The organism is Gimesia aquarii, from assembly GCF_007748195.1.
Taxonomy (GTDB): domain Bacteria; phylum Planctomycetota; class Planctomycetia; order Planctomycetales; family Planctomycetaceae; genus Gimesia; species Gimesia aquarii.
Window position 1 is genome coordinate 2,025,858 of record NZ_CP037920.1, and the last position, 57,671, is coordinate 2,083,528.

Genomic DNA, 57,671 nt, shown 5'->3' on the forward strand with positions numbered 1-57,671 from the left:
ATCGATTAAGTAAGCCAGTCTCTGAGGATCTGGAGCAAATTATTATGGGGTGTTTGCAGAAAGATCCCACAAAACGACCACAGACTGCAGCTGAAGTCGTTCAGGAACTTTCAAAATGTCATATGGACGGTAAGTGGACTATGTTAGACGCTGAAAACTGGTGGAAACATCAAACGGAATTAGGAACCACATTAATTCAGTCATCTCCTGAAATCAAACCGCAATCCCAATCAGCAGCAGACGCCACCTTGATCGTCAATCTTTCCAATGAAGAATGACGTTCAGCGACTCTTACTGAATGTCACTTTTGATCGTTTCCAGTGGGACGAAATTTGCAGGATCGGTTTTTGAATCAGATGTAGCAGCATCACGGCTCGCCAGAATTCCCGGTGCTGCTGTTTGGCTATGATCTGTTCCTTCATAGACACCAAAGTCGTTGAAGAAAAATCTTTTAGCAACACGATAGACAAAGCTCTTTTCCGGAATCTCGTTACCGGGAGCATACTGTGAAGTACGTGTTTCCAAATTTTGCAATTCCTGCATCGCTTGTTTCCGCGCAGTGGAATCTTTAGCACCATGTTTTTTAACTAGATCTTCCAGTAGGTCCGGACGTTCAAGAATAATGCAACCGCGTGTATTTTGCTGTACGACTTCTCTGAAGTCTTTAAGAAACTCCGATTGTACGAACTTCTCTTTTAGTGTTTTAGATTTATCATGAATAGAATCAGTGGCAAACTGGATCACAGGACATGGTTCGATATCTCCCCAGGGATTGATATGGTGGCTCAGACCAGTCGCAGCCGGGCAGAGTGCAGTACCATCGTGATCGAAATAAGCATCAATTACACCAATGGGTTTTCTTGCGCGTATATCGACAACGAACTTTCGGGCGCGTAATTGCTCTTCTGGTGAGAGGGCTAATTCAGGGTTAGGTTCCGGGCCTGCAACACGATAGATGTGATACCAGCAATACATCACACCCATATCGATCAGCTTATCAACCCATTCTTCAGTGAGTAAATCGTCGATATTCGATTTGCACAAGCTGGTGCATACTCCGGTAAGCAATTTATTATTTAGACAGTTTTGTATCCCCTGCATTGTCTTTTCATAGACATCATTGCGACCTCTGCGGAGGTTGCTGATGATTTCATTTCCTTCCACACTAATCAGCGGGGTCGCGTTTCCTAATTTGCGGAGCTTTTTTGCGATTTCATCAGTGATGAATTGGCCGTTTGTAAAAATCTGAAAATAACAATCTGGATGACGTTCCAGAATTTCCAGTAACTGTGGGTGCATGAAAGGTTCACCCCCCAGTATTCCGAAAAAGGAATTCCCCATTTCCTTTGCTTCTTTAATCAGACGTGACATCGCTTCCACATCGATTTTTTCCTGCTTAGCTGCGACGTCCACCCAACATCCCTGGCAGCGAAGATTACAACTGTTGATCACTGAGATGTAGAGAAAGGGAGGGAAGAACTCTCCTCGTTTAAGTCGTTTTTTGTGTTTGTGGACCGACAGTGCGCCTTTGAATCCAAAATTATAAGCTAATTTCCAGACGAGCCTTTTGTCTGTTTCCATCAAGACGCGTTTGGCCATTTTGAGATACATAAAAGGTCTCAGTTCTGTCTAAAAATTAAAAATAGTGAACAAAAAGTATTTCTCTTTAACAATTCTACTCTTTAGGGAGCTTGGAAACACCTGTTTCTACTAAAAAATACTCAGAATTATGTCATAGTACACAAACATTTAAGCTCTCACTGTAAATTGCATGAATTTCATGGTATAAGGCATTGTTCGAAAATTTGTTTTTTTGACTTTGCTTAATATTCAGTATACTTTCTAAGTTTAAATAAACACAGAAAAGCCGCTCAAACTTTAGAGATACTATTCTGGTTCAAATTGTTTAAAAGCTCGAGGCAATTGATGGAGTTAGTTGGAAGAAGATACGATACCTATGAAGCTGTCAGCATTAAGATCAAAGGAGAAAAAATATCTTCAATAGATTTGCTGCCTGATTCTGAAGCAGCAGATCTTCCCTTTATCGCTCCGTCCCTGTTTGATCTACAGATCAATGGACATGGTGGGATTTGGTTCAATCAGCAAGGTCTTACTGTAGAAGATGTTTGTTCTGTATTAGAGAAACATTACCAGTACGGTATTACCAGATTATGTCCGACTTTGATCACAAGCTCTTATGAAGACTATGTCGGTGGTTTTTCAGCGATTCGAGAAGCTTGCGAACAGTATGAGTGGGTGAATCAAATGGTCCCGGGCTGTCATTTGGAAGGTCCCTATATCTCACCCATTCAAGGACCCCGTGGCGCTCACCCTCTGGATCACGTGCGTGCTGCTGACTGGGACGAATTCTCGCGCTTACAGGAAATTTCGGGAGATCGGATTCGATTGATTACATTGGCTCCCGAAGTTGAGAATGCGATTCCGTTTATCAAAAAAGCAGTTGCTTCGGGCGTTGTTGTGTCGATCGGTCATACAGCTGCCGAGCCAGAACAGATTACCGCTGCGGTAGACGCAGGTGCCCGGTTAAGTACACATTTAGGCAATGGCGCTCACGGCACACTACGTAGACATCCCAACTATATTTGGGAACAGTTGGGAGAATCACGGTTGATGGCTAGTATTATTACTGATGGCCATCATCTGCCAGCCAGTGTAGTGAGAACGGTTATTAAAACCAAAGGAGTTGAAAATACGGTCATCACTTGCGATGCCTCAGGCTTAGCTGGTTCTCCTCCTGGTATCTATGAAGAGGGCTCAGTCAAGATGGAGGTCCTCGAAGATGGACCTATCGTTATTGCAGGACAGCGTCAATTGCTTGCTGGTTCAGGCTTAGAAACCGATACCTGTGTGACGACAGCCATCGATATGGCCGGCATCACCTTACAGCAAGCCTTGGATATGGCAGGCCGGAATCCCGCACGCTTATTGGGATTTGACGAGATCGATCTAGAAGTCGGCTCTAGAGCCGATCTAATTTCGTTTCATTATGAAGGCACCGGTTCCCGAATGAATATACAAACCACGTTGGCTTGTGGTGTTATTAAATATGGAACCTTGTTAGTTAATTCCTGAGTGCATTCCGGTTAAAACGAATAGACACCCTGCCTTGCTGAAAAAATGCGAAATTCTTTTATGCTCGCGTGTTCACTGATTCCATTCTGCTAAATTAGGTGTTATAATTGGGTATTCTTAGATACCTCATGAGAGGTTTTATTGAGTATCCATTTATCTATACAGGGCCGTTGTTTTATTATTTTTTTGGCTCTTACTATCTATTGAGATCGTACAAGGCCGTTAGATTTTCTGTACTTGAGTTGCCTATTTTCTTATTCCTAAATCTGGCTAAAACAGGCCAAATTTCTTTTTCCTGTTTTTAGTCGAGTTTGCAGTAAATCTAATACATTGCCCGATGTGCATCTGCAGATCATGGACCGCGAATGATTTTTTTTAATAAGAAGTCAGCAAAGAAAAAGTTGAGCGCACAGCTAGTCGACTTACGACTTGTTTCCCAACAAGATATCGATTCCTGTCTTCAGGAACTTCAGGATAAATCGACTGATGATGACAAGCTGATTCGATTATTGGAACGGAAAAATTTGATTACTTCGTTTCAAGCTGGTCGTTTAAAAAGTAATGAACTCGAGGGTCTGGTACTTGGCGATAACAAATTAATGTACCAGAATGCCTCTGGAAGTTTCGCACGCGTCTATCGCGCTTCTTCCCTGACCAATGGTAGCATGGTGGGCGTCAAAGTTCTAAGACAGCGCTGGGCTCAGGATCCTGAAACTGTCAAGATGTTTCATCGGGAAGCAGAAGTTTGTAAGCAGTTTCAGCATAAAAATATTGTTCCGATATACGATGTCGGAGTGCAGGACAATATTCATTATTTCACGATGGAATTTGTAGAAGGGGGAAATCTACGTGATTTCATCACGATCCGCAAAAAACTTTCTCCACAGGAAGCGATCAACTACACGATCGATATTTGTGAAGGTTTGGAATACGCGAATCGTCTCGGGTACACACACCGTGACATGAAACCCACAAATGTGTTGATGTCGATTCAGGGAGTCGCCAAACTGATTGACTTTGGATTGGCAGGGGAAGAGGATGCCAGTGGTGCTGCCAATGAAGCCCATCAGCGTGCTGTTGAATATGGAACATTAGAAAAATCAACCGGTGCCCCACGAAATGATCCGCGAAGCGATCTCTATTTCGTGGGAACCATTTTTTATGAACTTCTTTGTGGTAAACCTCCGTTTCCACGTACTAAAGATGTCGAAGAACGGAAAAAACCATCACGGTATTCCCAGGTTCCTTCCATTACATCCCTGGATCCAGATTTGCCAATTTCGGTAGTGAATGTATTAGAAAAGTTAATGGCCTATCAACCGCAAGAACGTTTCCAATCTGCCACTGAGGCAATTCAAGAGTTGCTTGAAGTGCGTGCTCAATTAGATGATCCTGAAAATAAAAGCGATGCACAAGGAGCTTCGGAAGCGAAAGTGACGGCAGAGCAAACATTAAAAATTTCTATGGCTCCTCCTACAATTTTGTGCGTTGAAAATCGATCCAAGAATCAAGACGTCTTGCGGGATTACCTTACAAAACATGGCTATCGTGTTTTGATTTTAAGTGACGTAGATCGTGCTTTGAACCGTATTAAAGAAAATGCTCCTGACTGTGTCGTCTTTATGGAAGATGCCATTGGCTCAGGGGCCGTAGAAGCATTTCATAAAGCGATGGAACTGGATCTCGATCTGGCTGCGATTCTCATTCTTTCCGAGAAGAATGCCAAAACTAAGAAAAAATTAAGAAAAACAGATCGTTCTCGTATTCTTGTTCAACCTATCAAAATTCGCAATTTACGAGCTAAGATTCAGAAAGTTTTGCAGCATCAGCTCAACGATTCTGCAGAACTAACCGCTTATTGAACGTTGACCTTCTCAACGAGTGTTTTTTCTTCCCTGGTTTTTACCTTTTAGAAATGAGTGATACAAGCTCGCGTAGTTCACTCATATTTAGGAATATTAGGCTCTGGGATTTCTTCCAGAAGACGTGCAATGATATCTTCTGTTACCAATCCTTCAGCTTGAGCCTGGAAGTTGGTTGAAATGCGATGTCTGAGCACAGGAATCGCGACACGTCTGATGTCATTGAGCGAAACACTGGCGCGTCCCGCCATAGCAGCGATTGCTTTACCACCGGAAATCAAATATTGTCCTGCTCTTGGACCGGCTCCCCAGTCGACCATTTGTTTAATAAATTGGGGCGCTGAGCCATCAGAGGGGCGTGTCGCACGTACCAGTCGCGTCACATAGTTAATTGTCATCGGACCCACTTCGATCATGTTGATCTGTCTTTGGAGGTAGATGATCGATTTGGCCGTCAATACTTTGCGAATCTCCGGTTTCTCACTTATGCTGGTTGAAGCCAGGATTTTTTCTTCTTCTTCCAGATTCGGGTACTCGACCTTTATGTTGAACATAAAACGGTCCAGTTGTGCTTCGGGTAGCGGATAGGTTCCTTCCTGCTCAATGGGGTTTTGAGTGGCAATGACAAAGAAAGGGTCTGGTAAATCGTAGGTCTCCTGGCCTACGGTGACTTCTCGTTCCTGCATAGATTGCAACAGAGCAGCCTGTGTCTTCGGAGGGGTTCTGTTGATTTCATCTGCCAGCAGAATATTCGTAAACACCGGGCCTTGTACGAACCGAAATGAACGCCGTCCAGAATCCTCTTCTTCCAATACATTGGTTCCCGTAATATCAGAGGGCATCAGGTCAGGGGTAAACTGAATGCGTTTGAAATCGCAGTCAAGTATCTGAGCAATCGTGCTGACCAATAATGTCTTTGCTAGTCCGGGAACACCTACCAGGAGGCAATGTCCACCCGTAAAGATGGCTGCCATAATTTGTTCTATCACATCATCTTGCCCGATGATGACTTTATGAAGTTCGTCTACCATCACATCATGATGACGTTTTAACTTTTCGAGAAAATCGTCGAAGTCGCGTTTTTCGTTAGCCAATGTTTTTCCATTCTCTCATAAATGATTAAGTCTGTTTGAGTGAGATTAGTCATCCTGATACAGGGTACCAATTTATGTAGCTAAGTGTTTTGACTTATGTGAAAATACTTTTGCAGGAACCGCAATTATAGTCATCTCAAATGTCCAGAGAAACCGAGACTCCTGAGTAGAAGAAGTAAAACTGATACAATGTTCAAATCAGTCAGAAAAGTACTGACATCGTAAAAAATAGCTAAAAATCAGGTAAGTATAGACAATTGTTGAACTATAATGACTCTCATGACAGTTCTAGATGATAAGAGTTGCAGATTTTTGTCTAATGTTTTGTCACATGAGAGAAAGTGAGATGCTATGGAAGGTTCTGATAATCGAAAGTTGAGTTTAACATTACGCTGGATACTGGCGTTTGTTGTTTGCTTTACTTATTGTATGCAGCCATTATTCACTGCTTCTGCCCAGGAACTCACTGCAAAGTCGGTTGCTGATTCGATTGAGCGGGGACGAGATTTTCTGCTGAAAAATCAAAATGAGAGTGGTTCGTGGCCAGCTCCCATCGGATCCAGTTATAGTGTCGGAGTCAGCTGTCTAGCTTTGATGGCGATTGTCAATTGTGGGATGACAGCAAAAGACGAACCGGTCCAACGAGGTTTAAAATATTTAAGGTCAATTCGTCCTCCCGGTCCAAAGGGGACTTATCAGGTCAGTTTGATGATCATGGCTTTGGCCGCTGCGAAAGATGGTAAACGGGATTTAACATTGATTCAGGCTCTGGTCAGCCGCCTGGAGGCAAGCCAGGTAAAAAATGGTCCCGATGCAGGAGGCTGGAGCTATGGTCCTGGCATGGCCATTGGTGGAGTGGGAACCGCAGACAGAAGTAACAGCCAGTACGCTGTATTGGCTTTACGAGATGCGGTTCATGCGGGTGTGCCTGTCAGCCTTAGTACATGGCGATTGATCAAACAGTATTGGAGTACTCAGCAGAGTGCGGATGGAGGTTGGGGATATCAGTCCCGAGGCGGGAAAAGCAGAGGCAGTATGACAGTGGCCGGTATCGCCACAATGGTGATTGTGAATTCGATGCTGGGGGATGATTTGAAAGTCAATCCCGATGGAACACCCATTTGCTGTGATAAAAAAGAAGCAGATCAGTCAATAGAACGAGCAGTCCGTTGGATGACAAATCATTTTTCTGTGGGGAGCAATCCGGGAGTGAATTCCTGGTTACTCTACTATCTTTATGGACTCGAACGGGCGGGGCGACTCAGTGGGACACGTTTTTTTGGAAAACATGACTGGTACCGTGAAGGTGCTGCCTTCCTTGTAAAAAGACAGTCGGTACGAGATGGATCCTGGAAGGGAGCAGGGCAAATAGAAGGTAATCCTGTCTTGGGGACCAGTTTTGTTTTGTTGTTTCTTTCTAAGGGACTGGCGCCCGTCTTGATCAACAAACTGGAATACAACACAAAACAGAAAGTCGCTCAAAATCCGGATGCCATTCCTAATTGGAACCATCATCAAAACGATATTTTAAATCTGACAGACGCTTTATCAGGGCGTCCCGATTGGCCCAAACTTCTTACTTGGCAGACCGTCAATCTTGAGCTGGCAATTCAAAGTGGAAGTGTGCAGGTTCTCAGGCAGGCACCAGTACTCTTCATCAGTGGGCTGGACGATCCGGAATTTGGTGAAAAAGAAACGACGACGTTGAAGCAATACGTGGAACAAGGTGGTTTTATTTTTGCGGTTGATAACTGTAATGGTGCCGGATTTGATCGGGGATTTCGTCAATTGATTCAACGTATGTATCCGCAAGGAGAAGCACAACTGAAACGATTGACTGCAGAACATCCCGTGTTTCGTTGTGAGTATTTACTCGATGCTGAAAGTGTCGAGCTTTACGGAGTGGACGTTGGCTGTCGAACTTCAATTATTTACTGCCCCGATGATCTTGCTTGTTTGTGGGATAAGTGGATGCGATTTCCCTCGAAGAAGCGTTCGGCTCAAGCCACATCAATGATTACACGTGCCATTAGAATTGGTACGAATGTGATTGCTTATGCCACCGGTCGCGAGCCTCCAAACAAACTCGATCAAGAAGAATTAGCCAACCAGGGAGGGGCGCAGGATCAAATTGAACGCGGATTTTTGCAAATAGCAAAACTTCGTCATTCTGGTACCTGGGATGCGGCTCCTCGTGCGTTACGCAATTTATTAAAGGCACTCAATCAAAAAGCAGGCATGGTTGCCTCTACAAAACCATTGAACTTGCCTGCCAGCGATCCGAGTCTTCTGAAATACCCACTGCTCTATATGCATGGACGAACTCAGTTCAGCCTTTCGAAAACAGAACAGGCGACATTAAAGCAGGCACTCGAAAACGGAGCAGTCTTGTTTGCTGATGCCTGTTGCGGCTCTCAACCTTTTGATCAAAGTTTTCGACAAATGATTCATGACATGTTTCCCACAAAAAAACTGAAGCGTATCCCCATTAATCACTCACTCTTTACAGAACAAACAGGTCATGATGTTCGCAAAGTCAGACGCCGTCAGATGGAAGTAGACGATGTCAATCAACCTCTCAAAGCAAAAACGGTGATCGTTGAGCCCTTACTGGAAGGGATCGAAATCGACGGACACTTGGCAGTCATCTATAGCAAGTACGATATCAGTTGTGCTCTGGAACAGCAGGCTTCAGTGGCTTGTGCCGGATATATTCCGCAGGATGCAGTCAATCTTGCTTTGAATATCGTGCGCTACGCTCTCCTACAGGATATCGACTTTAAAGAAAAGGTGGAACACCTGCAAGTCGATTAATTTTGCAACAAAACTCCTTAACATTCAGATTTGAGAATTTGTGAAACCAATGAACGAACAAGAAGAACTGCAGAAAACGATCACAACCGGGGCTAAGTTCGTCGGAGCCATCGTAGGCTGTGTATTTGCTGGGGTTGGGCTGACCGTTTTAGGTTTTCTATGGTCACAACCCTTTGGTGGATTCCATTCTCCCCCTTTGTTTTTTCGAATTTTCGGATCTTTCGTTGCGATTCCCTTTGTTGCCATTGGTAGTTTTACTGCCTACAAAGCTATCACATCTAAGGGGATCTTACCCAAATCGAATGTCATGGAAACCACTTCGACTAATACAAAACGAGGTACTTATACTTGCCCCAAATGCAATGCGCCTTTGTCAGATAACATTGATGTTTCGCCTCAGGGTGATGTGAAATGCGGATATTGTAATAGCTGGTTCAATATTCATCATGCTTAGACGAGCGACTTCTCGGGCGAAGCGTCCGTCATTAAAAGTTGTCATTCCGATCATTTTGTTCTGCACTTATTACCCGTATTCCTGGTTGATATTGAATGGTGGATCCTGGACTGATTATCGCTGGTCCTGGATTAAAATGTGGCCTGGTTTACCAGCACTAGTACCGCGCGCATTATTTTTTCATCACGTTTCTGATGGTCTGGCTTTTTCTGGGATGCTGCTCATAACCCTGGTGTTAGTATCACTGATGATTTATTTGGCGTCTTTACGCAGTTGGCTCTTTGGAGTGATTGCACCGCTCGTCTTTATCCTGTCGGCATTAAATTCCATGTTAGCCTATGCACTTTATCGAGCATAGCGGAATCTGGATGAAAGCAGGGCAAAAGAATGCCTGTTTGTGTAGTGGTTCTGGAGTAAGCTGACACGGAATGATTTAAGCAGCTCGGCGAATTTCTTCCGTCACTGGAGTTTCAGACAATTGGGTGAAAGGTTCTTTGATTGAAGGCCTTAGATAGTTCCAGTAAATAGAACATAGTTCAAAAAACGCTTTAAGAAAATCGTGCGGTTTGACTTTTGAACCGGCAACATCCATCCATTTTGACAGCGGTAGTTCATAAACGGTCTCTTCAAGTGAAGAACACTGAAAGAACTTTTCCAACTGGCGAGCTCGGGCAAGAAGCTCGACATCAAAAATCCAGTTTGTCAAAAATCGTGTGGTAAAGAGCGTTTTCGTTTCTGGGGTCACACGAAACATTTTGGCACCACACTGAGAATCATAAATAGGAAGCTTTAAAACTATGGAGGCCGCAGTCGCGAAAATACGACCAAGATAGTGCCTGAGTTGTTGTCGTTCAATCTGTCTTCCCAAAAGTTTGACACGTGCGCCAATGACCATTGACAGTTCTGGAGTCTGGTCAAGTTGCGCTGTGAATTCGGGAATCACTTCCAGGGGTGTGGCAAGATCCGCATCCCAGAATCCGGCATAGTCAACACCCGCGTGCATTGCCTGCAATATTCCCTGGCGAACGGCTTCCGCTTTGCCTTGATTGCGAGGAAGATGAAGCACATCAAACACGTCGGAATCGAACTCTTTCAGTTCATCCAGGATGATGCCAGTACGGTCGCTACTACCATCATTGACAAATAAAAAACGATGATTGCGATGAGTGATTCCGTATTTGCGAAACTGCAGAATCTCTAATCGTTTTTCTTCATTGAAACAGGGAATGACGATGATGGCAGATGACATAAGTGATTTGGTCTTCCGATTTGATCAGTCAGCAGATTAGGATTTGATCCTGCTCATCTGGTTTGACCAGATTGGGATTTTTTGTGCTTGTGGCAGGTACGATTTGATGTGTTCTGAGACCGCGGTGTATCAAAAAAGCGTTTTTATGTCAAAACCGAATTCCATCGCGCATTAAAAAACAGAAGCCCGAGAAACTCAGACTTCTGTTTTATGTGGTATAAAAGGTCGTAACCTCTTATTAGTCAGTCACTTTGATCGAGTATAATTGAGATCGATCAGAAATGTACATTTTGCCATTCGCGATGGTTGGTGTACTGTAGATTGAAGAGTTGAACGTCTTCTCATCCAGCAGTTTCTTTTCCTTGCCAGCTTCAAGAATGACTAACATTCCGTCTTCATTTCCAATAAATACTTTACCATCTACGACCATGGGAGAGCCCCAGCAGGCGGCGAACATATCATATTCCCAATAGCGTTTTCCGGTTGCCAAGTCGAGGCAATGGACGAAACCACTCAGGTCAGGAGCGTAAACCAGACCATCAGCGACAGCAACAGTCGACATGGTTCGCCGGAATAACAGCTCACCTTTTTTACCGGTCAGCTTGCCATCCACATCTTCCCCACCATAGTGCCAGATCTGCCCGGAGTTGGGGTTATCTTTCCACCCCTTCTTACCATCAGAAATCTGAGGACTGATGTCACCTGTTTTTGTGGCATCGATGCGGTAAATGTGGCCAACCCCTTCACCATGTTCAGGGTCTTGACCGACACCCAGGATCACGCTGTTGTCATAAAAAACAGGAGTACTGATGATAGCATTACGAGTACCTCGACCACCGAGTTCCCATTTTGAATCTTTAGGATTCAGGTCGAATTTCCAGATCAGTTTGGCATTTCCATCGCCATCACCTTCAGGAGTGAAGGCATAGAGCCAGCCATCACCACCGGGGAAGTAAACCTGAACTTGACCGTTCACTTCGCCTATTGCAGGAGAAGACCATTGACCGTGCAGAATTTGATCAAAAGGAGTATTGTCTTCCCAAACGACCTTCCCTGTTTTCTTATTGACTGCCAGAAAACAAGGGGCACGAGGAGCAGGTACTTCCAAGTGGGCTTCGTCAACTCCATTTGAGGTCAACAGGAAGACGTAATCGCCGTGAACAACAGGCGAACTGGTTGCCAGGTTGTGAGGAAATACTCCCAGGTCTTCAATCATGTCGAGTGACCAGATGATATCAGCATCTTTCTTATCGGTATCTTTTTCATCTTTGACAGGGCCATCATTTTCATTGTCATAAAACCCGTTTGCATCAAGGCACATGAGTTCGCAACGGTTTGTGACAACCCACAGGCGATCTCCTTCAACACAAGGTGCAGCACAGATTCCCTGCTCGGGCCAATCGTTCACACGGCCTTGTGGAAGCTTTTCACGAGAGAGCTGCCATTTAAAGTCTCCCGTTTTTTCGTCAAAGCAAAGTACGACACCCAGGTCATCTTCATACTGAGGACGATACTTTCCGCCATTGTTTGTTCCTACATAAACCTGACCATCGGCAACAACAGGATTACCGTAAGTTTGTGAGCCTAGCTTCGAAACCCAGAGAATGTTCTCTCCTGGTTCGTCACCTTCACCCGGTTTGAAGTCGATTGAAACTCCAGTGGTTTTGTTGACCATGTTACGAGAAGGAGAACCACCCCACATTGTCCAGTCACCAGTAATCGTAGATTTTTTGCCGGCTGATGTTGGTTGACCCTCGCCTTTTTTAGGAGCGGCTTTCGCTAGTTCTGTATCTTTAGGTTTTGCTTCTACCTTTGATTCGACAGGATTCCCATCGGGATCCAGTTCTGGTTCAGATGGTTTGGGGTCAGCGTCCGGTTCAGGAACATTAACTCCTGTTTCACCTGTTGTAGAACCAGCTTCGTCGATTGGAGCGGCGCCTCCCAGATCGGTTTCCGTTCCGGGTGCAGGTTTCGTCGTTGATTCACGGGATTCACACCCTGTTGAAACGAATGTAAAGCATGCAAGCAAATTTAACAGAGCGAATCGAAATAGAAACTTTTTCATTATTTATCCTCAGAGACAATGATGTTATCGAAGTAAGCATCTGCGAGACGGTAAAGATAAAGCCCTGGACTACCCTTCATATTCGCGTGTGGGTCTGAGGCTTCAATAGTCCACTCTTTGGGTTCAGGTTTCTTGCGAGGCCATACCTTACCTTTCACAGTTGCCTGACCATCCTTGATATCGACTTTGAGTTTCAGAGTATACCAGACATCCGGGTCTGATCGAAACCGAACTTCCTTAGTCATTCTCTTATGTGGTGCCCAGCTTTGAATCGCCAGTTTGCTGGAATTCCCTTTGAGAATCAAATTATAACGATTCACGGTCACTCCCATGCTGGCCAGCTTTCGCTTTTGCTCTTTCAGAAAGACATCTGCTTGAATTGTATATCCATTTGGTGCTAACTGACCCATATCAGAAGGTCCCAGCCAGATAGTGGCACTTGGACGACCTTTGCCAGGGCTGGCTTTGAGCGCTGTTGTTCCATCTACCTCATTGGGTTGCAGTTTCAGGAATGCATTGACCCAGGCTGGAGGGACCTGCTTGCCTTTATAGCCTTCCAGGTCAAACTTCCAGGGAAGTGGTGGAAAGACTCGGACTCGAGATTCCGCAGTCGCATCTCCGACTTTCACGGAAACAGTCCCGGCAACGGGAGCTTTTAAATCAGCGGGAGTCATCAAGCTCAAACCATCTACTTTCGAACCTTCCAGCCCTTTGCCAGGAGTAATTTTGGCATCGACCTTCTTAATAAAATGTCCATTTGCATCATAAGCCAGAACTTCATAATCGATTTTTTCGCCTTGAGTGGCGGCGATTTCAAATGGAGTTAACTGAATCGAAGCAATTTTATCCTGCTTGGCTTTTTCTGCTCCTAATGGAGGAACGGAACCACTGCTTGGTTTTTTACTTTCATCACCAATACAAATCGTGCGGTCACGAGTCACGAAATAAATTCGACCGTCGGCAATCGCCGGTGAGGCATAGATTTCATCAAGTCCTTTGTCCACACGGGCCAGAAGTTGAACGTGCGAAAGTTCTTCGCATTTTTCGCGGCTGGGTTTGAGAATATGAATGTTTCCATTCACTTCCATCACATACAGCTTTCCATCTGCCCAGACAGGAGAACCTTTTCCTACGGTACCAAGATTATAGGTCCAAAGCTCTTTACCCGTTTTGCTGTCATAGGCATACATGCGGCCGGTGTCAGCAACGACATACAGGATTCCGTCTTTCACTAGCACGCTAGCATAACCGGCTTTGACGCCATCAACGCGCCAAACGCTGCCAGTTTCTGTAATGTCGCCACGTTTTGATCCATCAATGCACTGGATACGACCAAATTCCACATTGTCGATGTTGTCTTCGCCATGTGCGATATAAACCAGGTTGCCATCGGTAACAGGCGAACAATTCAACCCACGTTTGGACATTTTGAAGCCCCAGAGCTTTTCTCCCGTGCGGGCATTCATGGCATAACAACCACCGTCTGAGTTCCCGGCAATCAACATCCGTGTGCCGTCGATGACGGTCACAATGGGGACAGAATAGTTAGTATCGTAAGGCTTACCACCGGGGGCGGCTGTCCAAAGCAGTTTCCCAGTTTTCTTATCAAAAGCATAGTAGGTCTGTTTTGGAGGAGGAACGGCAGTCTTACCCCAGTTAAGTTGCAGAAAACTGACAATCACCCGATTTTCATCAACGACAGGTGTTTGTGTTCGACCACCATACCCAGAGATTTTTCCGTAGTCTTCGGCCAGCGAGGTTTCCCAGAGCACTTTACCTTCAGGAGAGTAGCATCGAAACAGACCACTGACTGAGTGAACGAAAACGTTGCCGGTTTCTGGATCGCCGGCCATACTGGCCCAGCCCACGCGAGGTGAGGGGATGTCGGTTTGAAAGACATTAAACTCATCTTTCCAGAGTTCTTTGCCCGTCTTGGCATCCCAGCAGACAACTTGCTCTCTGGAATGGATTTTATCTTCCGGATCATTGACATCATGGTGAGTTCGACAATTTAGATAGACACGACCATCTAAAATAATCGGAGCAGAACGACCGCCAATGTCTGATTTCCAGATCACATTTTTACCGTCAAGAGACCAGGCATCAACCAAGTTGGTTTCACGGGAAATTCCATTATGCTCCGGGCCACGCCAGTGTGCCCAGTCGCCTGCTGTTGCAAGAGAGGCGGTGAAAAACAGCATAGCGGAGCCGACAAGCACCATGTTCATTCTTCGCATAGAAGATCCTCACTGTTCGTTTATAGAATGTGGTATCACTGATGAAGGATTACAAACCATTGTTCAGGCTTGCTATCTCAGATCTTAAGGTGGGAGGGTTCGTCCCCTACATATAATACAGTATTGAAGTTGTGCGGCTAATGCAATGGTCTAATCTGAACTCTCAACCAGATTTATTAAGAGCATATTCCTTTATAATTAAGATTATTTAGGCCATAATCAAGGTCTCAGCGCTATTATTTATACGTGATCTGGTGCATTTTGATTGACAAGGGTTTAATTTTTTATGTTTCCTCAAGTAAGAATGCGGCGAAATCGCCGCACAGACTGGTCTAGACGGTTGGTTTCTGAAAATCAACTCTCTGTAAATGACCTGATCTGGCCTGTATTTATACAGGAAGGCACGAATCAGAAAACAGAGATTCCTTCCATGCCCGGTGTGCAGCGATTGACCATCGATCACCTGCTCGAAGCTGCCAGGGAAGCTGCTGAATTGAAGATTCCTGCGTTAGCACTTTTTCCAGCGACTGATCCTGCTAAAAAGACTGAGAATGGGGAAGAAGCATATAATTCAGAGAATCTGGTTTGTCGTGCGGTACGTGCATTGAAAGCAGAGAACTTGAATCTGGGGATTCTCTGCGATGTTGCCCTGGACCCTTATACCAGTCATGGTCAGGATGGTTTGGTCAAAGAGGGATATGTTGTCAACGATGAGACACTGGATGTCTTATGTCGGCAGTCGGTCGTTCAAGCAGAAGCAGGTTGTGATATTATCGCCCCCTCGGACATGATGGATGGCCGTGTTGGTGTGATTCGTGAAGCCTTGGATGAAGCTGGTTTTCAGAATGTACAAATTATGGCGTACGCAGCCAAATATGCGTCTGCCTTTTATGGTCCATTTCGCGATGCCGTGGGTTCGGGAGCAAACCTGGGAACAGGCGACAAACGAACCTATCAGATGAATCCCGCCAATAGCGAAGAAGCAATGCGTGAAGTCGGTCTGGATATCAGTGAGGGAGCCGACATGGTGATGGTCAAACCGGGAATGCCTTATTTAGATATTGTTCGTCGCGTCAAAGCTGAGTTTGAAGTACCCACATTTGCTTATCAGGTAAGTGGTGAATATGCCATGATTTCTGCAGCAGCTCAAAACGGCTGGCTGGATCGTGAACGCTGTATGCTCGAAAGCCTGCTCTGCTTCAAAAGAGCCGGCGCAGATGGCATTTTGACCTATTTTGCAAAAGAAGTGGCGCAGTTGATGCAATCTAATTAGATGAAAATTTGGTGAGGAACCGGATTCTTTTGCTGAAATTGATGTGGAAAACATCGCTTTTTGCTATAATCTTCGACTTCTTTTTGATGGGTTTCAGTTCGTCTCTTAAGATCTAAAAGAGTGCGATCTTCACGATTTACGAAAAAGTTTGCTATTTTTTCGAACATCCGTTTGAGAAATAGTGTCACAATTCCTTTCCAAGAATCCGATAATGTAGTTTTACGGTTGTTTTAATTAGACGAGGTGTATCAGTGCAATTAACGGGAAATGCCAGCAGTCAGGACACGATTGCCCTATTCGAGAAATATGTCATTCCCAATTATGGTCGTTATCCGATCAGCCTGGTGCGCGGCGAAGGCAGCCACGTCTGGGACGCCGAGGGGAAACGCTATCTCGATCTGTTTCCCGGATGGGGGTGTAATATACTCGGTTATTCTCCCGAGCCGGTAGTCTCTGCCATTCAAGATCAGGTTTCTCGTTTGATTCACGTACCCAATACCTGGTACACCGAAGCACAGGGACGATTTGCCGAATTTCTCTGCACGCGAAGTTTCGGTAAAGCCTTCTTCTGTAACAGTGGTGCGGAAGCCGTCGAAGGCGCAATTAAACTGGCTCGATTACATTTTGATGGCAAACGCCCCAAAATCATTACCTGCGAAAATGGGTTTCACGGTCGAACTTTTGCAGCAGTCACGGCCACAGCCCAACCCAAATATCATGATGGACTGGGCCCCTTAGTTGCCGGCTTCCGATATGCACCGTTTAACGATCTGGAAGCGATTGCCAGTCTGGTGGACGATGAAACGTGTGCCATCATTGTAGAACCGATACAGGGTGAGGGCGGCGTTAACATTCCCGATGAAGGTTATCTGGCCGGTCTTCGAAAGGTGGCAGATGAAGCCAACTGTCTGCTGATCTTCGATGAAGTACAAACCAGCATGGGACGTACCGGAACCTGGTTCGGATATCAGCAGTGGGACGTTCAGCCCGACATCATGACCATGGCTAAAGGCATCGCAGCGGGAGTCGCAGCCGGAGCCGTAATCGCTACTGAAGAAGTTGCCCCCAGCTTACGACCCGGAATGCATGCCAGCACATTTGGTGGGAATCCTCTGGCGATGGCAGCAGGTCTAGCCACCGGTCAAATGATCGAAGAGCAAAACCTGTTGGAAAATTGTCAACGTATGTCACAGCAATTTCAGCAATTCTTCGACCAGCTCCAGAATGAGCTGTCGATTATTCGTGAAGTGCGCGTCCGCGGTATGATGGTGGGTATCGATTTGAATATTCCTTCTGGTCCTGCTGTTGGAAAATGTATGGACCGTGGATTACTGATCAATTCAACGCACGATACCGTTGTCCGTTTATTGCCGCCTTTGAATGTGACTTTGGAACAAGTCGAAGAAGGCTGTGAGATTATCGCGACTGTGTTGCGGGAAATGGCTGAAGAAGCATAAGGCTGACGGGTCGTTTTATCAAAACAATTTGAGCTATTCACATATTCCTGTTCGAATCTTATTTCAAGAAGCGAACAGGAATTCCTGTTTTTAACATATCATTGATTGAGATATCCAATGAGACATTTAATTACCTTGCACGACTTGGAATCGTCTGAAATCCTAGAAATATTTGCCCTCGTCCAGGAATTAAAAGAGAAACAAAAATCAGGAGAACGTCCACAGTTATTACAGGGCAACACAATGACTCAGGTATTCGAAAAACCTTCGCTCAGAACAAGGCTCAGTTTTGAATCAGCCATGTGGGAACTGGGAGGGGGTGCGAGCTTCTTTACCTGCAAAGAGGCGGGCCTGGATGGACGTGAATCGATTGAAGATGTTGCCCGGGTGATTGGCGGCTATTCTGATGTGATCACATTGCGAACCTTCTCGCACGAACTCATAGAACAGTTCGCTAAAAACTCGAACGCTTCGGTGATCAACGCACTTTCCGATTTAAGTCATCCCTGTCAGGCATTGACCGATCTGTTTACGATGCAGGAAATCGCCGGCGACTTATCTCAACAGAAACTGGCGTATGTGGGTGATGGTAATAACGTGGCGTTCTCACTCGCCAATTGTTGTGCCAAGTTGGGTGTTCCTTTCGTTGTCTCTTCGCCGGAAGGCTTTGAGTTATCTTCGGATTTTGTGACTTCATTGAAAGCAAACATCCCCGATGCCAAACTGGAACTGGAGCCGGATCCTCAAAAAGCGGTTGCGGAAGCAAACGTGATTTACACCGATGTCTGGGCCAGCATGGGACAGGAAGCCGAAACGGAAAAACGCAAGAAAATTTTTGCCGATTATCAGGTCAATTCCAAGCTCATGACAGCCGCAGGTTCGAATTGTAAATTTATGCATTGCCTGCCTGCGAAACGGGGGCTCGAAGTCACCGATGAGGTGCTTGATAGTCGACAAAGTATTGTCTTCCAGCAAGCCGAAAATCGAAAGCATCTCGCAAAAGGGTTGTTAGTCTGGTTAATGCAACAGGCTTGATCCTTAAAAAGTCATAGTTCAAAATCTCGGTGAATATCGCCGAGGTTTTTTTGTTAGTTATGCACATTGTTCATTGCGACACAAAAAGTCATCAGGCTCAAGTTCACTTGACATTTTTGGGAATCTTTTCACCAAAGATTTCGTTCTTTTATAGGTGCTGAAAGTTTAGCTTGACGTCATCGCGACCTTCGCGAAACTCTGTGATCTGCGTCGCGCGCGCGAGTAAAAAAAATCATGCGGATGCATCAATATTCCCCTGTTAATTCCAGCACTATAAAACCCTCTTGTTTGGCGCTGTTTTTGGGAAAAGACTAAAATCCACTTCTGAATGAGCACTATTTGGTTTCCCCAAATGAGCCCTGTTTGGCCCGATTGACTTGAGATCTGAACTCTCAACTTTCCAAAATTGACCATAGTCGAGACAATAATGCGCAAAAGTGGATCAAGCTGGTTTCGAAGGTCAGCCAATGTTGTAAACGGTGCTATGCAATAGGGGTTACGGCTATATAGTATTGAGAGACTCATCTGGAACTCCGCACAAATAGAATGAAATAGAAACATTGCATGTACGCTGACTAAAGGATATTAAATCCTCAGATACCATTTTCGGATGCGTACCTGAAAGAAACCTTGCAATCTGACAACTCAGTATTCTATCCGATACGACTCGTACTGTATGACATGAAAATCCGGCAGTAATCAGCTTTAAAGCACTGGTGATGTGAGATCGCTATTTATTAAACAACTCATTGATGGCGTCTTTGTAGAAGACCGAGAACATCAGCCAGGCCATCAGCAGTGTCAAAATCAGGTTAAGAGATTGACCGCAAACATAGAGGATCAACGGCTTGCCCCCTTTCAGGAATTTCGTCAGTTCCCGGAAGTTGGTTTCGAGACCGATACTGATAAAGGCCAGACAGAAGAACCAGCCTCGGAAAACCTTCGATGATTCTTTCACCATTGTGGGAACAATGATGTCACCGCCTTGCATGTAAACATACATAAGCGAGAAGACAGAAGAAGCAAGCACAAACCCAAGTACGAATTTGGGGAAGCGATACCAGATTTCCCAAGCATCAGGCTTGATTTGTGATTCCTTACCTTCCACACGGGTGACCCAGTACACGGCGACTCCAAACGCGGTGACACCAATGAGAATATTTTGAATCATTTTGATCGTAATTGCCACCTGTTCGGCTTGTTCCCCCAATATAGCTCCTGAGGCAGCCACCGCGCCGGTAGAGTCGATTGTGCCTCCCATCCAGGCGCCTCCCAGGATGGGACCAATCCCCAACACTTTAATCAGAGCCGGCATCACAATCATCATGATGACAGTGAAACTTAACGAGAGGCCAATCGCAAACGACAGCTCTTCTTTTTTCGCTTTACAGGATGCGGCTGTGGCAATCGCAGCAGACACACCACACACGGACATATCAGCCGAAATAACCATGTTCAGCGATTTCGATTCCAGTTTGAGAATCTTCTGTCCAAAAGCATAAGTACTGATAAGCACGATAGGGGTTACAATCCAGGCGATGCAAATCCCCGGCAGTCCCAGGATTAACAACCGACTGAAGAGCACACTGGCCCCCATAATGACAAGACCTGTTTTAATATAAAATTCTGTTTTCAGTGCGGGCTTCATCCACTCGGGAGTACCAATCGTATTGCTGATCACCAAACCAATCATCAGTGCCCAAAGTGCATACTCCAGATTGTATCTTTTGGCAACAACCTGTCCGGTAAGCACATAAGCCAGCGTCGCCAACAAAAACACGCCGATAAATCCGACAGCAAACTTTGTAACAGAGTGCCCCATTGCTTTAATACCCAATGAGAAAGCACACAGACTAATAAAAAAAACAGCGCATAACGGAATGAGCAGGTTCTTCTTTTCAGGTGGAAATATCGAACTGATCGGGTTTTGAGTCCATGAACCTGGCTTTGCTAACCAGGGCTTGAGTGGACTATGTACGCTCGGCTTTTCACCAGCTGTCTTTGCTTCTGCGAGTTGCTCGGAAAAATTGTTCGGCAGGTTAAGATAAAACGCCAGAAAACAGATCAGCAGTAAGAGCCCGCCAATCCAGATGGCCCACCAGTCTTCGCTGGTCTTCATTTCTGACCAGGTCGAACGCCGTGGAGTGGGAGCGACGATATCAACCTGTTTAGGATCAGGAGTAGGCGCGTTTTCTGGCATGATTCATCTCGGAGCAAAGACACAATGGTGAGTTCACTTTGAAGTTAAGAATCATACCTTACAAAAAATGAGAACAATCGAAAAGCGTGAGGCTAATAATCGCCATCGTTTCGATGAATAGAGCAATCAAAGCAGATGTAGAATGATTGGTGAGCATACATATCAGCTCTATAGGGAATGAGACTACTCGGGTGCGACTGTTGAGATCATGGCCTGCTTAGTCGTTTTTTTCTTTGGAGGTACGTCAACAGCCTCTTGAAGCTTTTCGAGCAAGGTTGCCTGCGTATAGAGATCGCGAATGATAATGGGCTTGTTGGGCTGATTCGCGGGAAAGATCACCGTCAGCGGAATACTGACACTGTCAAATTTATCCAGCCATTCTTTGATCGTCGGTGAGTAGTCTGTGTAATCGGCATACATGGGAACGATGTTATGTTTTTTGATCAGTTCGAGCGTTTCCTCGGTATTTAATGCGTACTTTTCATTTGTTTTGCAAGTCAGGCACCAATCAGCGGAAAAATCGATCAGCACCGTTTTGTTTTCTTCTCGCAATTGATTCAGTTCTGTCGCATTAAAGGGAACCCATGGCAGTTGGTTCGCTGATTTCTGGCTCATATCGTAACCAAAGAAACAAATACCAGCCGTTAACAAAAGCGCTGCAACGCGCACGGTCATTTTCTGCTGAGTCGAAGAATTATGAGAGTAGAGGCTGCCGATCATCCACAGACCGGTGGTAATTCCCAACAACATGATGAGAACGGGAACTGTGAGCGACTCATCTAAAAATGAGATAATAAAGATGACTGCTCCCATGAGTACGATCCCGGAGAATTCCTTGAAACGCACCATCCACATCCCGGGTTTGGGAAGATAGTTGATCGCTTTGGGAAAAATACTAAAGATCAGATAAGGAGAGGCCATTCCCAAGCCCATCACGAGCCAGACCAGATAGGTAATGTTCGGAGTTTGTTTCACAGACCAGGCCAGAACGGGACCCAGGAAGGGACCACTACAGGGGGTTGCCAGCAGTGTTGCCAGGATTCCAGTCAGAAAAGCCCCTGTCAGTCCTTCTCGCTGTTGACCACCGGCGGCTGAACCAACCATACCTGGTACGGGAATTTCAAAAACGCCCAACATACTCAAACCCATGGCGTAAACGATACAGGCCATCACAATGTTGAATTTCGGACTTTGAAACAAACCACCCCAGCCCAATCCGGCAAAGACAGCCAGCGAAGCCAGAGCAAGAAAGACAGTGACTACACCCAGCGAATAGAAAATATTCAGCAGGAAGATCCGCATGCGACTTTCACCTGCCTGTTGCACAAAGCTCATCACCTTGATGGCAACCACGGGGAGCACACACGGCATGACATTTAGAATCAGTCCGCCTAAAAATGCAAAAAAGAGGTTTAAGGCAAGGGAACGGTTACTAGCATCGCTTGAAGAAACAATCAGGGCATCATCATCGTCATCCGATCCCTTGAGCTCTTCAATTGAAGACATGACCACCGGTTTTGCATTGGTCAGATTTCCTAATTGGAATTCGACAGGCAGTGGTCGTCGACAACTCCCTTTGTTACAGATCTGATAAGTCAGTTTGCCTTCTACGCCATACTCTTTATCCCCGGGGATGCGTTCAAACTCGCGCGTCCAGACAACTTTGTCATAGTGTGTTCGCTGGGTATAATCGTCATGTGTTTCCACTTTGGGTTCCGGTGAAACAGCAAACTGTTTGGAAACCGGTTTCAAACCCTCCAGTTTGAAAATTTCAATATGAGTGGGTAAACCCGCATTCTTCTTGTCTTGATCTAATGCAAATGTATGAAACTCCTGATCCAAAGTCATCGTAATGGTAAGTTGTACTAACTTTTCAGGACTGGTTTTCGAGGGGGCTAAGGCAAACGTCAATTCCACCGGATCGGGTATCGAGCGGCGTTCAGGGACGACTGTTTGTGTGAGCGGCGCACTTTCTTTCTTGCCTGACAAAGTGGCTGTAAAGGAGTACTGCGAAGGTACACAGTTTTTTGAATCACAAACCTGATAGATCATTTGTCCTTTGATCTGGACTGTTGTGGGATCTTTCACATCTTGATTGACTTTGAAGCGGCGACTCCAAATCACATGTTTTGAGTATTTTTCGATTTCCTTACCAAACAGCGGTTCAAAGACTTTCTTCGGCGGATGATCCGCATTGAAATGTTTATCGACGGAGGTCAAACCTTTGGACTCTTCAATCACGAACTTGGTCGCACCCCCGAAAGTAGGACTTGTGGAGTAGGTATAGCAGCCCTCAGGAATCATCATCGCCAGTGAAAGCGTGACGGTATCCCCGGCTTTAGCGTCTTGAGGCGTGAGGCTGACACTCACCTCTGCTTTAGGGGCAGGATTCCCCGCAGAGGCGTTTTTCTGTCCGAATAGATCGGGAAGCGATGGTTTTTGTGCCATTAAGCCGATTGAGGAGCAGACCAGGGCAGCAAAGACTGTTATAATAGCGGTAATATGGCGGGGAGATTTCAAAACGAAACCCTTCCAGAAAACTCTGTAATGGAGTGAACCTGTCGGATGACTACGTATTGTATTATATCGGTGTCAGGATGAGGATCTTCTGTGCGATAAGTCACAAATCCTGGTTGATTCATATGGATTTTAAATGAATGAGTCAACACTGACAACAATTTACTGACCCTGTGCAATATTACTATTTTCGCATGATTTTGAAATCTAACCAAGTTGAAAATGCAAATCGTGAAGACCAAATAAGATGAGTTTTCACCAAATTTGATGGAAGTCATGAGTACACCGGATCTTATAATCCTATCCCATCAAAGAATATTGATCAATTGTAAATGTGGACTTGCGATGCGACACTTTTTTACTTTCTGTTTACTGCTCGGCGGCTTTGTTTTAGAAGTGCGCGCCCAAAGTCCTTTGATCGCTCCCAAACCAACTGAATCTGTCAAAGAGATTGAGTTTCGGGACCCGATTCCCTTCGGCTTGAAACCAGTGGAATATGGGAAGGGAACGTTATCTGATCCCGTTACCGAAATGAATCTCAGATTAGAAAAACAGACACTCAAACTTGAATACGATGCAGAATGGGGTTATTTGCGTGAAGTCTTAAAAGCCCTGGAGATTCCCGAAGCGTCACAACTGATGGTCTACTCCAAAACGGCCCTTAATCCACGCTTGATCAAACCCACCAATCCGCGGGTAATCTATTTCAACGATGACGTCTACGTAGGCTGGGTTCCCGGTGCGCGGGCGATGGAAATCGCATCTGTTGATCCATTGAGAGGATCCATCTTTTTTGAAATGGATCAACAACCAGCGGCGCGACCTCGTTTTGTCCGTTCAGAACGTTGTCTCTCCTGTCATGGAGGTAGCTCAAGTTTACGCGTTCCCGGCTTGCTGGTGCGTTCTTTTCTGACCGATCAGCATGGTCGTCCGATTTCCGGTTATTCCCAAATCTCGCATGACAAACCTCTCGAAAAACGTTGGGGGGGCTGGTATGTCACAGGTACCCACGGCGAGATGGTGCATCTCGGAAATATATTTGGCAAGGCGGCTATCGAAGAATCGAAGGCCGATCCCGCTTATCGCGCGAATTTGAAACAAATCGATCAATTTGTCGATACCGTTAAATATATGAATCCGCACTCTGATCTCGTCGCGCATTTAATTTTTGATCATCAGGTTCACGGTCATAATTTAATCACCCGTGCAAGTATGGAACAGCAGTTAGGTTTACGGTCGGATGTCGAAGACCGTCTGGTGCGTTACCTGCTGTTTATGGATGAAGCAGAAATCACAAGTCCCCTCAAAGGGACCACCGCTTATCGAAGTTGGTTTGAAGAACAGGGAAAACGTGATACCCAAGGGAGATCGCTCAAAGAGTTTGACTTGAAAACCAAACTGTTCCGCCATCGTTTGAGCTATTTGATTTACACCGACAGTTTCAACAAGATGCCAGAACCTGCACGTTTACGAATTTTGCGAAAAGTCTATTCGTTTCTGAACGCGACGGACATGGATTTGGATCAGAAATGGGAAGTCACACCTAATAGGTTTCCTATGGAAGAGCGACAGGCAATTATTCAAATCGTCGCGGAAACCCTGGATCGGCGGCCTGATTTCTGGAAATGAGACAGAAATGAGGGCAGGAACCTCAGAGTTTTGTACAAAAGATTTCTTAGCCGGTGTCAAAAGAGGGCATTGCCTTCAACAGTCTTTAAGTACTATGATACCTTTACTGCGATGTGAACGCTGTTTAAGTAGTTTCATAGCCTGACATTGACTCATATTTGGTACAGTGATCGGGGTTTTTTCACATAGTTCAACACCAAGTATGAGGTACGATGCTTCGTTTCAATATTAAACGCTCTGAAAATCGAGGTTGGTTGCCGCTAGTCTGTTTGCTGTTCATAGCAGGAATCACTGTTGCTCCCTGTTCGGCAGCCGAAGAGTTTTCTGGACTGAAAGTTCCTGAAGGCTTTCGCGCGACGCTCTATGCCGACGATGATCTGGCCCACGACATCTATTCCATGACGATTGATTCTCTGGGTCGAGTTGTGGTTTCCGGTCCCGGATATGTTCGCATTCTGATCGACGCGGATGAGGATGGCGTAGCCGAGTCATTTCAGCAGTATGTAGATGGTCCCAAGACCGGCGCACAAGGCATGTACTTCATCGGCAGAGATTTACTCTGCACGGGAGATGCCGGCCTGATTCGTTATCGAGATCAAAACGCAGATGATCGAGCAGATGGTAAGCCGGATGTGTTTTTGCAAACGAAAACCGGGGGCGAACATAATACGCATTCGATCCAACGAGGTCCGGATGGGTGGTGGTATTTACTATTGGGAAATACGGCAGGTATCAATGCCAGTTACATCACCCGTAAAACGTCTCCCGTTAAAAAACCTTACGCGGGAACTCTGATGCGGTTGAGCCCCGATCTCACAGCAGGCGAAGTCGTCGCTGATGGATTTCGCAATGCTTACGATTTTTCTTTCTCGCCCAATGGCGATGTTTTCACTTATGACAGTGATGGCGAGCGTGATATTTCCCTCCCCTGGTATCGACCCACACGCGTGTTTCATATTTTGCCTGGTTCCAATGCGGGTTGGCGCAGCCGTAGTTGGAAACGTCCTGATACATTTCTGGACATGCCGCCTGCGATTGCCGCCTTTCATCGCGGATCTCCTACAGGAGTCACCTGCTATCAACATTCACGATTTCCAACAGCATACCAGGGGGCGTTATTCGTCGCCGACTGGACCTTTGGTCGAGTCCACGCAATTCCGTTGCAGGATTTTCAGGGGACGTATGCGAGCGAACCAGTTGAATTTATCACAGGGGTCGGGCAGTTTGGATTTGCGCCGACAGATATTGCAGTTGGATCGGATGGCTCACTCTTCGTGAGTGTCGGGGGACGCGGAACACGTGGTAGTGTTTTTCGTATTGAATATACAGGGCCTGTTGTCGCGCAAAAACCAGATTTGAAATCACAGTCATCGGCTGGAAATGAAAACGTACAATCAGACACAGTGACACAAATGCTCGATGCCTGTTTGTCGGCCCCTCAGCCATTAAGCAGTTGGTCACGCGCAAAGTGGCTTCCGTTAGTGAAATCGTTGCAGCCTGAAGATTTTTATCGAGCTGCCTTAGACGAGAGTCGCCCGGTCGCTCAACGCATCCGTGCGATTGAAATTGTGACGGAGCGACTTGGTGGGTTTCCCAATCGGATCGTTGAACAATTAATTCTGGTCAAATCGGAGCGTGTGCGAGCACGACTCGCATGGTCATTGGGCTACCATAGTACTCCTGAGCAAAATACAGAGATGTTGAATGCTCTGTTAAAAGATGATGCTCCACTCGTCGCACGCTTCGCCTTAGAAGCGTTCCAGAGGTTAGGCGATCAAATTGATCAATCAAAATGCCTTTCTGGATTGCAGAAGACGCTGGGAGCCCCTCAACGTTTTGTCAGGCAATCAGCGTCCCGAGCGGCAGCAACTTTGAATGATGAGACTTTTAAAACACTTTCAAGTGGTATTGCCGCTTCCGAAGGAGCCGCACAGATCTCACTTGCTTATGCCAGTATTATGAAGCAGGGGGGCGTTGTACCCCTCGCGGTCCGTACTGGAATCACTGTTTTTGAGGGAGACAATCAAACGGACCTCAGGCTCGAAGCGCTCAGGTTAATTCAATTAGGCCTCGGTGATTTAGGTCCTCCGACGAAGATGGCAGCGGTCTTTGATGGATACGCGAATGGCGCTGATCTGTCCGAGTATGAACGTCATCTTGACCCGATTCGTATTCGTCTGATGCAGGCCTTCCCAAGCAGTCACGAAGTGTTGGATCATGAATTAGCCCGTGTTCTGGCGATGCTCGCACCTTACAATCCCAAATTACTGGACCAGATACTTGCGAAGATAACCGAGGAATCGAGTCCTGTTTCTGATGTGCATTATTTGATCGTTGCCGCTCGGATTCCCAGTGATCGCAGTAGGGCACAGTCTAAAAAAATTGCAAACGCTTTGGTGCAGATTGATGCAAAATTACTGCGGCTCAAGCTTCCACAAGATACAAACTGGGACGACCGTTTTTTTGAACTCTACGCGCAACTTGTCAAAATTGATGCCGACCTGCCACGGCAAATCGTCGAGCAACCCGGATTTGGTTTGCCCGGTCATGTTCTGTTTCTGAGTGAGTTGCCACCGCAGTTTTTGGAAAAAGCCATTGAAGCCTTTGAACGAAAAATTAAAGCAGATCCTGATTTTCACTGGAACAATGATGTGGTCTTTGTTTTTGGCGAGTCAAAAAAGCCGGAGCATCGGGAAATGATTCGCAATCTCTATGCAGAATTTGCACTTCAGGCAGCCGTGTTAGCAGTGCTTTCGGAAAACCCGGAAGAACAGGACCGAGATAAATTTGTAGCGGGGCTGGAGTCCTCTCAAATCGAACTACTGGAATCTTGTGTCTCTGCATTGGAAAAACTGGAGACAACTCAGAAACCGGAAGAAGTCGTTCGACTCTTTGCCACGTTACGAAGATTGGGCCGCGATCAGCGAGAGCAAAAGCTGCAATCTCGAATTGTGAAGCTCTTAGAGAAATGGACTGGTCAACAATTGGGTTCGGCCACAGATGTCGCCGACCTGAATAAGCAGCGCGCGTTGATACAAGCCTGGGAAAAATGGGTTTCAACAGAGCATCCTGAAGTCTTTGCCTCACTCTTGAAGCAAGGCGGCCCTGAAGCGGAAAAACTCAACAAGTTGCTGGAAACCGTCGATTGGGATCTGGGCGATAAAGAGCGTGGAGAAACATTGTTCCGAAAACGAGCCTGTGTGCAATGTCATGGCAATCGGAGTGCTCTGGGCCCGGCATTAACGGGGGCCGCGAAACGATTTTCCCGCAAAGATCTGTTTACAGCAATCGTGTCACCAAATCAGGACGTTTCCCCCCGCTATCAGACAACTGTCGTCGGTACCGTTGATGGAAAAGTTTATACAGGGTTGGTCGTTTACCGTTCTGTAGATGGACTGACATTGAGAAACTCAAATAATCAAACCACACGTATCGAGGCGGCAGAAATTGATTTCGAAAGCAAGAAAAATACATCACTGATGCCCTCGGGACTTTTAAAAGATCTTTCCCCCCAAGATCTCGCTGACTTAAACGCCTATTTACAAAGTCTGTAACGAATCTTTTTGTATGATGCAAATAACAATGTTCAAGCGTTATTCAGGATTTTCTATCTGAGCAGGAGGCTTTCCACCGCGTGTCGAGTTCTGAAGAATCACCAGCCAGAAAAAAACGAACCCGCACAATGCCCAAGCCCTATAACGCGCTGGGAGGGAAGAAGTGGATTCAAAATTCGATCAGTGTCTGGAGTGACATTCGCAAGTCGACCGAAGAAGCGCGGCTGAAACATCCAGCGATCTTTCCGGAGATGCTCGTTGAACGGTTAATCGAAACGTTCCTGCCGCTTCAGGGAGATGTAATTCTCGACCCCTTTGCCGGTTCGGGCAGTACCATTGTGACCGCGGAAAAAATGGGAAAAACAGGGGTCGGGATCGAGTTATCTGAAGAATATGCAGCGCTGGCGAATCAGCGTATTCAAGAGGTTGTCCACTCAGCTGACGAAGCGGTAGACTCTGGTCCGGATACAGAGAAGTTAGAATTTAAGTCGCGTGTGCATCATGGCTCAGCTTTGAATTTGTCTGAAATGGTCTCGCCGGAAAGCGTCGATTTGTGTATTACTTCGCCCCCTTATTGGAACGTTTTGAATCAACGTCGATCAGCCGATCATAAAACGGTGCGGCATTATGGCAATCACGAGCAGGATCTGGGCGTCGTGGAAGATTATGCAGAATTCTTGGACGAACTAAAGGAGGTTTTCGGACAGGTTTTAACGGCCCTGCGTCCGGGGGGATATTGCTGTGTGGTTGTCATGGATTTAAGAAAGAAAAGTCAGTTTTTTCCTTTTCATAGTGATTTAGCAACCAGACTGCAACAGATCGGTTTTATTTATGATGATTTGATTATCTGGAATCGTCAATCGGAATATAATAATTTGAGGCCGCTAGGATTTCCTTCTGTCTTTCGTGTCAATAAAGTTCACGAATTTATTTTGTTAATGCAAAAGAGAAAAGGTTAGGTTGGAAATCGAACGTTACACTCGGTATAACTCACTTTTCAGATTTGGAAATCTTCCAGGATCTGCTAGGAACACGTAATAAATTATGTCATAATAGTAGTATGAAGCCTAAGTATTGCTGATTCACTAATTAGAGAGTAGACCCATGCAACACATCAATTCAATCTTAGTTGGCGTAGACTTGACCCACGCTGATCGATTAGTCGCTTCCGACTTAAACGCACAAACTGCAGAAGCGGTCGAACGTGCCCTTTGGCTGGCTGACCTGGTCAATGCCAAACTGGAATTTATTGCTGCGATTGATTTGTCTGCCCATACCAAACATTTACTGGAAGAAGATCGAAATCATTTTTCCAAAAATGTAGAAGATGAAGCTCTGGAAGTGATGGTGGGACTCATCGAACAAGCAAAAGCAAAAGGGATTGATAGTTCTGCAAAAGTTGCCTTCGGTTCTTCCTGGCGTGAAATTATTCTTGAAGTCATCGAAGATAAACACGATCTGGTGCTGGTAGGTACGCGTCCCCATGGTTTTACGGGGCGGTTGTTTGGTGGAACAGTGATGAATTTGTTTCGTCAATGTCCCTGTCCCGTATACGCTGTTAAAATCGGGGAAGAGCCCGAAATTCCTGAAATTGTCGTTGCCAGCGATATGAGTGAAGTCAGCAGCGAGATTTTGAACTTCATTGTTTCGATGGGACAAATTGCCGATGTAAAGATTCATCTGGTACATGCGATTGATACGCAGCTCGAAGTTCGACTCAAAGGCCTGGGAGTCGGTGAAGAGACGCTTCAAAAATGTGCCGAAGATATCATGGAAGAGGTCAAGAATGAACTCAACGAACAATTGGCCCAAACCGACTTCCGCACATTGACGTACGGCGTGCAAGTGCATGTCCTCGAGGGCTCTCCCGAGGAAGCGATTCCCGAATTTATCAAAGAGCACGATATCAATCTGCTTGCCATGGGCACATTAGCTCGTTCAGGCATCAGCGGTTTCTTCATCGGCAACACCGCCGAACGCATGCTCGAAAAAGTCGACTGCTCTGTAGTGGCATTTAAACCAGGAGACTTTGTTTCGCCTGTGGTCCCTGAGTAATGGGAAGAATTTCATTCTGGTTATCAATTAATTGAGTTTGTTGTTGATCTGAGTGAGATAGATATCAAATCGACGATTCCGGAACAGAAAAGCATCGCTGAAAGAAATCAGCGATGCTTTTTTGCTTCACGCAGATACTTAAAACACCCATGAGTAACAGAGAGTTAATCAAAGTGTTTGTTGCCATTGAAATGAACACACAGAAAGAGTGAATTGAGACCATCTTTATTACGAAGTTTAAAACATAACAATTTTAACGTCTGCTAGACTTTGCTCGAACAGTCAAGTAGCATGAGAGTTTATTGACTTGTTTCCGAACCGGAGTTTTCAAAATGCGTTATGTGATACTTAGGACACGACAATGCCGTTCAGTAATCATGAACCTTGTTGTCTTGTTCTACATTAGCTCTTTGCAACTAAACGCTTTTGCTGAGGTCAAGAATAATAACAAATCGAACTCTTTTCCCTGTAGCGAACAGGAACTTGTCGAGCACGTTTTCTCATTAGCGAAAAATTATTTCGCAGACTTTCAGCACCCCAAAACTTATGTTCTCTATGGGTCGCGGTTGTCAACAAAAGAGAGTTGGACCACACCCGACGAAGTCAAAGCAGAAAAACCTAAACCATGGGGGTATGGATCGCGAATTGCCGATACTTCGCTGCACACTGGCCACATGCTGATCGCACTTTTAGATGCTTACGAAGCAAAACCGGATCCTTTCCTCAAGCAAAATATCAAACGTTGCTTTCAAGCCTTGAAAATGATCGGTTCTCTCCCGGAAACGCATCCCAAACAAGGAAAGCCGGCTCTTGCAGGCCTTGTCCCGCGTGGTCCACATCCTGACGACAAAAGTGCTTATTTTGATGATTCCTCCATGGATCAACATACAACGTACATTATTAGCCTCGCTCGTTATGCATGTTCCTCCTTAGCGACTACCGATGAAAAAGCTTGGATCAAACAATCACTGGAAAAAGTGGGGCAACGTCTGGAAAAAAATGGTTGGTCGATTAGACGCGCTGATGGAGTTACCCAGGCGCATGTTGGCTTTGCCTGGACCGGCTTTATTTCTCAACACGTTTCGATTCTTTTACCCTCTGTTTATGCGCTTTATCAGGGGACAGGGAACAAACACTGGTTAAACGCATATGAAAAATTTCTGTCGGAACGAGATAGCCTGCGCTGGCAGAAAATGCATGTGGGACCACACATTAAAATTAATGGACACCCAATCTATGCCAATCAGGGGGCCTTTCGTGTGAATGCTCTATTCCATTTTGAACCAAATACAGAAAAAAAGGCCACTCTTTATCGTCTATTAGAGCACATTGCTAAAATACAAATGTCGCGAGACTTCCCCGGAGAAATGTATCGCAAGTTTCATAAAGAACAAGAGTGGCAAGATCTCCAACGTAAGTGGAACTGGAAGGATTCCGAATTGCATGGCAGTGCCCAAGCCTGGAAGCTTTATCAACCGGCCATGCTCGATCAGCAAGCTTTGGCTGTGTTGGCCCATGTTCGATTTCCCCTGACCGGCTATCATATGGTGATGATGAGCGAAAATCCGGAGTTGATTCAGACGCACCTACCAGAAATCTGGCGTATGTTAAAAACGGTTGACCTGAAAAAAATCAGTGCAGGCGAAACAAATTACCTGTTCACTGTTGTGGGTTTGCATGCCTATGCGTTCTACTTTAATCAACAAAAAATTCTGAAAGAGCAAAAAACGCAACTATCAAAGCAAGAACCGGCAGCAGTCACCAATCTTCCTATCGTTGCCGACGCAGGGATCGGTCCCACTATTGATGTGGCCATTGATGGTCACATCACTTACGCCATTGGTAGAGGCGCACTACGTATTCTTGATATTTCAAAACCTGCTAAACCCAAGGTCCTTGGCAAAATCGAGGGTTTGGGAAGCACCCGGCAAATCGCAGTCAAAGATGGTATTGCCTATGTTGGTTCGCGCGAAGATGGGGCTTTTATTATCGATGTGAAAGATCAAGCGAACCCGAAACTGCTGTCGCACTATGATTCCGTTGAATTTGCAACCGGTGTTGAGGTGTCTGGTAACATACTTTTTTTGGCATTGCGTCATTATGGTGTGGAACTGGTTGATGTTTCGAATCCGGAAAAGCCACTCCATTTAAGTACTGTGCGAACAGGTGAAGCCCAATCAATAGCAGTTAGAGATAACTTTGTTTATGCCGGTGTCTGGGCGACCTCGGAAGTTGTTGTGATTGATATTACAAACTCACGCCAACCAAAAATTACCGCGAAAGTGAACTTGGATGGATTTGGAGACGGTGTGGATGTGAGAGGTAACTATCTTTACGCGGCAACCGGACATCATTCACGCGAAAAACATCGTCAGCCGGGCGATCCCGGTTATGGTCGTGGACATGGATTAGAAATCTTTGAATTGACCGATCCTGCACAGCCAAAATTCCTTTCCCGTATCAAGTTTCCTCCCTTTTTTGATATCGGAAATGATATGTGGGGAGTCACTGTCGTAGACAATCTTGCGTTTGTATCTGATACACACAATGGTATGTTTCTCGTCAATGTGGCTAATAAGAAACAACCTCAGATCATAGGTCGTACCGTTTTGCCCAACGTGCAAGGACGCAAAGCTCGTAGCTATGTTGGCTCGCTAGCCTTAACTAAAGATTATGTCTATGTTGCCGGCGGCTGGTCTGACTTACATATTGTCGCTGCACCGGGCAAGGCGCGTGTGCCCGATCCTGAACCGAACACCCCACCTGTAATCCATCCCTTGAAATCAACTCCGGAATCAAACCGATATCAACTTTACAAAACAGATGGCCAAATTCATGCGATTGATATGTTAGACGAGAAAGCGATTCTCGCTTGTGGAAATGGAGGAATTGAAGTACTTCAGCTAAAGCCCGCATTAAAACGGCTCTCAAAACTTCCCACGAATGGATTCGCAACCGATGTTTTCGTGAAAGACTCGATAGTTTATGTTGCTGAAGGGATTGCGGGTTTAGGAATTTACAAACTTTCACGCGACAACAAATTTGAACAACTTGGTCGCTACCTTCCGCAGAGAGGGCCTGTCAAACAGGTCGAAGTTCCTGGCAATGGTCAATATGCTTTGATCCAAAATGGTGCTAATACCCTTCTGATTGTTGATGTCAAAAATCCTTCCAAGCCTAAACGGATTCTAAAAGAAAACCGTCACGGGTTGCTCTATGGCGATCAACTGCTGAGAGGGTTGGTCGAGAACCGCTATGCAGCCGCGTTCTGGCATGTCTCAGGAACCCATTGGTATGACCTGCAAAATAGCTCTCACTCTGAGCCAAAATTCAGCGGAGATAATCACCCTGAACGCTTTGGTGCCTCAAATGGATTAATCGCGGTTGGCAATGAAGCACTCGTCACAACACGTGGTGGATATGTTTTGCTTGATCGAAAAGAACAACGTCCTTTCAAGGAATCAACTTTGCATCGATTAGGCACTCGTCGACATCATTTGGGAAAACCGTCTATTTTTAACAATCGGCTTTACATCGCAGATCGAGCAACGGGCCTCGTTACTATTGCCAACGTTTCTGACCTCACAAAGCCGCAATTAATCAAACAATTTCACACCATTGGAAATCCGGGCAGAATTTGTGTTCATCACGACAAGATGCTGATTCCCGATGGTCCTCATGGCTTAATGGTATTCGATCAATAGTCTCTATTCTTGAAGTATCACTAGGCGGTGTGGAAAATCAATTGTGTGACGCATCTTTTATCTCTACTACTTATCGAGATGTAGTTTTGTGAGGACAGGACGGACGCCGATTGAGGAACGGCGGTCCTTCGGGGCGGCGTAGTAGCGATTTGCCGACCGACAGTAACGGCCCCAATAGGAATGACGTCCGTCCCTGATGAGCCTTTGTGGCGCGGGCATGAGTTGCACCGGATCAACGCCGCCCTTCGCACTTGCGTGGTACCAGTCGAGGCACCACTCGCACAGGTTGCCATGCATGTCGTGTAAGCCCCAGGCGTTGGAAGGGTAACTGCCAACCTCTGCCGTTCGGCCGAGATTCGGACCTTCTTCGGCACCGTTGTATGGACGACCTCCATCGAAATTCGCCTGCTTGCTGCTCAGCTTGTCGCCGAAGTACGTTGCGGTCAGCGTTCCGGCTCGACAGGCGAATTCCCACTCCGCGTCCGTCGGCAATCGGTATTCGTAGCCCTTCGGCAGCTTGCCAGCCTCGCGGTCGAGTTGAGTGAGCTTCCGGCAGAATTCAGCCGCTTCAGTGTGGTTGATTTGATAGACGGGGAAACGGTCACCAGCGCCTACTGTCCGCTGTCTCAGGATCGGCCCCATCACTCGCTTCCATTCGCCCTGAGTCACTTCATACCTTCCGATAAAAAACGGCTTACTGAGCGTCACTTCTTGATGTCTCTCTCCGCCCTTTCGATCCACTTCGTCTCGTGGACTTCCCATTGGAAACGTTCCCGGCGGGATCACACACAGCTGCATCCCGATAGAGTTCTCGACGATCATATCGACTCCGAGATGATCGGCCCAGGCCTTCTGTATTGCCTGAGCCTGCTTTGCAGTGAGCGCGTGCTTGGTCATTAACACTGGCTCGGGCTCGGTGGAGTCGTCGGCATTCGTCGCGACGGCGCTCAACATCATGGCGGCAAACACGAAAGCAGTCAGTCGTTTCATCAGGTGGGGCATCATCGACTCCTGGAATTAGAGTTCACTTCGCACAAGATTTTTGCAGCAAATAACGTTCTGTTTATCTTAACGCGCGAGCGTTACACCAGGTACGGTTTCAGCTCCTTCAGTTCCTTGGGCCAATGCCTTAGTCAGTGTGGACACTTGATCTTATGTTGGTCTTATAATTGGCCGAGACTGCCTTTAATTCAAGGAGGGACGGTATAAAAGTCTGCATTCTTCTCAATCCAACCCGCAACATAAAGAAGAAGTACCACCGAACTCGGTATCGCAACCGCAACGTGATTGAGCGATTCTTCGGTCGCATCAAACGCTTCCACCGAGTCGCAACACGATATGAAAAGAAGGCCAACAACTACCTAGGTTTCGTCTGGCTCGCTGCCATAGTCATACGTTTGAATGTTCACACCGCCTAGAGCGGACGATCTTATGATTCCTCTAATGTATTTATAAGATACTCGTTGACGGAATGCATCAAAGAGTATCAAAATGGTTCTAGATGAAGAGGTCTTCGGTTCCTTATCCAAAGAGGCACGCGCATGTCTGATTCACTGGAAACATTCCTGGTAGAGCATTCTCAATTATCGCGTCGCTACTTTTTACAGTATGGTATCGCGGGAGCTGCTGCCCTTACGGCTCTGAATCAATTGCAGGCAGACGTTCAGAAGCGAGATCCCGCTCTTCAAAAAGCGATTGACCAACTCGAAACCAATCTCACTGTTCCCAAAGCGTTTCGAGATGTCTCGCGCGGAAATCCCAAGCCGCATTCGCTCAGTGAAGCAAAAAGGAAAGAAGTCGGTTTAACTCGTGATACCTGGTCACTTGAAGTCATTAGCGATCCGGAACACAAAGCACGGCTTGGAAATCCTCTCACTAAAGAAAAAGGGAACGCACTCGACTTTGAAGCATTGCTCAAGTTAGGAGAAAAGCATGCGGTTCGCTTTTCAAAGGTGATGACCTGTTTGAATATCAGAACGCCCCTGGGTACGGGAGTTTGGGAAGGAGTCCCATTACGAGAGATTCTCTGGCTCACAAAGCCACGCGATAACATTCGCCGGGTATTTTTTAAGGGCTATCATAACGATGATCCAAAACAGATTTTCAAAAGCTCGTTACCGATCGACCGTGTTTTGGAAGATCCGGATGGCCTACCTCCCGTCATTCTGTGTTACAAACTGAATGGCCAGTGGTTGAATCCGGAACGTGGTGCCCCTGTGCGCATCGTTGTGCCTGAAGCGTATGGATTTAAGTGCATCAAATGGCTGACTCATATCTATTTTTCCAACTTGTTTCACGCTAATGATACCTATGCGAATGGGAACAATGACATCGACAGCACGCTGAAAACGTATGCGTCCACGCTTTCATTCCCTAAAAAAGTAAAGCCCAACCAGCCAATCCCGATTACGGGCTACGCCCAATCGGGAACGGCGGGGCTTGCGAAAGTTCAAGTCTGGATGCAGAAGAATGGTGAGAGTCTTCCCAAAGAGGATCGCTATTTCACAACAGCGCCCTGGGTTGATGCCGAAATTCTCTTGGCCCCCGACGTCCATCAATGGGGTGGTGATTTACCCGATAATAAATTTCCGCCGCACACCATGGGTTTCGACAATCAAACCGGAAAGCCTCATGCGTGGCCGATGCGATTAATGAAAGCCCACTGGGCGATACTGATGCCCGGCTTACCCGCAGGAAAATATACGCTTCGTTGCCGTACCATCGACGCCAACGGCAAAGCTCAACCGATGCCACGTCCTTTTCGAAAATCAGGACACGTTTCTATCGAGCGGAAAGACATTGTAGTGACCACGTGAATTAACGATGGTTAGTAAATTGATATTCTATTCAATCAGCAAATAATTATGGCTAATCCGATATACAAACCACTTAATTATCCAAAAGTATGGCCACCATCAGATCTGCCTCCTGCATCACCAGAAAGTTTTGAATATAAAATGAAACATATTCCGATACTGGGTTGGGTTGTAGCATATATTATCTGGCTATTTAGATGGAGGCGCTTTAGACAGGAAGTACTAAACCCCATCGAAGACGAGATTGTTGTACAACTGGATGCACGAGGAACTATTGAAAATTGGTATAAAACACAGAAATGGCTCAACAATCCAACAAAACAAAAAATCGGATTGATCATCTCTGAAGCGATTGGCCTTGAAAAACCTGTTGAATCACCACCGCCGTTGTATCCAGAAGATCCCTTTGGACCTCTTTTCTGGGGACCGTTTGACGATCTGACACCATTGATTGTTGACTTAGAAATCCAAAAGGAGTTTGGCTGCCGCATTCCGAATGATGGCCTGATAGCTCAAGCTTGGAACGAGCAATGGACCATTGAAAAACTCATTGAGTATTATGATCAGCAGATCTCACAGCATGCTGAAAGAAAATAAGTTTCTCATAAAACTCTACTACTTCTTTTTCTTCGCCTCTTTCGCTTGTTTTTCCTGCATTTCACGATGGGCGGATTCGGATTCGAAGACTTCTTGCTTTTCCTTTTCCATTTCACTCTTCACTTCGGGAGTAATTTCGCCTGAAGATAAAGTTTCATCGCTGGAGCCACAGCCAGGAAACAGACATAAAGACATTAATAATAGGGCATAAGAGAGTAATTTCACAGTTTTTCCTTTGAAGTGATTCTTCTTGTAGTAAAGCAAAATTATTTCGATGCGCTGGTTGCCAACAGCAGGGCATCTTTCGTTTCCGGGGGGAAAACGTCGGAAGCCCTGCGTTCGCAATGGCGTTTTTTTGAGGGCATACTCAGTCAATCGATTTTAGAACTCGCCGACCGTTTCCCGGTCGTTTCGCATACTGATCCGACGCATGACTTCGCCATCGATGTTATAGCTAATTAAACGTACCGAACCATCGGCCAGACAGGCATTCATACCACCGTGATGTGCTGAGCCGAAGTAGGGATGCCAGTTAGTCCAGTTAACACCACCTTTATCAGCGACACCTACGGTGTTGGTAGGTGCATCGGAATCGGGTAGGGGAGGGATGCCATATTCCAGACCGGCACTGTTAATACCAGCGCCCCAACGAATGACACATTCATCCCAGCCCGCGTTATTCCAAGGCTCATTATCACCACCATCAGAGCCATGACGATCAGGGTGTAATGCTTTTTCGGCAACCATGATGGTGTTAGACGCACCATCTTTAATATCATTAATACGCAGTTCAGTAACCGCGGTGGTTTGAACAAGAACGCCCTTTTGGCCATTACTGGGAGCACTGGCGACTCCACCTGGTCCACGTTGTCCCCCATTTCCAGCATAGTCGCTACGATAAAATCCGCTACCATAAGAAGTCGGCTTACGTCGACTGGGGCAGTAGTAACTTTTAATACCTTCGCGCGCGACAATGGGATAAGTTCCCACAGGGTCATCATCCGTGCCCAGTTCATAAATATTTGCCTGTTCCATATAGGGGAGAATCTGATAACTCCAACTCCAGCCTTCACGTTCTCTTGCGTTACAGCAAGCAAATGAAGTCCCTGCACCATCACGAGCTCCTGTTGGAAGATGATCGTGCACGTCGTGGAAGTTATGAAAGGCCAGACCAATTTGCTTCAGGTTATTTTTACACTGTGTGCGGCGTGCTGCTTCACGTGCCTGTTGAACGGCGGGTAACAACAAGGCAATCAAAATCGCAATGATGGCAATAACGACCAATAATTCGATCAGCGTAAATCCATGACGATTTTTTGAGGATTGTTTTAACGTACCGGTAGCCCGGGAAGAAAATGGACGTAACGTCATCATTTTCTAATCTCCTTAAATTGAAAAAGAAAAGAATCTAGAACAGCTTTTGAATTTTCAAGGCGGGATAATGCCGGTTTGGGTCTTGACTGACCATAGCGGAACAGGGATTGTGGTCCCTTTCCTGATGTGGTCGTATACTACTCGTCAATTGTTAAAAAATGGTGAGCAAACAATGAAATGTTGGGCTAACATTGATTCTCACCCGAACAAATCGACATGAAAATGCGCTGAAAGTGTTGCTTTTCAGTTCAGAGTCAGGCTGGAAGAAATGATAAATGGGGAGGCAATCATACCAGATTATGATAAAAATCTATGCTCTCCCAAATAGGTTGTCGTAAAGAGCCGTTTTTTTAACGATACACTAAAAAGACCGAGGCATACAGTTTTTTGTTTGATGCGACTCGGTCTTTTTGTGGGAATATCTTTATGGTCTTTTGATGTAGCGATACTTCAATTTTAAATCATTAGTACCGCTACCTTCCAGACGCAGTATGACTACACCTTGCACACGGATAGGGCCCTGCGGTCCTAGCGCGACCCAGGTCGCTCTCTCTTTTGTCGGAGTGATGTTCATGACAATTTTCCAGTCATCAGTTGCATGTGGGTGGTAATATTCGACGATCGAATCATCGGATGCATGCACCAGAGTGTCCTGACCGCGTTTTAATAAAATCGAATAGGGATATCCCGAGTCGTCAACTGGTTTCTCTTGTGCGTGTGTGATACATGTGGTTGCGGTAGCGATTACCATTGCGATGAATATGCGGCCCGTCATCGTGGATGCTCCTTTGATTCATTGAAATTGTTGAGTGGGAATAGAAGAACTTTGAAAGTAAGGTGACTTTCGTTGGTCCATTCTAACACACCTTTCGACACGAATTAAGAAACTATACAATCACCATAAGAACGTACCTTTATTTGATATCGTTTGAGCACTGGACAATTAGAGGTGCTTAGCTGCCTTACTATACATAGATGATTGGGTGTGCTTGTTTCTATGGAACATCCTGATAGGGAGCGGTTTTCTGTAGGCTCGTATGGAGCTTCAATCAGAATAATCAAACCGTATCGACTGAAATCGAAAATTGAGTAAGGAGCGTTCGACGAATAGAGGCCTCAGTTTTCTTTTTCAATAAGTTGTGATCGTCAGAATGTTCCGTGAATCTTTGGGGAGCAATGATTTCGAACTTGATCTGATTTGTTCTGAACAATCTCATATGAAGCCGATGTTGTTTAAAACGGACAATGTCAAAGTCGAATAATCAAAGTGATCTGGTATTCAATTCTAGAAAAGACTTCCAATTTCTCGATAAAGCTGTCGGGAAAGTTACTGAACCTCAAATGATATGACAGACGTAATCAGAGAAGATGATTTCGATCATGTTTTAGTGACACAAAGTCAAAACCGTTTCACGAGTCATTTGACGAAATACCAAAGAGGCTATTATAACAGTACTTAATTACGAAGCCCCCGTAGCTCAGTTGGATAGAGCAATGCTTTCCTAAAGCATAGGTCGCAGGTTCGAATCCTGCCGGGGGTATAGATTAAAGCCCTTAATAATAGGGCTATTTTCATTTTAGATGTTTATCTCTGATCATATCGACTTCTGTTTGTAGACCTTTTTGTAGACCTTTTGACTGATTTATTGCTTTCCAAAGTGCATCCGAGGTGCTCTTTGCATTCTTTCCTACATAGTAGTTCAATGTGGTCTTAATGTCTGAGTGTCGCATTAGTTCCATTAATTGCTGTGGCAATATTAGCTGTGCCCACCTTTCCCCGAATGACCTGCGAAAATCATGCGCAGTTGCATAGGTTCCTTTTTCTGGATCTGCAATCACATTTGCCTTGATTGATATTTTTTTAATTAGTCTCCCCGTAACATCAATCCTTGGCAAGACTCCTTTTGAACGATTCGTCATTGGGTTAAAGACTCGTCCGTTTTTGTTCTTCACCTCCCTCAACATTTCGTCAAATTCAGGAGCGGTAGCAAGTAGTCTGTCTTGGCTGCCTTTTTCCGCATCAGAACTAATTAGGAAGAAATAACGATCTTCGAGCTCAACGACTGCAAACGGTCCAGTGTGCCACGATAGAATGAGCGCCTCTCCTAATCTTAGCCCTGACCACCAAAGTCCTTTAAGAAAAAATTCCCAGTCACTAACGTGATCCTGGTCAATCACATGATCTACCTGTAAGAGTATCCGTTCGAACTCCTCATTAGTGATAGGACGTCCTTTCATGTATTTAGAATTCTTTGCTCGTTTAGGCATTATTATCTTTGGAACTTTTTGGATCATTCCCATATCACAGGCCCAATTTAAAGCAGCTCTAATATACGATAAATAGCCTTTTATTGTAGCCTCAGCACAACCCCTCTTTCTTAATGAGCTTGCATACTTATTAATTTTGGCCGTATCGATTGAAGAAAGTGCTCTAATTTTTATCATGTCGCCAAATCCATCCAAGATAACTTCATATTTATAGCTCGTACTTTGTGCGATACTTGATAGATGACCGTCACGAAAACGTTCTCTGAATTCTTCCCACGTCACTCCAGAATCTGGAGAATATGTTTCAGACTCTAATTTTTCCTCGAGTTTCGCAGCAAATTTTAATGCTTTGCGTTCGTTGGTTTCCCCAGTTGTTTTATATCTTTTTCTTCCGGTCTGTGGATCAATCCATCTAGCTTGGAGATGCTCTCTATCATTCTGTTTTACTACGATTACTTTTATCTTCGGCATGATCTCTCCCATACTTCTGATGACATTCTATGATGAATTGTCCAAGGCACTTTAAATCGTTACCCCATGTATCGAGGCCATCATTTTTGCCTTTATGGTTTTTGATTATTATCTCTCTATGACTTTGCACAATATTTGCAGCATCACAAGCATCGTGAAAATCGTACCATCGACATGGATCCAAACCAGAAATAGATCTATTTACGAACCGAGTTGCCTTAAACGCTTTACCAATGGCATCTAAAACTACTTCCAAATATGTCAAAAAATTCCCGTTTTCACTGTTTGCACTTGACGGAGTATCCGTAAAATGGCTATCGTCTTGATCACACATATGAAAAAGATCCCGATCAGGTGAATTGATTGTGTGCTAGATCAAACATTTCCCAACCAGGTTGCCGCCTGGTTGGGTTTCTTTTTGTCAGCACAGGAAACGCACGAAAATCCATAATGCGTTTGGGTTTGGGGAGGTCCTCGTAAGGATATTACAACCGGCTGTAGCGATTCTGCCGGTAAAGAAAGCAAGGCAAGATATACTTGACGGCGCAGGTCAGAGCGCCGATTAATGATTTTAGCGACCATCGATTTTCCTACTCGCTTAGGAATTCGGTGGGCGTTAGGGAAACAACGACGGTGCCAGCCGTCGTGGAGTACCGGGGAGCCTCCGGGCTCCCTCTTTTTATACGCCCACGTGTTCGATTGACTGTACCTATTCAAAAGTGATTTGTCAAACATTTTCAAGCCCCCACTGTTCCTGGGGGGTAGGAATTGGAATCATATCACTCTACAAATCAATTCCTATCGACAAAACTTACATTCGTAATTCTTGCATTGCTACACCTCCAAAAGTGCGTCCCAAGCATAGAGCCAAACACTAAAAACATCAGTGCAAAACCCATTGTTGAATCATGAATTCTCATCAGTTAATGAGACTAAAATCGAAACACTCGACAGTTAATTTAAAAGGCATTCTAAGTCGTCTACGATTCTCAAACTATGGCAATGATTGGTAAGCTGCTTGCTTATTAAAATGTCCTCCTCATCTACGAAACTTCAATAGCTCCCCGCCTTGAGTCGATTCGATCCGTCGAGCAGCGATCTCGCAATATACTTCGGATACCTTAAAACTAATCGCGAGGTGTCCTTCCAGAACAGAGGCGATAAGAGAATCTCGTGCTAGATCAGCAGAATGGATCCAGCACGACGGAGCGATGGTTCATACTCTTTAGCTTTCGCTATAGCGTCTTACTTGATTTGATCAAAAAAGTCATACGAACTTTTTGAACTCTTTATTGTTTTTGGGTTTGAAATTACAACGAGCGCAGGAAAGAAAGTAAATCCTGCCGTTTTCCGTACGCGATTGTGAGTAGCTGCTCAGTTTTCCCGTGCACTGTTTGTTCGGACAAGGATCTCCACGACGCGGATTTTTATGATTTACCGGACACTTTTTATCGGATTTGTTAATCTGTTCGGCCATTGACAGCCACCTCCTTCGGTTAATGGATTGGAAGTTTGAGCCATCATTTTTTCGGTCCCTCTTCGATTTCAGATAACCGCTGCAATGCCTGCTCAATCATTGTTTGCATTTCTTTCACTTTTGACTGGCATTTTTTGCAGAGATGCCGCCGCATCTCCTTTGGTAGTGTCAACATCTGGTCGCGGGCTTCGATCACACATTCCGCGGCAAACAACTCGTATTCTTCCCGACTGATCAGTTTTTCATCTGCGATTAAATCTTTACGCTCCAGGTCCTTCCGCTTCAATTTCTCCTGGAGCAGCTTCTCTTTTTTGAGTTCTTCGTTGAGCTTCTGGGAGTCTCGATCTGCTTTCTCATCGCGATAAGATGCCACCCACGCATCACACTCAGAAACATCGAACACTCTCTTTCGTTGCGTTCCACTAACCGGAAGTCCTTTTTTGATCCAGTTCTGGATCGTCTTGTCGCTAACGTCCCATCGTTCGGCAGCAGCAGTGAATCCGATGATACATTTGACCGGCTCCGTTTTTTTCACTGAAGCCTGTTTTTTAGCTGTTTTTCTCGTTTTTGACGTGCTGCGTTTTGAAGTGGCTCTTTTGGATGATCGCTTTGCTGATTTTTTGCCCATCAATTTAATAGGAAGAAGAAGAAGTGACTTAAAATTGCGTTTTGAGACAAAAAAAGTGCGATTCAATAACCGCGCGCGGCACCGGTCCCCCCTCGGGAGGACCCGAGATTTTTTTCAGCCAGACTTGTACTCGGCCGGCTTGATCGTCAGCTGCTCTTTGCCCTTGGAATATTTCAGTCCCAATTGTTTCAGATGATCTGCCGTCAAACGTTTTTCTTCGAATGCTTTTTTGATCTTCGAAACACTGAGCTTGGGTTTGAGTTCGACGACTTCAGATAACAAGCGTGCTTCTTTGTTCTTGCCAAAAATACAGATCGCATTCAACCAGGCAACGATCTGTTCAACCAATGTTGACTGCATCAGATTATCTAAGAGACCGAGGCTGTCCGCTTCCTTCAGCCCTGAGCGATACTCCACCTTGGCTGGCTGATCTTTGAAGCTCACTGATCCATGCGGAAACGATTTCGTTTTCTTCTTGCCGTCAATCAAGCTCGATCGATTTGTTTTGCAATACTCATCCACTCGCTCGTTGAGCAGTTCTCTCCGGCATGCAATCGTGACAGGGTCTTGATCATCAATCAAAACATATTTGCGTTGCTCAGATTCCTGTTTGAGTTTCTCGATGTACCTGGTGCAAGTCGCGTTGACCGACTGATCAAAGGCGTTCAGAAATGACAACTCATTTAAAGCCTTGTCAAGATCTTCCTCCGTCTGAATTACGGGATCAGCTCCCAGCAATTCCGCAGCGGGTCGATCATTGGCGGTGAGGCTTTTCACGTTTGAGTCCTTTCAACAATTTGAAACCAAGATAGATCAACGCCATCAAAGCAATGAAGACGATAAAAACAGTTCTACTGTTTGATTCTGATTGATCCGCATTCACCTGATCCGAATCGCTTGAATCTTCCGGAACCTCATACAACGGATCCGGTTTCGGTTCGATGATTTCGACGACTTCCGGATCGGGTTCTTGAACCGTAATCGTTTCGACTTTCTGAATCATGTCGAGTGCGTCATCGGCCAAAATTCCAGCAACGGCCGGCACAGGTGTTTTTTCCAACACCTCATCGACACGGTCCGCGGCTCCCTGGATCGGCTTTCTGATCTTTTCCGACGGCCGGGCTCGTTTTGAGGGGGGATTGTAAAAGGGGCGATACTGTTGTTTTTGATCGTCTGAATGACAACCAGGCAATGTCAACAAAAGCATCAGGAAAGCGAAGATCCAAAGCAAAAGCATCGAAATCGAATCGAACAATTTGGATTCTGGTCTATTTGGGTCCGGGGAAATGGCCATCATTTGTGGTCGCTCCCGTAAGGCCCCTTTTGCCAATAGGGAGCGTACTCATTAAAAAGGGAATCTGAAAAGAGCCAACCGTCATAGGGAGCTGGCTCACCTTGATCGAGCATATCCGGTACCATTTTGTCTGGCACCGAGATCACTTTGGGTTCCGGTTTGCGTTTGAAGCGATCCACTAAATTACAACCACTAACGATCGTTAGTAATGCGACCACGAGTACGCATACGGTAAAACTGCGATTGAACCGCTTGTTCGTCTCGATTCGTCGCATTGCGTTGAATCCTTTCCGCTTCTTCCAGTCGCTCATTTCCGTCGCTATGTTTTTTCTTGGTCCAGAAAAACAACAGCCCCAAAAGGGTTGCGATGATTCTTAATAGACCGCCCATTGATTACTCGTCTAAAGACTGACGAGGATCGTGATATCTCTCCTCAGTTGGTTCGATTTCTCCAAACACCATTTGAATGGGAGCACTCTTTTCTAATTTGTGACCAATCCCCACGAGGCCGAAGGCCGCCAGTAATAGCTTGATTGCTTCCGCTGTCTCAATTTCACCAAGTAGCATTCCGCTCAGGGAAAAGACAATGGTAAGAAATGCAGTGAGATACGTTTTCTTACCGTCAAGCGCTTTGAATGGGAGTTTGTCGAGCATCGATCTGGCTTCCTTGCCATGCTGAGAAATGATATAAAAGCGGTATTGCTTCCCTGCGCTACCGCTCTGAAATTAACCGTCGCTTCTCCGCTCCATGGTTCGGCTCCGGCTTTTCGATTGCGTTTTAAATTAAGGATTGTACAACTCGCAAAAGTCAAGGGCAGATTATGAAGAGAAACAGGAAGATTGTTCAAGTAGAACTCAATACTGATGAGTGGTTGCCGTTAAGTCGTTATGCAGCCAAAGAGAAACGATCTATTCGCGGAATCGCGAAGGAGCAATTGATGCCGTTGATCCAGGAAGCAAAACGGAAGTTTCCGCGACAACCCATCAATGCATCCCCGCCGATCGATGATGTTCATTAATGGAATAATAATTTCGTCAATAAGACCGTCTTTTATCCTGAGAGGCTCTGGCTATGCACCGTCCCAGTGAAACGTTTATTAGAGCTTAAATGAAAAGATATCACTTGATTAAGGCCATCTAACCAATCTTCCTTGCCTTAAGATACAAATTAAATTTCACTGATTTCAATGTTCAATGACTGTAGCGGAAGTATCATTCTCAGATACACTCACGGCTTGAGTACCTGACATATGAGTGTTAAGAAAAAACTTCGTAATCCGTTTGAAAACAGTTGAAACATGAACATAAATGCTTACAATCATAATGCACAAAATGACATGTTTGGGAGTATTAATTCATCTGAAGATCAGAAACTGAATTATAGACAAAGGAAAACAATGAAATTCATATTAGTAATCTTATGCCTTTTCATTCATACGCCTGTCTGTAAAGCAGATACCCCCCCTTTAGTCGCAGAAATTAAGTCGATTTCGCAATTGCATGGCTCATATCGTAGTAAGTATTCGCATTCTGCTCCACTTCACCTCAGTGGTATTACGACACATAGCGGAAACCTGTTTGTGGTTGGAGACAAGTCGAACGATCGATACCTTTACGGTATCGAACACAAGAATGGCCACTGGCACATAGTCAGCAGGCTCTCTCTTAACTACGAAAATGATAAAAGAATGCCGAGCTTTGAAGGTGTAGCGTGTAAAGGAAATACACTCTTTGTCGTCAATGAGGATCCAACGCACATTTACTCATTTTCATTTAATAGTAAAAGTACTCAACTCGATTACAATAATGAAATTAAAATAGACTTCGATCCGACTGGCCTATCAATAAACCACTGGGATAACTCAGGTTTTGAAGGAATCGCGTATGATAATCAATCGCGATTGCTGTATTTGGCTAAGGAACGGAACCCTAGATTCATTCTAGCTGTATCTCTTAATCATGCTGTTACTCGTGGCATAGTAGTTTCTCAGTTCGATGTTCCAGGAACAACCTTTACAGATGACACTCAAAGGCATCTTGGTCGAAAGAAAACGTACTCTGGACTCACGTTTCACAATGGCTTTCTTTATGCATTGGAACGACGTGGCTATTCGATAATAAAGATTGATCCCACAAAGAAAATAATTGTATCACGTCTGTCATTTGCCGCACTCAAAGATGGTAAATATGGTTCTTTATACAAAGAGGGGACACGATATGGCCTAGCCGAGGGTATCGTATTTCACAACGGAAATATTTTAATAGGGATTGACAATAATGGAAAAGATGTTGATCGAGATCATAATTTAGTAAAAATGTATAACCTCTCCGGAAACGAACCTTCAATCGTAATACTTGGCAAGCCGGATGAATTCTAACGTCGGTTTTTTAACAATTACGTAAACCAAATAAAAATTTTACTTTTCTACTCATATAAATTGCATTAGTGGATTTACAATATGAGAATTGAATTAGGTTCCTGAAAGAAGAGCTTTAACATATCACTTCTTTCTATTCTCGCAACTATCAATTCATCCCAAGTTCGCTCCTAGAAAAACAAATCACTTATCGCGTCAATTGACATTTTATATGTTTTTCCAGGCTTCTCTTGTTTTAATATCAACAGGCAAAATGAGTTTGCCGAAGGGGCCTGATTTTGAGTTGAAGCTGCTACATCACTGCCGATCGGCAAGTATGGCAGCAATCCATATAGAGCCAATTGATAATATACAGAATCAGATTCTGCCTATTAAAAGTTATGAGTAAATCATGATTACGGAATTGCGCCAAAGACTGAAAACACTTGCATTGCTTGACGCTATCATTGAGCCCGAGTGGCAGTACCGTTATTTTTCCTATAACTCAAAATGGTCTGATTCTGAAGAGATGGGATCCCTTAGAGATGGTTCTGGTGGAGAGTGGTTTTTATGGATATCTGGTCAACTCGCTGGGTACAAGTGCTTAAGTCCTGAAGACGGACTAATGTCGAATATTGAGAGCGTGAATAACAAGATACCGAGTAGCTATGATTCGTTTGTTTCCGAACCGGCATTTAGCATGGATAAAGCCACCTGCGTTTGGTACCTAGAAAAATCAGAGTGGGTAAAGTTCGGATTACCTATTAAGTGGTTAATCGACCTAGAAACAGTATTGAAATGGTATGCGATTGATTATCACGTCTGGGCAACAGGTTATTATGAAAGAGAAATAAATATATCTGTTCTCGAGAAAATATTCGAAGGTAGTTTTAGTAGTGATCTTGCTATTAAACTAAATCCCGACATAGAAATGGATGGGTTGCAAATAGAGCTAGAAGAAATTGGAATTTACTTATAACAAGCATATGCAGTCGAACCGTTCCACTCGCTACCCGAGTGAAACGGCCGTTGATGCGAAGTGTTACTCTTGCCCTCGTTCGATATACTCAAATGCGTTTTTAAATGACTGTTTTAAAAGACACCCTCTAAAATAATGACTGAGTATCTCTTATTTACCAGACCATTTTCTGGGACTTTAGATTTCAATTTCGGCAAAGGAACGTCACTCTGCCCCTCGTCTCGATCATGGTCGGATTGCCAGAAGATCAACATTCGCTGTCATTCCAGTCTTCCCTGAATAAACCTGAAGCGGATACATACCATCAATTGATAATAGACAGAATTCTTGATAGATATAGACAGAATCAAATTCTGTCTATCAATAGTTAGGCCTCAAATATACGAGTAGCAAATATGTCGGATAATGGTGAGCCACTTATCGAAGCTCTTGAAGAAGCAGACGCGGGTGTCGCTCCATCACCATTCGGTGAGTTGTCTGTCAAGATCCCCGGCGCACCGGCATCCATTCAATCCAAAAAAGCCCAGCGAAACGCCTACATCGCACAAATCAAAACCGAGCTGTCAAAGTTTCAGTTCATTTTAACGGGACAGATAATTCTCGAGATCACATGGAACGTTCCAGCGAAGAGTCGCTACGAGACCGACGCCAAAGCAGACATTGACAACTGTCTGAAACCAATCATTGACGCGTTCACTGGGCCTGATGGAATCATGATCGACGATTGCCAGCTTAAGGGGCTTTATATCTCTTGGACCCACATCAATTCAGGAGATGAGTATTTGCATTTCCAATTCAAGTTTGATTCGGACCACTATTGTGAGCGAGATGATTTGGTATTCATTCGCCTCGAAAAGGGCCTGCGTTGTCCAGTGAACACCAATTGGCCCAAAGAGCTGAAAACTATTTGGGTTAAAGCGATCCAAGCAGGTGAAGACCTCAAAGCGATTCTTGAGAATGAAAATGTATCTTACTTGACGCTTGCCTCGATGACTGGTGGAGCACAACCGTTTCACGCAACGAGAACAGTTGGCTTTAGAGACTTGTCACCTGAAGAGTTTGCTGGCGAAACATAACAACAGGTCGAACTGGAGAGACCGTTCACGCGAAATATGAAATCACATTCGTTGGCTGTTACCCGATCAACCTAAAATTTACTTTTACCCTCGTTCGATAAAATCAAACGTTTTCTCAATTGCGTTTTTAAACCGTTTTAAAAGACACCCTCTAAAATAGTGACCGGGTAACTCATATTACCTGGACATTATAATTCCGGGCAACCGAATTTTTCGTAGGTTGCAACACATTGTTATCTGGAATTAATACCATCCTGTTCGACCCAAATTTCAGGAATTGGATGTTCTATAAGAACAGTTGTATTGTCATGGCTGATTCTATCAACAAACAACGATTTCCACCAATCGCCATTAGGCGGGGGTTGCTCAAGGTATTCTTGCATCTTTGCATCAACGTAGGAATTACTATCGAGATCTCTCTGCCCAGCCTCGTAGGCCCATTTTTCGCGCAAGGAAGGCGGACATGCTCCAGATTCAATTATTCTCTCCCATACCCATGCGTCAATTATCGCCAGTACTTTATCGGAAGGCACGTTGAGTACCCATTCGACTTTAGTGTCATTCGGTATTTTTATATGTTCATTCGACTGTGAGTAACACCAGATAATCTGATCCGTACCGACATGGCCGGCAAGTTTATCGTACGCGGGCGGAAGCGTGGGCATACTTTGATAGAACTTTGATTGCGAATGGTCAACTCGGCCGGAAGTAAGTAAAAAGTCAGGTTTGTGCCAAGTCCAAAGCTTCACTGCGTGCTCCTGGTTCACGAACAGAGAGTCGTGATTATGTGAGAAATTCGAATACTTCAAATAGCTGGATGTTCTGCTGGAATTCTTTTTATTCACCAGCATTTTGTCGGGGAAATTCACGTTTACCAGGCATCACTTCTCCAATGCCTGGGTAACACACATTACCCGGTCATTAGACCAATTAGATTCTAGCCACTTTAGATTTTTATATGGCCTTCAGCCTATTTGTACTATTGTGGTGTTAAAGAAATGACTGATAAATATCCAATAAACCTATGTAGTTGCTGGCTTTCTTTCTTGAAAGATGACAAATAATTCTACCAGCTTATGCTGTCGATTTATTTTCTCAAGCTAATATAAAACACTTAGACAAAGGCTATTACTCACTTTTTGGTTTTTGGATGCGTAAATTGTTTATGTTTACAGCGAAATTGCAGCCAAAAGGATTGATATGTTCACTATTCTGTGGGTAGAGTATTTAAAATGCTGCCAGATCTGAGCAGTCTAATATCTCTTAAAACATACAACTTAGAGTTAGCACAAAAATGACTACGAAAGCTAGGGATTACAAGCTCACAACAGTCAAGAGGCTTCATACTCTTTCTGGTAATCAATGCTCAGCACCAGACTGCGATCGTAAGTTACTCGCAAGAGATGATGAAACTATGGTTAGCAAGATTTGCCACATAGAGGCGGCGTCAAAGAATGGTCCAAGATGGAACCCAACCATGAACGACGATCAGCGCAGGCATTTTGATAATCTCATTTTATTGTGTGACGAGTGTCACAACATAATTGACAATATAGAAAACGAAAAAAAGTATCCCGTTGATCTACTAAAAAATTGGAAAAAAGAGCATGAGTCAACAGTAACTTATTCTTATCTTAACGAACGCCCCGCTTTATTAAATATAGTAATCAACGCTATTTCTAAAATTGAGTTAGATGCAGAAGAGGACCTTTCTTTCCAAAATGTCGAAGCGTTCGAAATTGAATCAAAAATCAACCATAATGATATCAAACGTAATAAAGCACTTCTTGAAGAGTACAAAGTGTTCTACATGAAAATAAATTCTTTGTATCAAACTTTAGAAGAGGAAGGATCATTCAAGAAGGAAAATCTCTTGCGTAATATTAGAGCGACATATCTAAGGATAAAGGGAAAATACATTGAAAACAGTTCTGATCCTATGCAAATAATTAGAAACAATGCAGATAATATTATTGAAGATGTTCAAGACGAATTAATTACTATGGCTGAACAAAATACTAATGACAATAAAGAGGATATTGCATTCGGTGTGACTATAATAATGGTGGATGCATTTATGCGATGTAAGATACTAGAGGAACCAGTCATATCATGATCATTAGCAAGGACATAAAACCAGAAAGGCAAATCTACCGCTTGGGAGCTATGCTTTTAGAAGTATTGCAAGGAACGTCTGGTAGTGTCATTGAGTTGTTTGATTTGTATCAACTCGTGAATCGCCAAGAAACCATTTCTCTAAATGCTTTTTTTATTACAGTTGACTGGCTCTTCCTTCTTGGTGCAATAACCAATGATAAAGGACGTATTGTAAAATGTTTCTGAAGAAACTCACAATCCATAATGAGTCTACAATTATCAGAGACATCCCATTCCACAAGGGACTGAATCTTATCGTTGATGAGACCCAAACCAGTGATCGAAAAGAGTCAGGAAATAGTGTAGGCAAAACAACGGTATTGAGACTTATTGACTACTGTTTCGGAAGTAGTGGAAGCAATATCTATAAAGACCCAGAATTTAAAGGTAAGACAAATTCTCAAGTTGAAGAATTCCTAAAGAAAAACAACATCATTATTTCGATGACACTGAAGGAAGACTTAGAACTTACAGATTCACTTGAAATAGAAATTCGAAGAAATTTTCTTAGTAAAAAAGAGAAGATTTTCGAAATCAATGGTGAACAACAAACAATCGAGAATTTCCCAAAGAAATTAAAAGAACTTATTTTTAAATCACCACTAGCAAAGCCTACCTTCAGGCAAATAATTGCAAAGAATATAAGGGACGAAAAAAACAGGATTACCAATACACTGAAGGTTTTGAACTCTTTCGCAACGAAAGAGGAATATGAATCGCTCTTCTTGTTTTGGTTGGGAATCGAGCTTGATACAAATGAACGAAAACAGCAACTAGTCCGTGACCAAAAAACAGAAAATAATTTACTACAACGGCTAAAAAAAGAGGCTTCTTTATCTCAAATTGAACAGTCCCTTATTGTTATTAATAGAACTATCGAGGAATTGACTCTGAGAAAGAATAGCTTTGTCGTTAATGAGAGTTACGAGGAAGATCTAGAAGAACTAAACAAAATAAAATTGCAAATTAATGAACGATCTACAGCAATAAGTTCCCTGGTGTTACGTAGAGATTTGATACTGGAAAGCAAAACTGAACTCGAGAATGAAGTAAGTTCCGTCGATGATCAGCAAATTAAATCTCTTTACCAAGAAGCCAAAGTTTTAATTCCTGAGCTCCAAAAAACATTTGAAGATACCATAAGATTTCATAACCAAATGATTTTGCATAAGGTGGAATACATCGCTAAAGAAATCCCTGATCTTGAAGAAAAGCTTGCTGAGAGAAAAAGAGAGATGTCAGAACTATTGGTTCTAGAAAAAAAGTTAGCACAAAAATTAAAAAAGGCAGGAGCTGTAGAGGAATTGCAAAAAGTGGTTTCTGATCTGAATAACACATTTGAGAAAAAAGGAAGCCTAGAAGAACAAAAACGACTATGGGAATTGTCCATAGAGAAACTCGATAACATTGAAAAAGAATTAAACAAAATTAACGCTGGAATTGATTCGAAAGATGATCAGATACAGAAGAGAATTGCTGAATTTAACAAATATTTTTCTGAGTTGTCTAATAGGCTATACGGTGAACAATTTGTCTTGAGCTCAGATGATAAAGATAAAGATAAAAACGTATATGAATTCAAGGTAAGCAGTCTCAGTGGAAATCTAGGGACTGGTAAGAAAAAAGGCCAAATTGCTGCCTTTGACTTGGCTTATATTCAGTTTGCAGACGCTGAAGGTATTGAGTGTCTACATTTTGTTCTTCAAGATCAGATTGAAAATATCCATGACAATCAGATTAGTAGTATCCTTACTGAAATAGTTGCTGAAGTTAATTGCCAGTACATATTACCTGTTCTTAAAGATAAGCTTCCAGTTGAAATAGACATCGACCAATATCAGGTATTATCACTGTCCCAATCAGATAAATTATTTCGAATCCCTTAAGTGATGTTGATGGTATTTCCTTCAATAGACTCTATTGCAATGTAACCGGGCGGTCCGCGGATCCGGGGAACGGATTGTTATCAAGCTTTTTGCTCGACGATCAAATGTTCCTTGTATGCCTGTTGTTGAGCATCAACTTCATCAGTTAGCTGCTCAACCGTTTCCTTGGCGGCTGAAATAAAGCGAGGTAGAGCCGGGAGAGTCACAATGCGAACCGACACATATTCATCAGCCCGGTTCAGGAAGGGATATTTGAAGTTAATAATGCCTTCTTCGGTCTCGATGATTTCAAGATCACCAGATTCGTTCAACGAAGCCTCAAACAACTTCCCATCCAGTATTATGACGGGTTGCGTCATGCTTCCGAACAGGACCTTGTCTGCGTACCGCGAGGACCAAACCTTCTGCTCTGTTAACCGCGCAAGTCCGTGTGATGCCTTCACACAACTCATTAGCGCCTTATAAGGGATGTCACCAGTTTTTGGCGATCCCTTTCTCAGTGCCTCAGTGACACCGTACGCCCAGTTGCCGCTCCAATTATGTAATTTGTTGTCTGATAGATTGCGATACTTCAATCTTTCCTTGACTGTCGAACCGATTTTTGAACAAACCCAACCGTTACGAAAAACGCTGCCGAAAGAGCGTCCCGGTTTAACAAAAAGAACCCAGGGTGAGCTAGATTTTTTGCACTCTATCGCAAACTCTACTGAGAACATGAAATAATCCGCGAACTCACCGTCTTGACATCCTGCGACAATGTCGATTTCGCGCGGTGTGTCGTTTTCAGGATCACGGTAATAGACTGACAGCGAAATGGAAACACCAGCGTCGATAAACGCTTTCGCAACCCGCATCTCCAGGGGATAGCCCTGTTGCTCTAGCCATTCCAATATTTTCTTGTCAAGTGGTTTCTCGGTAGTCAAATAGTTCTCCGATTGTGCATCGCACTTGCTTGATAACTTGAATTAGACTGAATTATTTCGCCATAATCCATTGAGAGTAGAGTTAGTGAAACTTTGTGTAAAGATGGAGGGATTGTCAAGAGAAAAATAAGGGAGTTGCGACAATCAAAGAGATTGGATTAAATAACTCGAATCAGGAAAAGTGGAATTCTAAACGAAACCCTAAACTCATTCTCTCACCTTTCTAAATATGATTAAAAATAATGACCGGGTAAACATCGTTTCCCAGTCATTCTAAGATTGTCGAGTTAAGCAAATTGATTTATCAAAACTATTACGTTGCCAGCAATGTGGATCTCAAGATGTAACCGGACCACCAGTCTGGTGTATTAAGTTGTTAGCCGACTCACTGGGCTCACATACCAAGAGGCATCCGTCTCGCGTGCCAGTAACACACAACGCTGTACCCTGTGAAATCATCATGCCAGAGGCGGACATGGCGTCCAATTGCAGGCCATCAATTTCGACCGTGCCCTGGGGACGCAGAGATGACTTAGCAATGGTAGTTCTGCCAACATATTGATTGAGTGGGTCAACAGTCTGAGTTGATTGTTCGAGCGGGACTGGAGGGGTAAGGACAGCCTCGGGAAATCCTAAGACGTATTCTTTGATGAGGTATCCCAGCCCAATAAAAGGGATGCCCAGAACGCCGAGCATCTCTCCGGAGGAAACCCCGAGTACCAGTGCAGCGACAATGGTTGCAACGAGCCAAAGTGCAATGTCAAAGGCATAGCAAATCAGTACTAGCGAGAGTACGACGATGGCCAATCGAAAAACAGCACGTTGGGTTGTCTCACGAGTTTTTTTGACTTCCTGCTGGTCCGATTTGTGAACCCAGTTCAATATGCAAAATAGAGTCACACCATAGGAAAACGCAGCAAGTGGTATGTCAATCCATGGTGAGAAACTATACATGATTTTGAAAACAATCCTGTCGAATAACTTGTTCTTTACTTATGCATAGCTGTGGATGACTTACCAAAGGGCCCCATATCAGCAAATTTATGCTACCATGTAAAAGATCACCATTCAAGAAATAGGGTCTTATGATTATTGGGATGGGCAACATCATTTACCAGATTATCAAAAATTGATCCCTCAAAAGAAAAGAGTACGGGTAATATCCGTTACCCGGACAAATACTCCAACCAGCCGCGCGCATAATAATGACCAGGTAAACATCATTTCCCGGTCAGTAACAGCTATTTAGTATACGTGGTTGGCCTTGGTCTGTGATACCACGGGCGAGTATCTTCGAATTGTGAGGCGTCCATACTTTTTGGGATGCGTCCGTTCGTCGGAAAGGTTACGACGCGGAAATCGTTGTTTGGAATATACTCGAAGAGCGAATGATCTTCGCCATCAACATCAAATGCGAGCCAGCAGTCATTGGCATCATGTGTTGGAGTCCAACCACATGAAATTGCAAAGCGAACAGCGTCTGCCACGTGGGATGGTTTCATGATGGCGAAGGGGAACACAAACAGACAAGGCCCAGAACCATCCGCAAGCTGTACAACAGCGCGTTCGGAACGCTCAAGAGCAATCTTGTAGTGGTATTCTACAGTATCAACAGTGAGTGATCGGCGACCTTTCCGTGGAATCGACATTAACATTTATTCCTTCGTATATTCTTACGTTTGCTGCATAACTTGTTATTCACCTGCACGAGACTGAATGTGATGCCCGCGAGGTATCAAAACGTGCAAAAATATTTATTCTTCTAATGTGATGACATAAGCACTGATGGATCTTTTAAAATGCAAGTCACTATAAGATCTGTAAAAATGGTATCAAGCTGAAACAGCCAGTCAACATGGGGTCTCTGACTACCGAAATTAATGTCCGGGTAATAAGCGTTACCCAGACAAATCGTAGCACCCCACAGAAGAAAGACGATTCTTGTTGGATTTGACTGGGCACATTCTTAGTGGATATCTATTGGTTCACAATACTCATCGCAATCAAGCCAAGTGTTCCGCCAAACAAAACCACGAAAATAGTTACCAATGTTGCCTGAATTCCACTTAACTCAATTCGCCCTTTGGTAAATCGCAACCGAGCGAAGTCACGTTTTCCTCGAACGATCAAAAATACTGTCATGCTGCCAGACAATATTAAAAGCAATGAAAGGGCGGCGAATCCCGGTTTCTTGTTCGAAAAAATCTGCAGGGCTACGAGTCCGAATTCGAGTTCCCACAACAAAACCGTAATCATGTATCCGAACAATGATAAGGTTGAAACTTGAGGATGATTAGGAGCCAATATCAAACCTTCCAACAAATACATCTAAAGGGAAATTCTTTAGTTCCGTTTTATCAGCTTAACAGATTGGCCATAGAATGCAAAAAATGTCTTTCTTATCCATCAGCATTGCTTCGACTTTCTTAATTCGGTTTAAAATGTTGTCTTGGAAAATGACTGTTACCCAGACATCAGGAAACAGCAAGTGTCCGGTAAATGCGTATTTACCAGACACTTATCATTAATGGGTGGCCCCAATTACGGGATACGATTTCATTTACACCCAAATTGAAGTCTCTCAGGGCCAAATGTGATCGTTTTTGACGAAATCAATGTACAATTAATGAACATCGTCGATCGAAGGGGATTCGTTGACGGGTTGCCGTGGATACCGTCTTTTCAAATCGTCGATCAATGGCATCAACGTTTTTCTTGCGAGCCCTCGAATCGAGATCTTCTCTTTTGCTGCGTAACGACATAACGGCCACCAGTCATCCCGATCAAGCTCGATCGTAATTGTTTTTTTTCTTCTCATAATCCAACTGCCCTTGACTTTTTTAAACGAGTTAATGCGAAATTGTAACTGCGAAAAGAAACTGGTGTAGAATGATGGATCGCATGAAACGCCAGTCATTTTCAGAGAGCGGTAGGGCATGGATGCATTACCGCTCTTTATATCATTTCTTAATCAGGCAAGGAAGCCGAATCAATGCTCGAATAAACTCCCTCTCAATCCGCTTGATGGTAAGACAACCTATCCCACTGCATTTCTGACAGTTGTATTTTTCCTACG

The 57,671-nt window shown here is 44.6% G+C and carries 49 protein-coding genes and 1 tRNA gene (1 of these 50 only partly in view); 25 read left to right on the top strand and 25 right to left on the bottom strand.

What is annotated here, in order from left to right:
• Positions 1–278, top strand: the final stretch of a protein-coding gene (locus V144x_RS08090; RefSeq protein ID WP_232102758.1) for a serine/threonine protein kinase. 1,828 nt of this gene lie to the left of the window's left edge; the window shows 278 of its 2,106 coding nt (coding positions 1,829–2,106); the start codon falls outside the window, past its left edge; the stop codon is at positions 276–278.
• 13 nt (positions 279–291) lie between these two features.
• Here V144x_RS08090 and V144x_RS08095 read toward each other — a convergent pair whose 3' ends face one another.
• A complete protein-coding gene (locus V144x_RS08095) occupies positions 292–1,611 on the bottom strand; it encodes a radical SAM protein (RefSeq protein WP_144983978.1) in 1,320 nt (439 codons plus the stop codon).
• A gap of 315 nt (positions 1,612–1,926) precedes the next feature.
• Here V144x_RS08095 and V144x_RS08100 point away from each other — a divergent pair, with 315 nt between their 5' ends.
• Entirely contained in the window at positions 1,927–3,093 is a 1,167-nt protein-coding gene (locus V144x_RS08100) for an N-acetylglucosamine-6-phosphate deacetylase (protein WP_144983982.1), read from the top strand.
• 365 nt (positions 3,094–3,458) lie between these two features.
• Positions 3,459–4,955, top strand: coding sequence for a protein kinase domain-containing protein (locus tag V144x_RS08105; protein ID WP_144983984.1), 1,497 nt, complete (start codon positions 3,459–3,461; stop codon positions 4,953–4,955).
• A gap of 77 nt (positions 4,956–5,032) precedes the next feature.
• On the opposite strand, the gene V144x_RS08110 is transcribed toward V144x_RS08105, so the two are convergent.
• Positions 5,033–6,049 (bottom strand): AAA family ATPase, encoded by a 1,017-nt coding sequence (locus V144x_RS08110; RefSeq protein WP_197993258.1) that lies wholly within the window; start codon positions 6,047–6,049, stop codon positions 5,033–5,035.
• A 351-nt stretch (positions 6,050–6,400) separates the two neighbouring features.
• Between V144x_RS08110 and V144x_RS08115 the strand changes: the two genes are divergently transcribed.
• The 3 genes from V144x_RS08115 to V144x_RS08125 are packed head-to-tail and all read left to right on the top strand — an operon-like array spanning position 6,401 to position 9,675.
• Positions 6,401–8,863: a DUF4159 domain-containing protein gene (locus V144x_RS08115; protein WP_232102759.1), complete on the top strand. Its 2,463-nt coding sequence runs from the start codon at positions 6,401–6,403 to the stop codon at positions 8,861–8,863.
• Positions 8,864–8,912: 49 nt separating this feature from the next.
• Positions 8,913–9,317: a hypothetical protein gene (locus V144x_RS08120; RefSeq protein ID WP_144983987.1), complete on the top strand. Its 405-nt coding sequence runs from the start codon at positions 8,913–8,915 to the stop codon at positions 9,315–9,317.
• Positions 9,310–9,675: a hypothetical protein gene (locus V144x_RS08125; protein WP_144983989.1), complete on the top strand. Its 366-nt coding sequence runs from the start codon at positions 9,310–9,312 to the stop codon at positions 9,673–9,675. Before V144x_RS08120 ends, V144x_RS08125 begins: the two co-directional genes overlap by 8 nt.
• A gap of 75 nt (positions 9,676–9,750) precedes the next feature.
• Here V144x_RS08125 and V144x_RS08130 read toward each other — a convergent pair whose 3' ends face one another.
• From V144x_RS08130 to V144x_RS08140, 3 genes are all read right to left on the bottom strand, one after another.
• The gene (locus tag V144x_RS08130) at positions 9,751–10,566 is read right to left on the bottom strand and encodes a glycosyltransferase (RefSeq protein WP_144983992.1); all 816 of its coding nucleotides are present in this window, start codon (positions 10,564–10,566) and stop codon (positions 9,751–9,753) included.
• A 238-nt stretch (positions 10,567–10,804) separates the two neighbouring features.
• Entirely contained in the window at positions 10,805–12,631 is a 1,827-nt protein-coding gene (locus V144x_RS08135) for an outer membrane protein assembly factor BamB family protein (RefSeq protein WP_144983995.1), read from the bottom strand.
• Positions 12,631–14,868, bottom strand: a complete 2,238-nt coding sequence (locus V144x_RS08140) for an outer membrane protein assembly factor BamB family protein (RefSeq protein ID WP_232102760.1) — start codon at positions 14,866–14,868, stop codon at positions 12,631–12,633. Before V144x_RS08140 ends, V144x_RS08135 begins: the two co-directional genes overlap by 1 nt.
• A 286-nt stretch (positions 14,869–15,154) precedes the next feature.
• Here V144x_RS08140 and hemB point away from each other — a divergent pair, with 286 nt between their 5' ends.
• The 3 genes from hemB to argF all read left to right on the top strand — a co-directional run bounded on the left by hemB (position 15,155) and on the right by argF (position 18,633).
• Positions 15,155–16,141, top strand: coding sequence for a porphobilinogen synthase (hemB, locus tag V144x_RS08145; protein WP_144983998.1), 987 nt, complete (start codon positions 15,155–15,157; stop codon positions 16,139–16,141).
• Positions 16,142–16,392: 251 nt separating this feature from the next.
• Positions 16,393–17,598, top strand: a complete 1,206-nt coding sequence (locus tag V144x_RS08150; protein ID WP_144984001.1) for an aspartate aminotransferase family protein — start codon at positions 16,393–16,395, stop codon at positions 17,596–17,598.
• 117 nt (positions 17,599–17,715) lie between these two features.
• A complete protein-coding gene (argF, locus tag V144x_RS08155) occupies positions 17,716–18,633 on the top strand; it encodes an ornithine carbamoyltransferase (protein WP_144984004.1) in 918 nt (305 codons plus the stop codon).
• Positions 18,634–19,363: 730 nt separating this feature from the next.
• On the opposite strand, the gene V144x_RS08160 is transcribed toward argF, so the two are convergent.
• Complete coding sequence (locus tag V144x_RS08160; protein WP_144984007.1) at positions 19,364–20,833, bottom strand: YeiH family protein; 1,470 nt, start codon at positions 20,831–20,833, stop codon at positions 19,364–19,366.
• Between the two features lie 183 nt (positions 20,834–21,016).
• A complete protein-coding gene (locus V144x_RS08165) occupies positions 21,017–23,353 on the bottom strand; it encodes a protein-disulfide reductase DsbD family protein (RefSeq protein WP_144984011.1) in 2,337 nt (778 codons plus the stop codon).
• 342 nt (positions 23,354–23,695) lie between these two features.
• Here V144x_RS08165 and V144x_RS08170 point away from each other — a divergent pair, with 342 nt between their 5' ends.
• The 5 genes from V144x_RS08170 (at position 23,696) to V144x_RS08190 (ending at position 34,292) form a co-directional block, all read left to right on the top strand.
• Positions 23,696–24,979, top strand: a complete 1,284-nt coding sequence (locus tag V144x_RS08170) for a hypothetical protein (RefSeq protein ID WP_144984014.1) — start codon at positions 23,696–23,698, stop codon at positions 24,977–24,979.
• A gap of 212 nt (positions 24,980–25,191) precedes the next feature.
• The gene (locus V144x_RS08175) at positions 25,192–28,533 is read left to right on the top strand and encodes a DUF7133 domain-containing protein (RefSeq protein ID WP_144984017.1); all 3,342 of its coding nucleotides are present in this window, start codon (positions 25,192–25,194) and stop codon (positions 28,531–28,533) included.
• Between the two features lie 80 nt (positions 28,534–28,613).
• On the top strand, positions 28,614–29,492 hold the full coding sequence (locus V144x_RS08180; protein WP_232102761.1) for a site-specific DNA-methyltransferase: 879 nt from the start codon (positions 28,614–28,616) through the stop codon (positions 29,490–29,492).
• Positions 29,493–29,637: 145 nt separating this feature from the next.
• Positions 29,638–30,588, top strand: a complete 951-nt coding sequence (locus V144x_RS08185; protein WP_144984020.1) for a universal stress protein — start codon at positions 29,638–29,640, stop codon at positions 30,586–30,588.
• 332 nt (positions 30,589–30,920) lie between these two features.
• Positions 30,921–34,292: an LVIVD repeat-containing protein gene (locus V144x_RS08190; protein ID WP_144984023.1), complete on the top strand. Its 3,372-nt coding sequence runs from the start codon at positions 30,921–30,923 to the stop codon at positions 34,290–34,292.
• 66 nt (positions 34,293–34,358) lie between these two features.
• On the opposite strand, the gene V144x_RS08195 is transcribed toward V144x_RS08190, so the two are convergent.
• A complete protein-coding gene (locus tag V144x_RS08195) occupies positions 34,359–35,297 on the bottom strand; it encodes a formylglycine-generating enzyme family protein (RefSeq protein ID WP_144984026.1) in 939 nt (312 codons plus the stop codon).
• A gap of 212 nt (positions 35,298–35,509) precedes the next feature.
• Between V144x_RS08195 and V144x_RS28660 the strand changes: the two genes are divergently transcribed.
• The 3 genes from V144x_RS28660 to V144x_RS08210 all read left to right on the top strand — a co-directional run bounded on the left by V144x_RS28660 (position 35,510) and on the right by V144x_RS08210 (position 37,705).
• Positions 35,510–35,710, top strand: a complete 201-nt coding sequence (locus V144x_RS28660; RefSeq protein ID WP_261343665.1) for a transposase — start codon at positions 35,510–35,512, stop codon at positions 35,708–35,710.
• 123 nt (positions 35,711–35,833) lie between these two features.
• A complete protein-coding gene (locus V144x_RS08205) occupies positions 35,834–37,108 on the top strand; it encodes a molybdopterin-dependent oxidoreductase (RefSeq protein WP_144984032.1) in 1,275 nt (424 codons plus the stop codon).
• A 48-nt stretch (positions 37,109–37,156) separates the two neighbouring features.
• Positions 37,157–37,705 (top strand): hypothetical protein, encoded by a 549-nt coding sequence (locus V144x_RS08210; RefSeq protein WP_144984035.1) that lies wholly within the window; start codon positions 37,157–37,159, stop codon positions 37,703–37,705.
• An 18-nt stretch (positions 37,706–37,723) separates the two neighbouring features.
• On the opposite strand, the gene V144x_RS08215 is transcribed toward V144x_RS08210, so the two are convergent.
• From V144x_RS08215 to V144x_RS08225, 3 genes are all read right to left on the bottom strand, one after another.
• Positions 37,724–37,930 (bottom strand): hypothetical protein, encoded by a 207-nt coding sequence (locus V144x_RS08215; RefSeq protein ID WP_144984038.1) that lies wholly within the window; start codon positions 37,928–37,930, stop codon positions 37,724–37,726.
• A 156-nt stretch (positions 37,931–38,086) separates the two neighbouring features.
• Positions 38,087–39,079 (bottom strand): DUF1559 domain-containing protein, encoded by a 993-nt coding sequence (locus tag V144x_RS08220; RefSeq protein WP_144984041.1) that lies wholly within the window; start codon positions 39,077–39,079, stop codon positions 38,087–38,089.
• Positions 39,080–39,503: 424 nt separating this feature from the next.
• A complete protein-coding gene (locus V144x_RS08225) occupies positions 39,504–39,854 on the bottom strand; it encodes a hypothetical protein (RefSeq protein ID WP_144984044.1) in 351 nt (116 codons plus the stop codon).
• 692 nt (positions 39,855–40,546) lie between these two features.
• Between V144x_RS08225 and V144x_RS08230 the strand changes: the two genes are divergently transcribed.
• Positions 40,547–40,620: transfer RNA gene (locus V144x_RS08230), tRNA-Arg, on the top strand.
• Between the two features lie 31 nt (positions 40,621–40,651).
• On the opposite strand, the gene V144x_RS08235 is transcribed toward V144x_RS08230, so the two are convergent.
• The 8 genes from V144x_RS08235 to V144x_RS08265 all read right to left on the bottom strand — a co-directional run bounded on the left by V144x_RS08235 (position 40,652) and on the right by V144x_RS08265 (position 45,871).
• Entirely contained in the window at positions 40,652–41,818 is a 1,167-nt protein-coding gene (locus tag V144x_RS08235) for a tyrosine-type recombinase/integrase (protein WP_197998821.1), read from the bottom strand.
• Positions 41,781–42,152: a hypothetical protein gene (locus tag V144x_RS28350; protein ID WP_197998822.1), complete on the bottom strand. Its 372-nt coding sequence runs from the start codon at positions 42,150–42,152 to the stop codon at positions 41,781–41,783. The genes V144x_RS08235 and V144x_RS28350 overlap by 38 nt, the downstream gene beginning before the upstream one ends.
• Before the next feature lie 41 nt (positions 42,153–42,193).
• Positions 42,194–42,553: a hypothetical protein gene (locus tag V144x_RS08240; RefSeq protein ID WP_144984051.1), complete on the bottom strand. Its 360-nt coding sequence runs from the start codon at positions 42,551–42,553 to the stop codon at positions 42,194–42,196.
• Positions 42,554–43,338: 785 nt separating this feature from the next.
• Complete coding sequence (locus tag V144x_RS08245) at positions 43,339–43,830, bottom strand: terminase small subunit (protein ID WP_144984054.1); 492 nt, start codon at positions 43,828–43,830, stop codon at positions 43,339–43,341.
• 207 nt (positions 43,831–44,037) lie between these two features.
• The gene (locus tag V144x_RS08250) at positions 44,038–44,700 is read right to left on the bottom strand and encodes a host-nuclease inhibitor Gam family protein (RefSeq protein ID WP_144984058.1); all 663 of its coding nucleotides are present in this window, start codon (positions 44,698–44,700) and stop codon (positions 44,038–44,040) included.
• A complete protein-coding gene (locus V144x_RS08255; protein WP_144984061.1) occupies positions 44,678–45,220 on the bottom strand; it encodes a hypothetical protein in 543 nt (180 codons plus the stop codon). The genes V144x_RS08250 and V144x_RS08255 overlap by 23 nt, the downstream gene beginning before the upstream one ends.
• Positions 45,217–45,492, bottom strand: a complete 276-nt coding sequence (locus V144x_RS08260) for a hypothetical protein (protein ID WP_144984064.1) — start codon at positions 45,490–45,492, stop codon at positions 45,217–45,219. The genes V144x_RS08255 and V144x_RS08260 overlap by 4 nt, the downstream gene beginning before the upstream one ends.
• Positions 45,493–45,610: 118 nt before the next feature.
• A complete protein-coding gene (locus tag V144x_RS08265; RefSeq protein ID WP_144984067.1) occupies positions 45,611–45,871 on the bottom strand; it encodes a hypothetical protein in 261 nt (86 codons plus the stop codon).
• A gap of 167 nt (positions 45,872–46,038) precedes the next feature.
• Here V144x_RS08265 and V144x_RS08270 point away from each other — a divergent pair, with 167 nt between their 5' ends.
• From V144x_RS08270 to V144x_RS08285, 4 genes are all read left to right on the top strand, one after another.
• The gene (locus tag V144x_RS08270; RefSeq protein ID WP_144984070.1) at positions 46,039–46,236 is read left to right on the top strand and encodes a hypothetical protein; all 198 of its coding nucleotides are present in this window, start codon (positions 46,039–46,041) and stop codon (positions 46,234–46,236) included.
• Positions 46,237–46,614: 378 nt separating this feature from the next.
• Complete coding sequence (locus V144x_RS08275; RefSeq protein WP_197993049.1) at positions 46,615–47,595, top strand: SdiA-regulated domain-containing protein; 981 nt, start codon at positions 46,615–46,617, stop codon at positions 47,593–47,595.
• 391 nt (positions 47,596–47,986) lie between these two features.
• Entirely contained in the window at positions 47,987–48,553 is a 567-nt protein-coding gene (locus tag V144x_RS08280) for a hypothetical protein (RefSeq protein ID WP_144984076.1), read from the top strand.
• Positions 48,554–48,948: 395 nt separating this feature from the next.
• The gene (locus tag V144x_RS08285; protein ID WP_144984079.1) at positions 48,949–49,629 is read left to right on the top strand and encodes a RusA family crossover junction endodeoxyribonuclease; all 681 of its coding nucleotides are present in this window, start codon (positions 48,949–48,951) and stop codon (positions 49,627–49,629) included.
• Positions 49,630–49,862: 233 nt separating this feature from the next.
• Here the strand turns inward: V144x_RS08285 and V144x_RS08290 are convergent, their stop codons facing one another.
• Positions 49,863–50,378 (bottom strand): hypothetical protein, encoded by a 516-nt coding sequence (locus V144x_RS08290; RefSeq protein WP_144984082.1) that lies wholly within the window; start codon positions 50,376–50,378, stop codon positions 49,863–49,865.
• Between the two features lie 545 nt (positions 50,379–50,923).
• Here V144x_RS08290 and V144x_RS08295 point away from each other — a divergent pair.
• From V144x_RS08295 to V144x_RS08305, 3 genes are read left to right on the top strand one after another with little or no spacing between them, the layout of a single operon-like run.
• On the top strand, positions 50,924–51,745 hold the full coding sequence (locus V144x_RS08295) for an ABC-three component system protein (RefSeq protein ID WP_232102762.1): 822 nt from the start codon (positions 50,924–50,926) through the stop codon (positions 51,743–51,745).
• Positions 51,742–51,972 carry an ABC-three component system middle component 6 gene (locus tag V144x_RS08300; RefSeq protein ID WP_144984088.1) on the top strand — a complete coding sequence of 77 codons (231 nt, stop codon included), beginning with the start codon at positions 51,742–51,744 and terminating at the stop codon, positions 51,970–51,972. Before V144x_RS08295 ends, V144x_RS08300 begins: the two co-directional genes overlap by 4 nt.
• The gene (locus V144x_RS08305) at positions 51,963–53,672 is read left to right on the top strand and encodes a DUF2326 domain-containing protein (RefSeq protein WP_144984091.1); all 1,710 of its coding nucleotides are present in this window, start codon (positions 51,963–51,965) and stop codon (positions 53,670–53,672) included. The genes V144x_RS08300 and V144x_RS08305 overlap by 10 nt, the downstream gene beginning before the upstream one ends.
• 80 nt (positions 53,673–53,752) lie before the next feature.
• On the opposite strand, the gene V144x_RS08310 is transcribed toward V144x_RS08305, so the two are convergent.
• The 5 genes from V144x_RS08310 to V144x_RS08330 all read right to left on the bottom strand — a co-directional run bounded on the left by V144x_RS08310 (position 53,753) and on the right by V144x_RS08330 (position 57,413).
• Positions 53,753–54,595 carry a hypothetical protein gene (locus V144x_RS08310; RefSeq protein WP_144984094.1) on the bottom strand — a complete coding sequence of 281 codons (843 nt, stop codon included), beginning with the start codon at positions 54,593–54,595 and terminating at the stop codon, positions 53,753–53,755.
• A 336-nt stretch (positions 54,596–54,931) separates the two neighbouring features.
• Complete coding sequence (locus V144x_RS08315) at positions 54,932–55,549, bottom strand: hypothetical protein (protein WP_144984097.1); 618 nt, start codon at positions 55,547–55,549, stop codon at positions 54,932–54,934.
• A 287-nt stretch (positions 55,550–55,836) separates the two neighbouring features.
• On the bottom strand, positions 55,837–56,244 hold the full coding sequence (locus V144x_RS08320) for a hypothetical protein (RefSeq protein ID WP_144980158.1): 408 nt from the start codon (positions 56,242–56,244) through the stop codon (positions 55,837–55,839).
• A gap of 328 nt (positions 56,245–56,572) precedes the next feature.
• A complete protein-coding gene (locus V144x_RS08325) occupies positions 56,573–56,923 on the bottom strand; it encodes a hypothetical protein (RefSeq protein ID WP_144984100.1) in 351 nt (116 codons plus the stop codon).
• 295 nt (positions 56,924–57,218) lie between these two features.
• Positions 57,219–57,413 (bottom strand): hypothetical protein, encoded by a 195-nt coding sequence (locus tag V144x_RS08330; RefSeq protein ID WP_144980222.1) that lies wholly within the window; start codon positions 57,411–57,413, stop codon positions 57,219–57,221.
• Positions 57,414–57,671: the final 258 nt, after the last annotated feature.

Coding starts and splice junctions, on each gene's coding strand:
- V144x_RS08330 (WP_144980222.1), bottom strand. CDS start 57,413: ATGAGAAGAAAAAAAACAATTACGATCGAGCTTGATCGGGATGACTGG.
- V144x_RS08170 (WP_144984014.1), top strand. CDS start 23,696: ATGCGACACTTTTTTACTTTCTGTTTACTGCTCGGCGGCTTTGTTTTA.
- V144x_RS28350 (WP_197998822.1), bottom strand. CDS start 42,152: ATGTGTGATCAAGACGATAGCCATTTTACGGATACTCCGTCAAGTGCA.
- V144x_RS08260 (WP_144984064.1), bottom strand. CDS start 45,492: ATGCGACGAATCGAGACGAACAAGCGGTTCAATCGCAGTTTTACCGTA.
- V144x_RS08265 (WP_144984067.1), bottom strand. CDS start 45,871: ATGCTCGACAAACTCCCATTCAAAGCGCTTGACGGTAAGAAAACGTAT.
- V144x_RS08140 (WP_232102760.1), bottom strand. CDS start 14,868: ATGCGAAGAATGAACATGGTGCTTGTCGGCTCCGCTATGCTGTTTTTC.
- V144x_RS08240 (WP_144984051.1), bottom strand. CDS start 42,553: ATGTTTGACAAATCACTTTTGAATAGGTACAGTCAATCGAACACGTGG.
- V144x_RS08285 (WP_144984079.1), top strand. CDS start 48,949: ATGTCGGATAATGGTGAGCCACTTATCGAAGCTCTTGAAGAAGCAGAC.
- V144x_RS08300 (WP_144984088.1), top strand. CDS start 51,742: ATGATCATTAGCAAGGACATAAAACCAGAAAGGCAAATCTACCGCTTG.
- V144x_RS08125 (WP_144983989.1), top strand. CDS start 9,310: ATGCTTAGACGAGCGACTTCTCGGGCGAAGCGTCCGTCATTAAAAGTT.
- V144x_RS08185 (WP_144984020.1), top strand. CDS start 29,638: ATGCAACACATCAATTCAATCTTAGTTGGCGTAGACTTGACCCACGCT.
- V144x_RS08320 (WP_144980158.1), bottom strand. CDS start 56,244: ATGTCGATTCCACGGAAAGGTCGCCGATCACTCACTGTTGATACTGTA.
- V144x_RS08235 (WP_197998821.1), bottom strand. CDS start 41,818: ATGCCGAAGATAAAAGTAATCGTAGTAAAACAGAATGATAGAGAGCAT.
- V144x_RS08175 (WP_144984017.1), top strand. CDS start 25,192: ATGCTTCGTTTCAATATTAAACGCTCTGAAAATCGAGGTTGGTTGCCG.
- V144x_RS08190 (WP_144984023.1), top strand. CDS start 30,921: ATGCGTTATGTGATACTTAGGACACGACAATGCCGTTCAGTAATCATG.
- V144x_RS08105 (WP_144983984.1), top strand. CDS start 3,459: ATGATTTTTTTTAATAAGAAGTCAGCAAAGAAAAAGTTGAGCGCACAG.
- V144x_RS08325 (WP_144984100.1), bottom strand. CDS start 56,923: ATGTATTTGTTGGAAGGTTTGATATTGGCTCCTAATCATCCTCAAGTT.
- V144x_RS08315 (WP_144984097.1), bottom strand. CDS start 55,549: ATGTATAGTTTCTCACCATGGATTGACATACCACTTGCTGCGTTTTCC.
- V144x_RS08100 (WP_144983982.1), top strand. CDS start 1,927: ATGGAGTTAGTTGGAAGAAGATACGATACCTATGAAGCTGTCAGCATT.
- V144x_RS08195 (WP_144984026.1), bottom strand. CDS start 35,297: ATGATGCCCCACCTGATGAAACGACTGACTGCTTTCGTGTTTGCCGCC.
- V144x_RS08210 (WP_144984035.1), top strand. CDS start 37,157: ATGGCTAATCCGATATACAAACCACTTAATTATCCAAAAGTATGGCCA.
- V144x_RS08225 (WP_144984044.1), bottom strand. CDS start 39,854: ATGACGGGCCGCATATTCATCGCAATGGTAATCGCTACCGCAACCACA.
- V144x_RS08130 (WP_144983992.1), bottom strand. CDS start 10,566: ATGTCATCTGCCATCATCGTCATTCCCTGTTTCAATGAAGAAAAACGA.
- hemB (WP_144983998.1), top strand. CDS start 15,155: ATGTTTCCTCAAGTAAGAATGCGGCGAAATCGCCGCACAGACTGGTCT.
- V144x_RS08160 (WP_144984007.1), bottom strand. CDS start 20,833: ATGCCAGAAAACGCGCCTACTCCTGATCCTAAACAGGTTGATATCGTC.
- V144x_RS08120 (WP_144983987.1), top strand. CDS start 8,913: ATGAACGAACAAGAAGAACTGCAGAAAACGATCACAACCGGGGCTAAG.
- V144x_RS08205 (WP_144984032.1), top strand. CDS start 35,834: ATGTCTGATTCACTGGAAACATTCCTGGTAGAGCATTCTCAATTATCG.
- V144x_RS08115 (WP_232102759.1), top strand. CDS start 6,401: ATGGAAGGTTCTGATAATCGAAAGTTGAGTTTAACATTACGCTGGATA.
- V144x_RS08270 (WP_144984070.1), top strand. CDS start 46,039: ATGAAGAGAAACAGGAAGATTGTTCAAGTAGAACTCAATACTGATGAG.
- V144x_RS08135 (WP_144983995.1), bottom strand. CDS start 12,631: ATGAAAAAGTTTCTATTTCGATTCGCTCTGTTAAATTTGCTTGCATGC.
- argF (WP_144984004.1), top strand. CDS start 17,716: ATGAGACATTTAATTACCTTGCACGACTTGGAATCGTCTGAAATCCTA.
- V144x_RS08095 (WP_144983978.1), bottom strand. CDS start 1,611: ATGTATCTCAAAATGGCCAAACGCGTCTTGATGGAAACAGACAAAAGG.
- V144x_RS08275 (WP_197993049.1), top strand. CDS start 46,615: ATGAAATTCATATTAGTAATCTTATGCCTTTTCATTCATACGCCTGTC.
- V144x_RS08305 (WP_144984091.1), top strand. CDS start 51,963: ATGTTTCTGAAGAAACTCACAATCCATAATGAGTCTACAATTATCAGA.
- V144x_RS08255 (WP_144984061.1), bottom strand. CDS start 45,220: ATGATGGCCATTTCCCCGGACCCAAATAGACCAGAATCCAAATTGTTC.
- V144x_RS08295 (WP_232102762.1), top strand. CDS start 50,924: ATGACTACGAAAGCTAGGGATTACAAGCTCACAACAGTCAAGAGGCTT.
- V144x_RS08220 (WP_144984041.1), bottom strand. CDS start 39,079: ATGATGACGTTACGTCCATTTTCTTCCCGGGCTACCGGTACGTTAAAA.
- V144x_RS08280 (WP_144984076.1), top strand. CDS start 47,987: ATGATTACGGAATTGCGCCAAAGACTGAAAACACTTGCATTGCTTGAC.